At 69.2% G+C, this 55,016-nt stretch carries 56 protein-coding genes (2 of these 56 cut by a window edge); 32 read left to right on the top strand and 24 right to left on the bottom strand.

What is annotated here, in order from left to right:
* The 3 genes from ACVBD7_RS09115 to ACVBD7_RS09105 form a co-directional block, all read left to right on the top strand.
* A protein-coding gene (locus tag ACVBD7_RS09115; RefSeq protein WP_458097164.1) for a dipeptide ABC transporter ATP-binding protein crosses the window boundary here: on the top strand, positions 1–774 show its final stretch. Its footprint begins 1,281 nt before the window's first position; only the last 774 of its 2,055 coding nucleotides appear in the window; the start codon falls outside the window, past its left edge; the stop codon is at positions 772–774.
* 67 nt (positions 775–841) lie between these two features.
* Positions 842–2,395 (top strand): acyl CoA:acetate/3-ketoacid CoA transferase, encoded by a 1,554-nt coding sequence (locus tag ACVBD7_RS09110; protein WP_458097163.1) that lies wholly within the window; start codon positions 842–844, stop codon positions 2,393–2,395.
* A 23-nt stretch (positions 2,396–2,418) separates the two neighbouring features.
* Positions 2,419–2,838, top strand: a complete 420-nt coding sequence (locus ACVBD7_RS09105) for a MaoC family dehydratase (RefSeq protein ID WP_458097162.1) — start codon at positions 2,419–2,421, stop codon at positions 2,836–2,838.
* A 327-nt stretch (positions 2,839–3,165) separates the two neighbouring features.
* On the opposite strand, the gene ACVBD7_RS09100 is transcribed toward ACVBD7_RS09105, so the two are convergent.
* Complete coding sequence (locus ACVBD7_RS09100) at positions 3,166–3,882, bottom strand: DJ-1/PfpI family protein (RefSeq protein WP_458097161.1); 717 nt, start codon at positions 3,880–3,882, stop codon at positions 3,166–3,168.
* Complete coding sequence (locus ACVBD7_RS09095; RefSeq protein ID WP_458097160.1) at positions 3,879–4,928, bottom strand: GlxA family transcriptional regulator; 1,050 nt, start codon at positions 4,926–4,928, stop codon at positions 3,879–3,881. Before ACVBD7_RS09095 ends, ACVBD7_RS09100 begins: the two co-directional genes overlap by 4 nt.
* 268 nt (positions 4,929–5,196) lie before the next feature.
* Between ACVBD7_RS09095 and ACVBD7_RS09090 the strand changes: the two genes are divergently transcribed.
* Positions 5,197–5,700: a hypothetical protein gene (locus tag ACVBD7_RS09090; RefSeq protein WP_458097159.1), complete on the top strand. Its 504-nt coding sequence runs from the start codon at positions 5,197–5,199 to the stop codon at positions 5,698–5,700.
* 40 nt (positions 5,701–5,740) lie between these two features.
* On the opposite strand, the gene ACVBD7_RS09085 is transcribed toward ACVBD7_RS09090, so the two are convergent.
* The 5 genes from ACVBD7_RS09085 to ACVBD7_RS09065 form a co-directional block, all read right to left on the bottom strand.
* Positions 5,741–6,529, bottom strand: a complete 789-nt coding sequence (locus ACVBD7_RS09085; protein ID WP_458097158.1) for a DeoR/GlpR family DNA-binding transcription regulator — start codon at positions 6,527–6,529, stop codon at positions 5,741–5,743.
* Positions 6,530–6,631: 102 nt separating this feature from the next.
* Positions 6,632–7,663: a 4-hydroxythreonine-4-phosphate dehydrogenase PdxA gene (pdxA, locus tag ACVBD7_RS09080; RefSeq protein ID WP_458097157.1), complete on the bottom strand. Its 1,032-nt coding sequence runs from the start codon at positions 7,661–7,663 to the stop codon at positions 6,632–6,634.
* The gene (locus ACVBD7_RS09075; protein WP_458097156.1) at positions 7,660–8,916 is read right to left on the bottom strand and encodes a four-carbon acid sugar kinase family protein; all 1,257 of its coding nucleotides are present in this window, start codon (positions 8,914–8,916) and stop codon (positions 7,660–7,662) included. The genes pdxA and ACVBD7_RS09075 overlap by 4 nt, the downstream gene beginning before the upstream one ends.
* A complete protein-coding gene (locus ACVBD7_RS09070; protein WP_458097155.1) occupies positions 8,913–9,899 on the bottom strand; it encodes a 2-keto-3-deoxygluconate permease in 987 nt (328 codons plus the stop codon). The genes ACVBD7_RS09075 and ACVBD7_RS09070 overlap by 4 nt, the downstream gene beginning before the upstream one ends.
* A 237-nt stretch (positions 9,900–10,136) precedes the next feature.
* On the bottom strand, positions 10,137–10,388 hold the full coding sequence (locus tag ACVBD7_RS09065; RefSeq protein WP_458097154.1) for a hypothetical protein: 252 nt from the start codon (positions 10,386–10,388) through the stop codon (positions 10,137–10,139).
* Positions 10,389–10,533: 145 nt separating this feature from the next.
* Here ACVBD7_RS09065 and ACVBD7_RS09060 point away from each other — a divergent pair, with 145 nt between their 5' ends.
* Positions 10,534–10,830, top strand: coding sequence for an ABC transporter permease subunit (locus ACVBD7_RS09060; protein ID WP_458097672.1), 297 nt, complete (start codon positions 10,534–10,536; stop codon positions 10,828–10,830).
* Positions 10,827–11,015 (top strand): hypothetical protein, encoded by a 189-nt coding sequence (locus ACVBD7_RS09055; RefSeq protein ID WP_458097153.1) that lies wholly within the window; start codon positions 10,827–10,829, stop codon positions 11,013–11,015. The genes ACVBD7_RS09060 and ACVBD7_RS09055 overlap by 4 nt, the downstream gene beginning before the upstream one ends.
* A gap of 34 nt (positions 11,016–11,049) precedes the next feature.
* On the opposite strand, the gene ACVBD7_RS09050 is transcribed toward ACVBD7_RS09055, so the two are convergent.
* Positions 11,050–12,234 (bottom strand): MFS transporter, encoded by a 1,185-nt coding sequence (locus ACVBD7_RS09050; protein WP_458097152.1) that lies wholly within the window; start codon positions 12,232–12,234, stop codon positions 11,050–11,052.
* A gap of 442 nt (positions 12,235–12,676) precedes the next feature.
* Between ACVBD7_RS09050 and ACVBD7_RS09045 the strand changes: the two genes are divergently transcribed.
* The 7 genes from ACVBD7_RS09045 (at position 12,677) to ACVBD7_RS09015 (ending at position 20,780) form a co-directional block, all read left to right on the top strand.
* Positions 12,677–13,984 carry an ABC transporter substrate-binding protein gene (locus tag ACVBD7_RS09045; RefSeq protein ID WP_458097151.1) on the top strand — a complete coding sequence of 436 codons (1,308 nt, stop codon included), beginning with the start codon at positions 12,677–12,679 and terminating at the stop codon, positions 13,982–13,984.
* A gap of 7 nt (positions 13,985–13,991) precedes the next feature.
* Positions 13,992–14,972 (top strand): carbohydrate ABC transporter permease, encoded by a 981-nt coding sequence (locus ACVBD7_RS09040; RefSeq protein ID WP_458097150.1) that lies wholly within the window; start codon positions 13,992–13,994, stop codon positions 14,970–14,972.
* Positions 14,973–14,975: 3 nt separating this feature from the next.
* Positions 14,976–15,815 (top strand): carbohydrate ABC transporter permease, encoded by an 840-nt coding sequence (locus ACVBD7_RS09035; RefSeq protein ID WP_458097149.1) that lies wholly within the window; start codon positions 14,976–14,978, stop codon positions 15,813–15,815.
* Positions 15,816–15,824: 9 nt separating this feature from the next.
* Complete coding sequence (locus tag ACVBD7_RS09030) at positions 15,825–16,949, top strand: ABC transporter ATP-binding protein (RefSeq protein WP_458097148.1); 1,125 nt, start codon at positions 15,825–15,827, stop codon at positions 16,947–16,949.
* Positions 16,950–17,114: 165 nt separating this feature from the next.
* Positions 17,115–17,741 (top strand): GntR family transcriptional regulator, encoded by a 627-nt coding sequence (locus tag ACVBD7_RS09025; protein ID WP_458097147.1) that lies wholly within the window; start codon positions 17,115–17,117, stop codon positions 17,739–17,741.
* Between the two features lie 133 nt (positions 17,742–17,874).
* Positions 17,875–19,464, top strand: a complete 1,590-nt coding sequence (locus tag ACVBD7_RS09020) for an ABC transporter substrate-binding protein (RefSeq protein ID WP_458097146.1) — start codon at positions 17,875–17,877, stop codon at positions 19,462–19,464.
* A gap of 2 nt (positions 19,465–19,466) precedes the next feature.
* Entirely contained in the window at positions 19,467–20,780 is a 1,314-nt protein-coding gene (locus ACVBD7_RS09015) for an acyl-CoA thioester hydrolase/BAAT C-terminal domain-containing protein (RefSeq protein WP_458097145.1), read from the top strand.
* A 96-nt stretch (positions 20,781–20,876) separates the two neighbouring features.
* On the opposite strand, the gene ACVBD7_RS09010 is transcribed toward ACVBD7_RS09015, so the two are convergent.
* The gene (locus ACVBD7_RS09010; RefSeq protein ID WP_458097144.1) at positions 20,877–21,863 is read right to left on the bottom strand and encodes a Bug family tripartite tricarboxylate transporter substrate binding protein; all 987 of its coding nucleotides are present in this window, start codon (positions 21,861–21,863) and stop codon (positions 20,877–20,879) included.
* Between the two features lie 218 nt (positions 21,864–22,081).
* On the opposite strand from ACVBD7_RS09010, the gene ACVBD7_RS09005 reads away from it, so the two are divergent.
* Positions 22,082–23,281 (top strand): M20 aminoacylase family protein, encoded by a 1,200-nt coding sequence (locus tag ACVBD7_RS09005; protein ID WP_458097143.1) that lies wholly within the window; start codon positions 22,082–22,084, stop codon positions 23,279–23,281.
* A gap of 24 nt (positions 23,282–23,305) precedes the next feature.
* On the opposite strand, the gene ACVBD7_RS09000 is transcribed toward ACVBD7_RS09005, so the two are convergent.
* Complete coding sequence (locus ACVBD7_RS09000; RefSeq protein ID WP_458097142.1) at positions 23,306–24,886, bottom strand: ABC transporter substrate-binding protein; 1,581 nt, start codon at positions 24,884–24,886, stop codon at positions 23,306–23,308.
* A gap of 1,003 nt (positions 24,887–25,889) precedes the next feature.
* Here ACVBD7_RS09000 and ppk2 point away from each other — a divergent pair.
* Positions 25,890–26,801 carry a polyphosphate kinase 2 gene (gene ppk2, locus ACVBD7_RS08995; RefSeq protein WP_458097141.1) on the top strand — a complete coding sequence of 304 codons (912 nt, stop codon included), beginning with the start codon at positions 25,890–25,892 and terminating at the stop codon, positions 26,799–26,801.
* A gap of 109 nt (positions 26,802–26,910) precedes the next feature.
* Here ppk2 and ACVBD7_RS08990 read toward each other — a convergent pair whose 3' ends face one another.
* The 10 genes from ACVBD7_RS08990 to ACVBD7_RS08945 form a co-directional block, all read right to left on the bottom strand.
* Complete coding sequence (locus ACVBD7_RS08990) at positions 26,911–27,699, bottom strand: tetratricopeptide repeat protein (RefSeq protein ID WP_458097140.1); 789 nt, start codon at positions 27,697–27,699, stop codon at positions 26,911–26,913.
* Between the two features lie 25 nt (positions 27,700–27,724).
* Positions 27,725–28,537, bottom strand: coding sequence for a transglycosylase SLT domain-containing protein (locus ACVBD7_RS08985; protein ID WP_458097139.1), 813 nt, complete (start codon positions 28,535–28,537; stop codon positions 27,725–27,727).
* A gap of 150 nt (positions 28,538–28,687) precedes the next feature.
* On the bottom strand, positions 28,688–29,410 hold the full coding sequence (locus tag ACVBD7_RS08980; RefSeq protein WP_458097138.1) for a hypothetical protein: 723 nt from the start codon (positions 29,408–29,410) through the stop codon (positions 28,688–28,690).
* Between the two features lie 4 nt (positions 29,411–29,414).
* Entirely contained in the window at positions 29,415–30,773 is a 1,359-nt protein-coding gene (locus tag ACVBD7_RS08975; RefSeq protein ID WP_458097137.1) for a type II and III secretion system protein family protein, read from the bottom strand.
* A gap of 23 nt (positions 30,774–30,796) precedes the next feature.
* A complete protein-coding gene (sctV, locus tag ACVBD7_RS08970) occupies positions 30,797–32,941 on the bottom strand; it encodes a type III secretion system export apparatus subunit SctV (protein WP_458097136.1) in 2,145 nt (714 codons plus the stop codon).
* On the bottom strand, positions 32,941–33,291 hold the full coding sequence (locus ACVBD7_RS08965) for a hypothetical protein (RefSeq protein ID WP_458097135.1): 351 nt from the start codon (positions 33,289–33,291) through the stop codon (positions 32,941–32,943). Before ACVBD7_RS08965 ends, sctV begins: the two co-directional genes overlap by 1 nt.
* Positions 33,288–33,707, bottom strand: coding sequence for a hypothetical protein (locus ACVBD7_RS08960; protein ID WP_458097134.1), 420 nt, complete (start codon positions 33,705–33,707; stop codon positions 33,288–33,290). The genes ACVBD7_RS08965 and ACVBD7_RS08960 overlap by 4 nt, the downstream gene beginning before the upstream one ends.
* Before the next feature lie 4 nt (positions 33,708–33,711).
* The gene (locus ACVBD7_RS08955; RefSeq protein WP_458097133.1) at positions 33,712–34,644 is read right to left on the bottom strand and encodes a SctD/MshK family protein; all 933 of its coding nucleotides are present in this window, start codon (positions 34,642–34,644) and stop codon (positions 33,712–33,714) included.
* 126 nt (positions 34,645–34,770) lie between these two features.
* Entirely contained in the window at positions 34,771–34,998 is a 228-nt protein-coding gene (locus ACVBD7_RS08950) for a hypothetical protein (protein WP_458097132.1), read from the bottom strand.
* On the bottom strand, positions 34,995–35,219 hold the full coding sequence (locus tag ACVBD7_RS08945) for a hypothetical protein (RefSeq protein ID WP_458097131.1): 225 nt from the start codon (positions 35,217–35,219) through the stop codon (positions 34,995–34,997). Before ACVBD7_RS08945 ends, ACVBD7_RS08950 begins: the two co-directional genes overlap by 4 nt.
* 400 nt (positions 35,220–35,619) lie before the next feature.
* Here ACVBD7_RS08945 and ACVBD7_RS08940 point away from each other — a divergent pair, with 400 nt between their 5' ends.
* The 17 genes from ACVBD7_RS08940 to ACVBD7_RS08860 all read left to right on the top strand — a co-directional run bounded on the left by ACVBD7_RS08940 (position 35,620) and on the right by ACVBD7_RS08860 (position 49,918).
* Positions 35,620–36,192: a hypothetical protein gene (locus ACVBD7_RS08940; RefSeq protein WP_458097130.1), complete on the top strand. Its 573-nt coding sequence runs from the start codon at positions 35,620–35,622 to the stop codon at positions 36,190–36,192.
* Entirely contained in the window at positions 36,189–36,764 is a 576-nt protein-coding gene (locus tag ACVBD7_RS08935; protein ID WP_458097129.1) for a death domain-containing protein, read from the top strand. Before ACVBD7_RS08940 ends, ACVBD7_RS08935 begins: the two co-directional genes overlap by 4 nt.
* Positions 36,755–36,952, top strand: coding sequence for a hypothetical protein (locus tag ACVBD7_RS08930; protein WP_458097128.1), 198 nt, complete (start codon positions 36,755–36,757; stop codon positions 36,950–36,952). Before ACVBD7_RS08935 ends, ACVBD7_RS08930 begins: the two co-directional genes overlap by 10 nt.
* A 73-nt stretch (positions 36,953–37,025) precedes the next feature.
* Entirely contained in the window at positions 37,026–37,994 is a 969-nt protein-coding gene (locus ACVBD7_RS08925; protein ID WP_458097127.1) for a hypothetical protein, read from the top strand.
* A 4-nt stretch (positions 37,995–37,998) separates the two neighbouring features.
* On the top strand, positions 37,999–38,274 hold the full coding sequence (locus ACVBD7_RS08920; protein ID WP_458097126.1) for a hypothetical protein: 276 nt from the start codon (positions 37,999–38,001) through the stop codon (positions 38,272–38,274).
* Positions 38,275–38,514: 240 nt separating this feature from the next.
* Complete coding sequence (locus tag ACVBD7_RS08915) at positions 38,515–38,964, top strand: hypothetical protein (RefSeq protein ID WP_458097125.1); 450 nt, start codon at positions 38,515–38,517, stop codon at positions 38,962–38,964.
* Positions 38,964–39,812: a type III secretion system inner membrane ring lipoprotein SctJ gene (gene sctJ, locus ACVBD7_RS08910; protein WP_458097124.1), complete on the top strand. Its 849-nt coding sequence runs from the start codon at positions 38,964–38,966 to the stop codon at positions 39,810–39,812. Before ACVBD7_RS08915 ends, sctJ begins: the two co-directional genes overlap by 1 nt.
* Positions 39,809–40,411: a hypothetical protein gene (locus ACVBD7_RS08905; protein ID WP_458097123.1), complete on the top strand. Its 603-nt coding sequence runs from the start codon at positions 39,809–39,811 to the stop codon at positions 40,409–40,411. Before sctJ ends, ACVBD7_RS08905 begins: the two co-directional genes overlap by 4 nt.
* A complete protein-coding gene (locus ACVBD7_RS08900; RefSeq protein WP_458097122.1) occupies positions 40,408–40,959 on the top strand; it encodes a FliH/SctL family protein in 552 nt (183 codons plus the stop codon). Before ACVBD7_RS08905 ends, ACVBD7_RS08900 begins: the two co-directional genes overlap by 4 nt.
* Positions 40,956–42,272, top strand: coding sequence for a FliI/YscN family ATPase (locus ACVBD7_RS08895; protein WP_458097121.1), 1,317 nt, complete (start codon positions 40,956–40,958; stop codon positions 42,270–42,272). The genes ACVBD7_RS08900 and ACVBD7_RS08895 overlap by 4 nt, the downstream gene beginning before the upstream one ends.
* Positions 42,269–42,760 (top strand): hypothetical protein, encoded by a 492-nt coding sequence (locus tag ACVBD7_RS08890; RefSeq protein WP_458097120.1) that lies wholly within the window; start codon positions 42,269–42,271, stop codon positions 42,758–42,760. The genes ACVBD7_RS08895 and ACVBD7_RS08890 overlap by 4 nt, the downstream gene beginning before the upstream one ends.
* A complete protein-coding gene (gene sctQ, locus ACVBD7_RS08885) occupies positions 42,760–43,797 on the top strand; it encodes a type III secretion system cytoplasmic ring protein SctQ (protein ID WP_458097119.1) in 1,038 nt (345 codons plus the stop codon). Before ACVBD7_RS08890 ends, sctQ begins: the two co-directional genes overlap by 1 nt.
* A complete protein-coding gene (sctR, locus tag ACVBD7_RS08880) occupies positions 43,797–44,456 on the top strand; it encodes a type III secretion system export apparatus subunit SctR (RefSeq protein WP_458097118.1) in 660 nt (219 codons plus the stop codon). Before sctQ ends, sctR begins: the two co-directional genes overlap by 1 nt.
* Position 44,457: 1 nt before the next feature.
* Positions 44,458–44,730: a type III secretion system export apparatus subunit SctS gene (gene sctS / locus ACVBD7_RS08875; protein WP_458097117.1), complete on the top strand. Its 273-nt coding sequence runs from the start codon at positions 44,458–44,460 to the stop codon at positions 44,728–44,730.
* Positions 44,731–44,734: 4 nt separating this feature from the next.
* Positions 44,735–45,535 carry a type III secretion system export apparatus subunit SctT gene (gene sctT / locus ACVBD7_RS08870; RefSeq protein ID WP_458097116.1) on the top strand — a complete coding sequence of 267 codons (801 nt, stop codon included), beginning with the start codon at positions 44,735–44,737 and terminating at the stop codon, positions 45,533–45,535.
* A complete protein-coding gene (locus tag ACVBD7_RS08865) occupies positions 45,532–46,623 on the top strand; it encodes an EscU/YscU/HrcU family type III secretion system export apparatus switch protein (protein ID WP_458097115.1) in 1,092 nt (363 codons plus the stop codon). The genes sctT and ACVBD7_RS08865 overlap by 4 nt, the downstream gene beginning before the upstream one ends.
* A gap of 1,360 nt (positions 46,624–47,983) precedes the next feature.
* Entirely contained in the window at positions 47,984–49,918 is a 1,935-nt protein-coding gene (locus ACVBD7_RS08860) for a hypothetical protein (RefSeq protein WP_458097114.1), read from the top strand.
* A gap of 52 nt (positions 49,919–49,970) precedes the next feature.
* Here the strand turns inward: ACVBD7_RS08860 and ACVBD7_RS08855 are convergent, their stop codons facing one another.
* The 4 genes from ACVBD7_RS08855 to ACVBD7_RS08840 form a co-directional block, all read right to left on the bottom strand.
* Positions 49,971–50,330: a hypothetical protein gene (locus tag ACVBD7_RS08855; RefSeq protein ID WP_458097113.1), complete on the bottom strand. Its 360-nt coding sequence runs from the start codon at positions 50,328–50,330 to the stop codon at positions 49,971–49,973.
* On the bottom strand, positions 50,327–53,461 hold the full coding sequence (locus ACVBD7_RS08850) for a DUF6973 domain-containing protein (protein ID WP_458097112.1): 3,135 nt from the start codon (positions 53,459–53,461) through the stop codon (positions 50,327–50,329). Before ACVBD7_RS08850 ends, ACVBD7_RS08855 begins: the two co-directional genes overlap by 4 nt.
* Before the next feature lie 221 nt (positions 53,462–53,682).
* Positions 53,683–54,144, bottom strand: coding sequence for an SMI1/KNR4 family protein (locus tag ACVBD7_RS08845; RefSeq protein ID WP_458097111.1), 462 nt, complete (start codon positions 54,142–54,144; stop codon positions 53,683–53,685).
* Positions 54,145–54,202: 58 nt separating this feature from the next.
* On the bottom strand, positions 54,203–55,016 hold the 3' end of the coding sequence (locus ACVBD7_RS08840; protein WP_458097110.1) for a DUF4781 domain-containing protein. 2,576 nt of this gene lie beyond the right edge of the window; the window shows 814 of its 3,390 coding nt (coding positions 2,577–3,390); its start codon lies off the right edge, out of view; it ends in the stop codon at positions 54,203–54,205.

Here is a 55,016-nt window from a genome sequence, read left to right as displayed (position 1 = left end):
AGTGTGCATTTCGAAGGGCGCGACATCACCCATGCCTCTTCGGCCGAGATGCGACCGCTGCGGCCGCGCCTGCAGATGGTGTTTCAGGACCCCTATGCCTCCCTCAACCCACGGATGCGCGTGCGGGACATCCTGGCCGAGCCGTTGATGGCGCATGGCCGCGCCGCCAGCCGCGCAGAAGCGGACCGGCGCGTGCTGGACCTTATGGGAACCGTGGGGCTGAAGCCGGAATGGGCGGTGCGGTTCCCGCATGAGTTCTCGGGCGGGCAGAGGCAGCGGATTTCCATCGCGCGGGCGCTTGCGCTGGATCCGGCGCTGGTGGTGGCGGATGAGCCGGTCTCGGCGCTGGACGTGAACGTGCAGGCGCAGGTGCTGAACCTGATGCTGGACCTGCGGCAGCGGCTTGGCCTTTCCTACCTGTTCATCGCACATGACCTGGCCGTGGTGCGCGCCTTCTGCGACCGGGTGGCGGTGATGTATCTCGGGCGCATCATGGAGGAGGGACCGGCCGTCGCGCTGTTCGCGCGACCGCTGCATCCCTACACAGTTGCCCTGACAAGCGCGGTGCCGGAACCAGGACGCGAGCGGGTGATCCTGAGCGGGGAACCGCCCTCCACGCTGAAGTTGCCGACCGGCTGCGTCTTCCGTGGCCGCTGTCCGATGGCGCAGGCCGTCTGCGAGGAGGTTCCGCCGCTGGCGGAGGTGGAGGCAGGACGGCGCGTCGCCTGTCACTTCCCGGGGTCTTTCACACCGGCTGGGGGAGTGCGGGCGTGAGTTCGACCAGACCTCTCCTCGAAGCGCTGCGTTTATTTCCGGCCTCGGTATTCCAGGGGGTTTCTGGATGAGACAGATCACCGCGGCCCAGGCCGCAGCCCTTCTGGAGGATGGTGACACGCTGCTGATCGGCGGTTCCGGCGGTGGCCACGCGGTGCCGGATGCGCTGCTGGCGGCGGTCGGAGCGCGCTTCCGCGAAACGGGTGCACCACTCGGCATCACGGCTGTGCATCCGGTGGGGCTGGGGGACGGCGCGATGCGTGGTGCTGGCCATCTCGCGCAAAAGGGGCTGCTGAAGCGCGTGGCTTCGGGCACTTTCGTCAACTCGCCGGGGATCGCGCGGCTGGCGCTGGATGACGAGATCGAGGCCTATACCCTGCCGCAGGGCGCGCTGTCGCAGCTCATGCGGGAGATGGCGGCGGGGCGCCCGGGGCTGCTGACAAAGATCGGGCTGCACACCTTTGTCGATCCGCGTCTGGGTGGCGGGCGGCAGAGCGTGAGGGCGACCGAGGATCTGGTCGAGCTCGTGCAGTTCCGGGGCGAGGATTACCTCTTCTACAAGCCATACGGGGTGAACGTCGCCTTCCTGCGGGGCTCGGCAGCGGACGAGGACGGCAACATCTCCATGGAGCACGAGGCCGTCACGCTGGAGATGTTGAGCATGGCGCAGGCCACGCGCCGCATGGGCGGGATCGTGGTCGCGCAGGTTCAGCGTATCGTGCCCGCCAGTTCCATCCATCCCAAGATGGTGAAGGTGCCTGGCATCCTGGTGGATGCTGTGGTGGTCGAGCCCGGGCAATGGCAGACCTTTCTCACGCAGGACAGTGCTGCCTATTCCGGCCATTTGCGCGTGACTTTGGAGGACATCCCCCGCCTGCCGCGCGGCCCGCGCCGCATCGTGGCCCGGCGCGGGGCGCTGGAGCTGTTCGAGGGTGCGATCTGCAATCTCGGCTCCGGAATTTCCACCGGCATTGCGAATGTCGCGGCGGAGGAGGGCGTGCTTCGCCGGATCTGCCTGACGAACGAGCAGGGCAATGTCGGCGGCGCGCCCGCCAGCGGAAATGATGCGGGTGCTGCGATGAGCCCGGACGCGCAACTGGACCAGCCCTATCAGTTCGACTTCTACGATGGCGGCGGGCTTGACCTGGCCTTCCTTTCCTTCGCGGAGTTCGATGCGGAGGGCAGCGTGAACGTTTCGCGCTTTGGCGGGCGGATCGTGGGGCCGGGTGGGTTCATCAACATCAGCCAGGGCGCCGGCTCAGTGGTGTTCGGCGGCACCTTGACGGCGGGTGGTGCGGCCAAGGCGGTGGGGAAGGTGGAGCAGGTGACCTTTTCCGGACCCTATGCACAGAGCCGCGGGCAGCGGGTGCTTTACGTCACGGAATGCGCGGTGTTCCGGCTTGCGGAGGGCGGGCCGGAACTGATCGAGATCGCGCCGGGGGTAGATATCGAAGCGGATGTGATTGGCCGGATGGGCTTTCGCCCGCGCATCTCGCCTGCGCTGCGGCGCATGGAGGCGGGGCTGTTCGCCGAGGGGCCGATGGGGCTTGTGGGCCGCCTAGCAGCACGGCCGTCGCGCCCGGGGCTGGAGCGTCTGTTGAGGACCGAGGCTGCGGGATGACGGGCTGCAGGACGTTCCTCTTCGTGGGAGAGGTCGCGGAGTTCAGCAGGACCATCTCGGCCGCCGATATCGCAGCCTTCGCCGCGCTGAGCGGGGACGACGACCCCGTGCATGTGGATGCCGCCTTCGCCGAGCGCACCGTTTTCGGGCGCATCATCGCACATGGTGCACTGGTGATGGGGCTGCTTTCCACCACCGCGTCGATGATCTCCCGCCGCTCCGTCGAGCGCGGCAGCGCAGGCACGCCGGTTTCCGCAGGCTACGACAGGATCCGCTTCACCCGCCCGGTTTTCGCGGGCGAGATGCTCCGGGCGCGTTACCTGATCGACGAGGTGGACGATGACCGGGGCCGCACTCGTGCGACGGTCGAGGTGGTGAACGGGGATGGTGAGACGTGCCTTGTCGGCAGCCACTTACTCGCCTGGGTGCCGCGACCGGGGTGAGGACGAGGTATGTCTAAGGCGTCCGCTGCCGCGGGTTACGGCGGTAAGCATGAGGCCGGCCAACGTCGTTGATGACCGTGGGACTTTTGCGCTCTGACTCGTCCTGCCTTTCCGGCCAAGCTTCGTGGACTGCTCCGGTACTGGGTGCGTCGTTTGTTTCCGTTGGCGACGCGGTGGCCTGCAACTTGTGCCTTCGAGCCTTAGGGTGAGCGCCGACCATGCCGAAGACGTGGCCGCACCAGCCTCGCCTCGGGCACGCAGGTGCTTGCGGTCGGCTGAGTGCTTAGCCCGGACGGTCGATTCCGCCCGGGGTTGCCATCCCGGCCGCTAGTCGTTGACGGCCACGCTGATACCGAGCCTGTCGGCCACCCGCTGTGCCGTCGCCTCGCGCTGTGTGGTGACAGCCTTCACGCTCTCTCTCATCGCGGCGAGGACCGCAGGCGGGGCGCTTTCCGGCGTGCCCGCATCGAAGGGCGGCTCCGGCGCATAGACCATGTGGAGCTGGATGCCCTGCGCGGCCGCATCCCCGCGCAGCTCCGCCGCAAGGCGGAGCGCGCCATCGATTCCGGCGGTAACGCCGGCCGCGAAAACCCAGTTGCCGTCCACCACCACGCGCTCGTTCACCGGGATGGCGCCAAAGTAGGGGAGCAGGTGGAAGGAAGCCCAGTGGGTGGTGGCTCGACGGCCCCTGAGTAGCCCCGCCGCGCCGCAGACCAGCGCGCCGGTGCAGACCGAGAAGATGCTGTGCGCGCCCGCTGCCTGGCTGCGGATCCAGCCCAGCACCTCCTCGTCTTCCATCAGCGCCTCCTGACCGAAGCCGCCGGGGATGTGCAGCACGTCCAGGTGCGGGGCCTCGGCCATCGCGGCATCGGGCGTGATGCGGAGGCCCTTGATGTCGCGGATCAGCCCGTTGGTCTTGCCGTAGAGACGGTAGGTAGAGTTCGGGATTCGGGAGAGAACTTCGAAGGGACCAGTGAGGTCGATCTGGTCAATGCCGTCGAAAATCAGCGAGCCGATGGTGAGGTGACGGTTGGGGTCGATCATGCGTGGATGTCCATGGCCTGGGTTGCACCGCGCCCAGAGGCGCGGCGGAAGCGGTCGCGGTAGTCGCCCGGCGAGGCGCCGACCTGGCGGATGAAGGCGCGGCGCATCGTCTCCTCCGTGCCGAAGCCGCAGCTTGCGACGACGGCGGCGAGCCCGCCGCGACCGGTTTCCAGCCGCTGCCTCGCTGCCTCGACGCGCATGCGCTCCAGGAAGCGCGCCGGGGTGAGGCCGGTCTCCTCGCGGAAGACCCGCGCGAACTGGCGTGGGCTGAGGCAGGCGCGCTCGGCCATCGCTTCCACCGAGACGGGACGGTGCAGGTTGCCCGCGAGCCAGGCCATCAGCGCGCCCAGCCGCGAGCCGCCGCGGCTCTGCGCCGCGAGCAGGCTGCTGAACTGCTTCTGGTCGCCGGGGCGGCGGAGGAACAGCACCAGCTCCCGCGCGACGGCAAGGGCCAGCGCGTGACCATGATCCTCCTCGACGAGGGCGAGTACGAGATCCATGCCCGCAGTCACCCCGGCGGAAGTCCAGAGATGGCCGTCGCGGATGAAGATCGGGTCCGGATCCACGGTCAATCCTGGGTGACGCCGCGCCAGTTCCGGGCAGTGGCGCCAGTGCGTGGTCACGCGGCGGCCTTCGAGCAGGCCCGCGGCGGCGAGGATGAAGGTTCCCGTGCAAACGCCGACGAGGCGACCCGCCCGCGGGGCGAGGTGCTGCACCAGGTGCTGCAGGTGCTGGTCCGTGCCTCGCGTCCGCGCACCTTCACCCCCGATCACGATCAGTGTGTCGAGCACCTCCAGGCCGAGCAGTGACGCGTCGCTCACCATGGGCTGGAAGCCGAGTCCGGCCGTTGTCTGAGGGAGGCCCGGCCCTGCAACGATATGGCAGGAGACTTCGTAGAGTGGCGGGGCATCTGCCTGGCCGCGCGCCAGTGCGTGCAGCCGGCCGGCCTGCGACAACACCTCGGCGGGGCCGGCCAGGTCCAGCAGCTGCACAGGGGCGGCGCCGAGGATGAGGACGCGGCGAGGGGCGGGTTTTGCTCTCTCCATGCCGGGTATGCTGCGGCTGAGCGGACGTGGCAGCAATGCCATTATCCCCTCCGATCCTGCCAGGCTGTCCTGGTGGCAAGGGCGTGGGATGTTCCTGGCCGGCGGCCCCAGATCGCTGTCGTGGCGCGAGATGCAGGTGTGACGCCTGCGCGGAACGCCGATCGGTGCGGTCGTAATCGGCGCCACAGCCTGCGATTCAATGTGGTTCTGGCGTGGAGTTGAGCGCCCTGCGCCTTCCTCTCCGACGTGGGGAGGCTAGGCTTGCGCCATGTCCAGCGTCACACAGCCCACCCCACCACTGACCCTCCCCCCGCAAGGCGGGGGCAAACGCGAGACGTTCTGGAGCCTGGTGGGCGTGGTCGTCTGCGCCGCTTTGCTGGGCGCGATGATGATCTTCATGGTGCCTGGCATCGCAACCGATTGGCAGGTGAAGGATACGGCCCAGCCGGTCGCGGACGGGCGGGTCACCAAGGGGCGCTGCAGCACGCGCCTCGTCATCACCACCTGCGATGCAACCCTCTCCCTGCTCAGCAAATCCGGACCGATCACGCGCGAGGTCGACATGCTCTTCCTCGGCGTTGGTGGTGACTACACCGTCTCCGTTTTGGCCGATCCGGCGCGGCCCGAGCTTGTGACGACCAATCTCGGCCTCGACCGACTTTGGAACCGCACGCTGACGGCACTTGTCGCTGCCGGCCTTCTGCTGATCGGCGTGGTGACACCCATCATCGGGCTCCTGCGTCGCAGGCGCGGGGATGTGGTGGAAGGGTGAAGCGGGGCTGCGGCCGCCGACCGGGGCCCTCGTTGGGCGGCTAGGACCTCTTCCCGAGCTCGACGCGAATGACGCGGAGACCCTCTGCCCTGAACGGAGCGCAGAGAGGTTCGAGGGCGTCTGTGATGAGGGTCCAGCCGGGCCGGAGCGGCGTCCAGCATGGCTGGCTGGCCCGGCCGAGCTTTGACGCGTCGGCCAGCACGTAGACCTCGGCCGCCTGCTGCGTCATGAGCCCCTTCAGCGCCGCCTGCTCCAGGGTCGCCTCGCACAGGCCCCGGCCGGCGACGACGCCATCGGCGCTGGTGAAAACCTTGTCCGCGGTCATCTGCCGCATCGCCTGCTCTGCAAGCGGGCCCGTGGTGCCCATGCTGATCGGGCGCACCGTGCCGCCGAGAACAACGAGCTCCAGCCCCGGGGTGCCGGTGAGGACGGGGATGAGGGGAAGGTTGTTCGTGACCACCCGTTGCTGCCGGGCGCGCAGGAGGCTGCCGAGCGCCGCGACGGTCGAGCCGCCGTCGAGGATCAGCGTCTCTCCCTCCCGAATTTCGGCCAGAGCGGCGGCGGCGATGGCGGCCTTGGCGGCGCGGTGCTGGCCCTCGCGGGTGCGGAGGCTCTGTTCCTGCGCGGGGGAGGCCAGCACCGCGCCGCCATAGGTGCGGGTGATGGCCCGCTGCGTCGAGAGGTGATGCAGGTCGCGCCGGATCGTCGAGGCGGAGACGCCGAAGCGTGCGGCAAGGCTGTCCACATCGGCGTCGCCCGCGGCGATCGCCAGCAGGATCGCCTCTGTCCTCTCCCGCCTCAACCGCATCGCCGCGTCTTCCTTGCGCATGGCGCCGACCCCTCGCGGCCGCCGTCCCTCCACCCTCTCGCAGGCGCTCCGCCCGGTGTCGATCCGGGGTGGTGGGAAGGCCGGATGCCCGGCTGCCTCGGATCAGGCGGGCAGCGCTGCCGCCGTGCGGTCCCGCTTCGGCGCCAGGTCCACCGCCTGCTTCAGCGCTTCGACCAGGGAGCCGTCATCGGCGATGCCCTTGCCCGCGATGTCGAAGGCGGTGCCGTGATCGACGGAGGTGCGCACCACCGGCAGGCCGATGGTGATGTTCACCCCGGCCTCAAGGCCCATCACCTTCACCGGGCCGTGGCCCTGGTCGTGATACATGGCGACCACGAGGTCGAAGTCGCCGCGGGCGGCGCGGAAGAACAGGGTGTCGGCGGGAAGGGGGCCCTCGACGGCCCAGCCCTTGGCCTGCACGGCCTTGATGGCGGGGATGATCTTCTCTTCTTCCTCGCCCTCGCCAAACAGGCCGTTCTCGCCGGCATGCGGGTTGATGGCGCAGACACCGATCCGCGGGTTCTCCATGCCGGCCTTCACCAGCGTCGCGCGGCCGCGGGTGATGACGCGCTCCACCAGCCCCGGCTCGATCTTCCGAATGGCGTCCAGCAGGCCGATATGGGTGGTGACGTGGATGACGCGCAGCTTCGGCGCGACCAGCATCATCGAGACCTCCGGCGTGCCGGTCAGATGCGCCAGAAGCTCGGTATGGCCGGGATACTTGTGGCCGGCGGCGTGCAGCGCCTCCTTGCTCAGCGGGGCCGTGCAGATGGCATCCGCCTCGCCGGCCTCGACCAGGCGCGTGGCGCGCTCGATGTAGCGATAGGCGCCTTCTCCCGCGACAGGGGAGAGCTGGCCGAAGGGGAAGCCGGCGGGGATGAGGCTGAGATCGATGCAGTCCACCGTGCCGCGCTCGTAGCGTGCACCGGCCGGGGTTTCCAGCGCGCGGACCTCAAGGCCCTTGTGCACCACGGCCTCGGCTTCCCGCAGTCGGGTGGCGTCTCCGATCACGAGGGGGCGGCACATGGCATACACCTCCTCCCGCGCGAGGGCCTTCATGATGATTTCCGGCCCGATGCCGGCGGCGTCGCCCATGGTGATCGCGACGATGGGGCGGGTGTCGTGCTGCGTCATTCCGGGGATGTCCTGGAGAGGTGCCGCAGCCGGGTGAGGCTGCGGAGAATGGTTCCGTCGTTTCCGAAGGCGCCGGCCTTGGTCATCACCGGCACCTCGATTGCCCCCTGGGTGATACCGAGGGGCACGCCTGCCTCGACCTCCTCCAGCAGGCGGATTCCGTGCACGCCGAGATGGGTCAGCAACGCGCATGCTGTCTCTCCGCCGGTGGCAAAGAGGCCGCCCATGCGGGCCGCGGCGGGCGCAAGCAGGTTTGCCAGTGCTTCTGCCAGAGCGGCGCCCTGGGCCAGGTCGGCCCCGGGGTCGTCGGCGATCAGAACCAGCGTGTCGCGGCCCTCGGCAAGGGAGGCCGCGATCCCTTCGGCGAGCGGGGCCCAGCGTGGATCGGCAGGGCCGGCGCGCAACAGCGCGGGCGGGATGTCGAAACGCGCCGCGGCGTCCTCGGCAACGAGGCGCTCGGCCGCGCCGCGGGATGCCTCGGCGATGCTGCCCACCACGATCAGGATGCCGCCACCCAGGGCCGGGAAGGCGAGGGTTCGCGGGGCTGTCCCATCCGGGAGGGCTGCCGCCAGTGCCGCGGCAATGCCGCCGGAGCCCACCCAGAAGACCTCTCCTGTGAGGGGTAGGCTGGCGCGAGCGAGGGAGATGAGGTCCTCGGGCGCGGTCGCATCGCAGACCACGGCGTCGATCCCGTCCGTCAATGCCACCTGCAGGGCGCGGGCCAGTGCTGCCTCGTCCTGGCGCAGCAATCCGAGCGGGATCTCACGGGTCGATAGTCCGACCGATTCCAGGACGCTCGGCAGGTGGGCGCTGTCGTAGCTGTGGTCGCGCGCCCAGAGCGGCGTGGTTTCGAGCGGCCGCCCGTTCATATGGATCCGGCCGCCCTCGGTCGTTCGACCGGTGGCGGGGAAGGCGGGCGCGACGATGGCGAGCGCCGGACGGCCGACATCGTGCAGTGCGCGGATGGTCGCGGCCAATTCGGCGGCTGGCTGGCCGCGCAGAGTGGAATCGATCTTCTTGATCAACCCCATTCCGGCCGCGTGGCGCGCGTGGAGCAGGGCGGCATGGCGCGCCCCGGCTTCCTCGGGAGGGAGGCGGCGGCTATCGGCGTCGATGGCCACCACCTCTGCGCGGACGGCGTTTTCCACACCATGCCAGCCGACCGACGCTTCCAGCCCGCGACGGGCGAAGGCGATGCCGCAATCCGCGGCGCCGGTCAGGTCATCGGCGAGGATGAGCCAACTGCGCGTCATGCACCGCCCACTTCCGTCCTGGCCGCGAGGCGCGCGGGCCCGACGCGGCGCGCGACCCAGGCCGTGACAGGCGGAACCAGGATGGCGGTGACGATGACGCAGGCCGAGACGAGGATGGTCGCGGCGGGCGCGGCATCGGCATAGGCAGGGTTGTTGGCCGCAACGATGGCGGGCACGGCGGCAGCATTGCCGGCGGTGGAGGCCGCCGCGACACCAGCTACGCCCGAGCCGCCGATCGCACGGTCCGCCAGGAAGAGGGCGATGCCGGTGATGACCACGACCGCGACGCCGAGGCCGAGGCCGAGCAGCCCTGCCTGCCAGACCTTCGTCAGGTCCAGCCCTGCGCCGAGAGCAAAGGCGAAGAAGGGGATCATCACGGGAATGGCGCGGCTGAGGAAGTCACGCATCTCACGGTCCAGGTTGCCGATGAGCATGCCGACGAGCAGCGGCAGGATGGCACCCACCAGCACCGGCCATTCGAAAGCCGAGAGGCCTGCGACGCCGAGCGTGACCATGGTGAGGAAGGGCCCCGATTCCAGTGTCATCACCGTATAGGCGCCGACGTCACGCGGCTCGCCGTACTGGCCCATCAGCGCCATGTAGAGGCCACCATTGGTGTCGTTCATCGCAGCCACGATGGCGAGGGTGGAGAGGCCGGCGAAGATGCCGCTGGCGACCGGTGCCTCGCCCAGGAACTGGCCGACGATGATGCCGAGCAGGGCCGCAATGCCGACCTTCGTCGCCAGCAGCGTGCCGCCCTTCTTCAGAATGTAAGGGGTCGCCTTGAAGTCGATGCTGGCGCCCATGCAGACATAGAACACCGCGAGAATCGGGAGTGCGCCGGTGAAAAGGGCGCCGGTGAAGGAGCCGAAGAATTTCGGCGTGGTCGGGAATAGCGTGGCGATGATGGCGCCTAAAGCGAGGGGCACGACCATCATGCCACCCGGGACTCTCTCGATGGCGCGCTTGATTGGAATTTGCACTGGGGACGTCCTCCGCGCTTCGCATGGTCCGGCCTGCGTGGCTCGGCCTTTGTGGCGTGCTGCATCTTCCCAGGCACGGCGAAAGTCAAACAAGAAATTGCGCGAATTGCGCAATTTTGTAGCCAATGTACTTCGGCCGCCGTCAGCTGAGTGGGAAATTCGGCCCTGAAGGGACCTGACGGTCGACAATCCTGCCCAGATTGCGCAATTTTTCTCGTCAAGACAGATCGCCTGTGCTCATTGCTGCTTTGCCACATGCCGGCCTGAGGGGAGAGCCTCGTGCGGGAAGAGGGCCAGCGTTTCTGGCTCTCCGCGGAGGTTAGGTATCGCTTGCCGACCTTTCTGGCCCGCGGCTGCTCGGACGCAGTCCTTGAACGGCTTCGCCGCGGCGAGGAGCACGATGATGGTCGCGGAAACGGCGATCGCGCCGAGCACCATCTCCGAGGCGAGAGCCGGGCCGGTCGGGACGCGGTTGCGCAGGCGGCGCAACACACCATTACATGCTGAACAGTCCGCTGCTCGTCACCTTCGTCACGGGCGCGCAATTCATCCTCGGGACGCTGGCGGCCTTCGTCTTTGCCGCAGCCATTCGCGGCTGATTGGGCTGCTCTTCGCGGTAGTATCGGTGCAGCTGATGATCATGCCGGACATGCTCATCGTCGAGAATTACCGCACCATGCGCGCGCTCGGACTGGTGGACACAGTGGCCGGGATGGTGCTGCCCTATGTTGCCTCAGCCTTCGGCATTTTCTTGCTGCGCCAGACCTTCAAGCAGATCCCGCGGGAGCTGGAGGAGGCGGCGAGGGTGGAGGGATGTGGCACCTTCGGGATCCTGTGGCGGGTCTATGTGCCGCTCGCGAGCCCTACCTACCTGGCCTACGGCCTCACCCCGTCGCCTACCATCGGAACAACTTTCTCTGGCCGCTGGTGATCACCAATTCGGTCGAGACCCGGCCGCTGACCGTCGGGCTCGCCGTCTTTGCCTCCACGGACCAGGGCGTTGACAGGGCGATCATCAGCGCGGCCACCTTGATCACCGCCGCGCCGCTGCTCCTGGCCTTCCTGCTGGTCCAGCGTCATTTCGTGCAATCCTTCATGCACGCCGGAAGCCGCTGAGCGGTGGTTTCGGTTGGCTGCGTAGCGCTGCCCGTCAGACCGAGCGCGGGCGGGGGGACCACCGGTCGCGCAGGGCCATCACCACAGTCAGCGTCATGAAACCGACGGCTGCGCCGAAGATCCAGCGCGGTTCTCCGTGATCGAGGATCCAGCCGAACAGGAGCGGCCCGATCGCGCCGCCGATGTTGAAGCCCGTGGAGACAATTCCAAAAGCCCGCCCTGATCCGCCGGGCGGCGCTGCGGCCTGCACCATCATGTCCCGCGACGGGGCAATCACGCCGGACAAGAACCCCGCTGCCCCAAGAGCCACCATAAGTTCCAATGGCCCGAGATCCGCGATGGCCACGAGAAGGGTCAGGAGCGCTGTCAGGGCGAAGGCTGCGGCCGCGACATCGCCGTGTCGGCGCGTGCGGTCTGCTAGGAAGCCGCCGACCAGGACTCCGAAGGCACTGAGCATCAGGAAGGCTGTGAGCGCGGCGTTGGCCTGGGTCAGGGTCAGGCCGTAACCGCTCACCAGGGCGGCGACCGAAAAGTTCTGGATGGCCCCGTTCGAGAAGCTGAGAAGGGTAAAGAAGATGGTCAGCGAGATGATCGCGGGCGTGAACACACCGCTTCCAGCCTTGGCACGGTTGGCCGTCTCCTGCCGCCGCGCATCGGTTGCCCCCTGCACCGAGGGCACGCGCATCGGCAGGATGAACGCCACCAAGAGCACGCCCACCAAGCCGACCGTTCCGAGTGCCACGCCCGGCCCGGCGAGGAGGGCAAGGCCGATCAGGACGGCGGGGGCGATGGCGGTGCCGAGGTAACCTGCAAAGGTATGGAGCGAGAAGGCGCGGCCCATCTGCTCCTTCGGGATGCCGGCCGAGAGGAGGGCGTAGTCAGCGGGATGGAAGGCACCATTGGCGAGCCCTGCCAGCGCTGCTCCCACGAGCAGCCAGGCATAGGTCCCGACCAGCCCGATGGAGAGCAGGGCCAGCCCGCCGAGGCCAAGTCCGGCGGCAAGCACACGCCGGGCGCCGATCCGGTCTACGAGGAAGCCAATGGGTGTCTGAGCGACGGCGGAAACGACGTTGAAAACGGTCAGCGCCAGGCCGAGCTCGACAAAGCCGACCTGCAGACGGTCGCGGAGGAAAGGGAAAAGGGGAGGGAGCGCGAGGATGTAGACGTGGCTGACGAGATGAGCGAGTGACACGAGGAGGAGGAGGTGCCTGGCGTTCACCGGCCTCTCACTTCCCGACTGGGGATGCGTTTCCCTGCCTAGTGCCCGCGGATCAGCCTGGCGCTTCGACAATGGCATTTTCCTCGTTCCTGACGGCCGTTCTCGGACGGACCTCGCACGATATGCGTCTCACGGCCGCTCTGGCGCTGCAAACATCCAGGGCGGGGATCAGGGTCGATGAAGGCGCATCGGATCTGTCCAGCTCGAAGCCTTCCGTACTCGAGCAACTCCGTGGCCGGAGTGGAAGGACGTCAGTGGACTTCTTTGCCCTGCCTACCAACGTTCCGCTTTCGGTCGAACTATTATCGACGATTTTTTAGGGATATGCTCGGACGTTGGACTTACATGTCCAAGCAGTGTTGCCAAGTGTGCCGAACATCATTGACAATCCGTAAGCGCTGCTGCCTCCTTCAGACAAATAAATCAGTCGAGGGATCGTCGCATGCTCGGATTTCGGCGGAGTTTGCTCCGTATCGGTACCGCTACGCTCGGCTTTGTCCTCGCCGCGTCGGCTGCGATGGCCCAGCCGACAGCTGCCCGGCCGCAAAACATCACGATGTGGAGCCACTGGCCAGACGAGGCGGCGAAACGGACCTTCGTCGAAGGGCGCGTGCGCGATTTCGAGGCAGCAAACCCGCAATGCCGGGTGCGCCTGCAGTTCATCCAGAAGGCGGACATCTACACCTCAGTCCGTGCCTCCGTGCGAACCGGCCAGGCGCCAGACATCTTCTGGCTGGAACCGGACGAGATCGCCTTCGCGCGCAACGGCTTCCTGGAGCCGCTGGACAATCACGTGAATCTCGCCGGCCTTGAGGATTGGGCACGTTCTTCCTGGACGCATAACGGCCGCGTCTACGGCTTGCCGCTGGAGGCCTATACCGTCGAGCTCTACTACAACCGCGACAGGGTGCGGCAGCTCGGCGTGGAGATGCCGCCGAGTGCGCAACTCACGCAGGCGCAGTTCACTGACCTTGTGCGTCGCAGCGTGCAGGCAGGCATCACGCCGTTGGCGCAGGGGGTTGCGGACCGACCCTATCCCGGCGCCTACCTGTTGCAGGAAGCGCTGCTGCGCCGCCTCGGTCCCGATGAGTATCGCAAGCTTCTGACGGGCGAGTTGCCCTTCCGTGATCCGCGCGTGATCGATGTGATGACATGGGTCCGTCAGCTGGTGGACCTCGGCGCCTATCCGCGCAGCCTGGCCACGCTGAAGCTCGGTGAGTCCCATTACTACTTCCACACCAACCCGGGCGCACTCATGTTCCCCATCGCAAGCTGGTACACCGGCCGAGCCTTCGTGCCGCCGGAAAGCGGTGGCCAGCCGCCCGGCTTTCCGCTGGGCATCATGCAGTACCCGGCCATGGACGGCGGTGACTGCCCGGAGTGCAAGACGCTCGCGGTTGGCGGCAGCTACGTCATGTATTCGCGTAGCCGGAACAAGGAATGCGCCGGTGCTCTCCTGAACTCCTTCGTCAACATCGAGAGCGGCAATGGATGGATGGAACAGGTGCTGTTGCAGACCGGCATCCGCACTGATCCCTCCCGCATCTCAGGAATCAACGCCCCCTATTTTCGTGAGCTTCAGGCACGATCCGAGGGAGCGAAGTTCTTCATCGGCACGCCACTGCACTACCTGACCGGACGCTGCGCCGACACCTTCCAGCAGGTGCTGAACCGCGGGCTGCCGGGCGGCCAGGTCTCGCCGCAGGACGCCGCAGCGCAAATGGACGCGGCTTGCAGCGCGACGCGGTAGCCGTTCCATGACCCTTAAAGCCGAGGCGGCACCCTTCAACGTGCCGCCCCGTGCGGCCGGGCGCCGGTCGTGGCGCCTTCCCTGGGCGTTGCGGGAGCGTGATCCCGGCACGCCTTCCTGGGCCACCATCATGGCGTTCCTCGCGCCCGCGCTGGTGATCTATGCGGGGCTTACAGCCTGGCCGGTGATCCGCACCTTCCACGACAGCCTTTATAACCTCGAGAACGTTGAGGCGCCGGAGTTCGTCGGCCTCGCACATTTCACCGCCATCTGGGCGGACCAGACCTTCCTGCGCGCTATCCGCAATACGCTCGTCTGGTCATTCATCGCGCCGGTGCTGGACGTGGTCACGGGCCTGCTGCTCGCCCTTGTCCTATATGCCGGCGTTCCCTTCGCGCGGTTCCTGCGCATCGCCTGGTTCACGCCGGTGCTGCTCTCCTACGTTGTCGTCTCGGTGCTTTGGTTGTGGATCTACAACTACGACTGGGGCGCAGTGAATATCGCCCTTCGAGCACTAGGCCTGGATGACTTAACTCGTGCCTGGCTGGGAGAGCCGCAGACGGCCCTGGCCGCCCTGATGATCACACATGCCTGGAAGTGGGCCGGCTTCAACATGGTTGTCTGTCTTGCGGCCCTGCATGCACTTCCCAAAGAGGTGCTGGAAGCCGCGGAGTTGGACCATTGCGGCTGGTGGGCGAAGCTGCGCCACATCATCGTGCCGCTGATGCGGCCCACGCTGCTAAACCTCTACATCCTGGCCTTCATTGGAAAGATGAAGGTTTTCGATCTCGTCTGGATCATGACCCAGGGTGGGCCGATGTGGGCGACCGAGACAGTTTCCACCTATGTCTATAAACGCGCCTTCGCCTGGAACAGCTTCGACCTCGGCTATCCCTCCGCCATTGCGGCGGTCTGGTTTGTCATCGTGCTGGCCGCCTCCGCCCTGCTGCACTGGGCTTTCCGGCAGCGCGAGAAGCTGGAGTACTGAGCGATGGACATCTCCTCCCGTCTCAGTGCGGCGCTGCGCCGTGGGCCACTCCTCGCCGTGCTGGTGCTATACACCCTCTACACCACTCTTCCGTTCCTCTGGGTCGGCTCGATGTCGCTCCGCACGACGGCGGAGATCAGCGCCGACCATTACGGCCTGCCCTTCCCGGCGCATTGGGAGAAGTTCCGCGCGGCCTGGGTGGATTCAAACTTCGCCGGCTACTTCTGGAACAGCACGCTCGTCGTAGTCTCGGCGGTGATCATCGTGACGGTCCTCGGAGCCTGCGCGGCCCATGCGCTGGCCCGGTATCGCTTCCGTGGCAACCGGCTGATCTACTTCATCCTGTTCTCCTCCATCATCTTCCCACCCCAGGTTGTGTTGCTCTCCCTATTCCAGATCCTGGTAGGGTACGATCTCTACAACACCCGCCTCGGCCTCGTGCTGGTCTATGTCTCGCTGCAGCTTCCATTGACAGTCTTTCTGCTGGAGGCATTCTTTGCCCGCATCCCGAACGATCTGTTCGAGGCGGCTCGCATCGACGGTTATACGGACTGGCAGATCTTTCTCCGTATCGTGCTGCCCGTCGGCATGCCAGCCATTGTGACGACCGTTATCCTGAACTTCGTCCATCTCTGGAACGAGTACCTCTTCGCGGTGGTGCTGCTGGCGGATGATGAGCTCAAGACGCTGCCGGTCGGGATCCAGCGGTTCATGGGCGACTACTTCCAGGATATCGGGATGATCGCCACGGGCGTGATGATCGCGGTTCTGCCCGTAATTGTCGTTTACGCCTTCTTCTCCGAGAAGCTGATCCAGGGAATGACGGCCGGGGCCGTCAAGTAAGGGGAAACAATGGCGACCGTTCACCTGGAAGATGTCTGCAAGCGCTACGGCGGCGCGGGGAGCCTAACGGCCGTGCAGGACGTGAATCTCACCGTCGCGGATGGCGAGTTCATGGTGCTGCTCGGGCCGTCGGGCTGCGGAAAATCCACCACGCTCCGGATGATTGCAGGGCTGGAGAGCATCAGCTCCGGGAGGCTCACGATCGATGGCCGGGAGATGAACGCGGTGCCGGCGAAGGACCGGGATATCGCGATGGTGTTCCAATCCTACGCCCTGTACCCGCACATGACCGTGGCGGATAATCTGTCCTTCGGCCTCAAGCGCCGCGGCACGCCGAAGCCGGAAGTGGAGCGGCGCGTCACGCAGACTGCCGTCATGCTGGGCCTTGGCGAGTTGCTTGCGCGCCGGCCCGCCGCATTGTCCGGTGGGCAGCGGCAGCGCGTGGCGCTCGGCCGGGCGATCGTGCGGGAGCCGAAGGTTTTTCTCTTTGACGAGCCGCTGAGCAATCTGGACGCCGCGCTTCGCGTAGCCACGCGCAACGAACTGACCCGGCTGCACCGGCGGCTTGGGGCGACCATGATCTATGTCACCCACGACCAGGTGGAGGCGATGACCATGGGCAGCCGCATCTGCGTCATGAACCGCGGGTGCATCGCCCAGGTCGGTGCGCCTCTGGAGGTTTATCGTGAGCCCGCGGATATCTTCGTTGCCAGCTTCCTGGGCAGTCCGCCGATGAACATTCTCGGCGCGCGCTTGCGGCGGAGCGGGGGTGGGGTTGTGGCGGAGGTGGCGGGCGCGGTGCTGCCGCTGACACGGTGGTCCGACGCTGCCCTGTCCTCTCTCCTGGCCGGCAGCGGCGAGGTCTCGTTCGGCATCCGTCCCGAGGATCTGGTGCTGCTCGGGCCCGATGATCCGGACGGTCCCGCCATTACCGGGCAAGTGGTTGGCGTGGAGCCCTTGGGCGCCGAAACGCTGATGCAGGTCGACACGGCAGGCGGGGAAATCACTGCGCGCCTGCACCGTGATGCGCGGGCCGAGCCCGGGACCACGCTGCGGTTCGGCGTGCCCTCGCAGGCTTGCTATATCTTCGGTCCGGACGGGCGCGCTGTCGCCGCAGATCGCGCTGGGCAATGACGGCGCGGCACGCTTCTCCGGTACCGGCCCGATGAGCGGTTGTGTTCCCGGTGAGCCTGGAGGGCATTGCGGAGGCGGGCCGGAGGAGGATGCCTTGTGGATGCAGGCAGCGTGATCCAACCCTCCACCACTTGGCCGAGCGGAGCGCCCGAGGCGGAGGCCGAGGTGGTGCAGGTGCTGCAAGAGGACATCATCTTCGGACGGCTGCCGCCGGCCTCGCGGCTTGTGGAGGACGGGCTGCTGGCCCGTTTCGGAGGTTCCCGACACCACATCCGCCAAGCATTGGATCGGCTGGAGCGGCTCGGCCTCGTCGTCCGCGAGCGTAACAAGGGTGCCACCGTCCGCTCCCTAACGCCGTCGCAGGTGGAGCAGATCTATGCCGTGCGGGAGATGGTCCAACGGCAGGCCGCGCTTCTGATCCCGCTGCCGGCGCCGGCGGAACTGCTTCAAGAATTGCTGTCGATCAACGCTGAGTTCGCGGAGCACATCGCGGCCCGTGACCTTCGTGGCGTCCACGCCGCGAATGACCGCTTTCACATCTGCCTGTTCAGCGCCTGCGGCAACGAGTACCTGCTTGCGACAATCCAGCACTATATGCGGCTCAGCCTGCCGGTACGGGCCAAGACGCTGGCCGATGTGCGGGCGCTCCGTGCCTCGCATGCCCAGCATGAGACCATGATCGGTCTGCTTGGTGGGCATGACCGGTGGGCGCTTTCACAACTCTGCGTCGATCATTTGCAGCCGAGCAAGGACGACTATCTGAGAGGCGTGCGGCCTGTACAGGCGGCGTGACGCGAAGCGGCAGACCGGAAAGACCGTTCTTCACTCGGTATTGTCCCAAACGATCCACGGACTGCAGAGGCTTTCAAGATTAGGTGGAGGGCGTAAAACCTGATGCTCCCCCGTTCCGAGAAGCACCCCGTAGATGATCTCCCGCCGCGCTCTTTCGTCGCTACTCGCCCTGCCGGCCCTTGCAGGGACCGCGCGCGCGCAGGGCAATCGCCCGGCGCCGGAGGATCGCCTGACCATCGCCTTCGGAGATCCGGTCTCTTCCATCGATCCGCAGTTGAACAACTTTGGTGGCGACCGGTCGGTGAACCTGCATGCCTTCGACTTCCTGGTGGAGAACCACAACGGAACCTTGCAGCCCGGCCTGGCGAAGTCCTGGAGGCTGATCGACCCCACCACCTGGGAATTTACGCTGCGTGACGACGTGCGTTGGCATGACGGCCGTCCCTTCACGGCAGAGGACGCGATCTTCTCCTATCGCCGCGCTCCGGATGTGCCTGGCTCCGCCTCGTCCTTCGGTGGCTATTTGAGGGAGATCGCAGGGCTGGAAGCGCCAGACCCGCATCGGCTGATCGTTCGCACCCATGGGCCCGCGCCACTCACGCCGCTCAACTTCGCTTCCGTCTCCGTCGTGGCGCGGCACGCCGTGGAGGGCGCAGCAAGTACGGACTTCAATTCGGGCAAGGCGGCGATCGGCACGGGGCCCTACCGCTTCGTCTCCTACGCCCCTGGGGACCGCATCATTTTCCGCCGTAACGACGAATACTGGGGCGGCCGTCCGGCCTGGTCAGAGGTGACCATCCGCCTGATCCCCAATGCGGCGGCACGTACCGCGGCCCTTCTCTCGGGCGATGTGGACGTGATCGAGCGCGTCTCGGTCGCGGATGTCGAGAACATCCGCCGGCGGCAGGATGTGGAGCTCTTCGCGCATCCCGGACTGCGGGTGCTTCTGCTCTGCCCCAACGCCTCGCCAGAGCCGAACCCGTTCGTGCAGGCGAACGACGGCTCTCCCCTGCCGTGGAACCCGTTAAGCGATGGGCGGGTGCGCCGGGCCCTTTCCCTTGCGCTGGATCGGCGTGCCCTTTCAGACCGGCTGCTGCAGGGACAGGCTGTGGCGGCTGGACAGTGGATGCCGGAAGGCTCTTTTGGCTACGAGCCTGCCCTGCCGCCGACCGCTGCGGACCCGGAAAGCGCGCGGCGCCTGCTGGCTGAGGCAGGTTTTCCGGAAGGGTTCCGCCTCACCCTCCATGTACCAAGCGACCGCTACATTCGAGGGCCTGAAACGGCCCAGGCGGTGGCGCAGGCTTGGACCCGGATCGGCGTGCGCACCACGGTGGAGAATATGGCCTGGGCGACCTTCTCCGGCCGTGCGTCCGGAGGACAGTTCGCCATGTCCGTCCTCGCCTGGGGCAACGGCACCGGCGAGGCCTCCTATGCGCTCCTCAACGTCATCGGATCCTACGATCCCTCGAAGGGCCGAGGTGCTTCCAATTGGGGACGATACGCCAATCCGGAGGTGGACCGGTTACTAGAGGCGGCGGTGCAGGAGCTGGACGATGCCAGGCGCGAGGCGATCCTGAGGGAATCGGCGAGGGTGGTGATTGGGGAGGCTGGGATCATCCCGGTATTCCATTACCGGAATCTCTGGGCGGCCCGGCGCGGCCTCTCGGTTTCTCCCCTCGTTTCCGACCGCACGGCGGCGATGATGGTACGGCGGGAGGTTTGAGCATGCGGCTCATCGTCGAACCCGCGGATGCCCTGCTCGACGTGCCGCGCCGCGTTCGGGTGGAGGGCGCACCACCTGGCGCCCCCGTGCGCGTGGCCATCGAGACCGATTGGCCGGATGGGGGCCGCTGGGCCGGCGCCGCCACCTTCGTCGCGGATGCGGAAGGCGCGGTGGACGCGGCCCGGGATGCGCCGCTGGAGGGCAGCTACACGGGCGTCTCGCCTATGGGGCTGATCTGGTCGCAGGAGAAGCGGGTCGCCCCATCCACGGCCGATGCCACTGGCCCTTTGGCGGCCAACCCCGTGCAATCCCGGCTGGTGGCGGAGGCAGGGCAGCTTCGCGCCGAGGCCGTCATGACCGCTCGCTTTGTGGGCCCCGGCGTGACGCGGCGCGAGCTGCGCGAGCATGGGTTGGTCGGTACGCTCTTCCTGCCGGCCGGGGAGGGGCCTCATCCAGCCGTGGTCGTGCTCTACGGGTCGGGTGGCGGCGTCAACGAGCCTCGGGCGGCTCTGCTGGCCTCCCATGGTTTTGCCGCCTTGGCACTAGGTTATTTCGGTGCGCCCGGATTGCCGCGCTACATCTCCAACACGCCGCTCGAAATGTTCGCGCGCGGGATCGACTGGTTGCGGGTTGCGGTCTCGCCGCCCAACGACTTCGTGGCGGTCTCCGGTCAATCGCGCGGCGGCGAGTTGGCGCTGCTTCTAGGTGCCACCTTTCCGGACCGTGTCTCGGCCGTCGTCGCCTATGTGCCGGGGGCGGTGGTGCACGGGGCAATGAGCGCTGCCGACCCTGCCCTCGGTGGCCGAGACGGGCATGCCTGGACGCTGGGCGGGCGGCCCATTCCGCATGTCTGGGAGAGGAACCGCACGGCGAGCTGGGTCCCCTACGATAAGGCTGTGGCGCCGCGCCGCCATGCCCACGGCGTCGAGACCGCCCTGGGCGACGCTGAGGCCGTGGCGGCAGCCCGCATCCCGGTGGAGCGCATCCGGGGGCCGGTGCTCAGCATTTCCGGCACGGATGACGGATCTTGGCCGAGTACGCGCTATGCGGAAATGGTGGAGGAATCGCTGAGGGCCGCGAACCATCCCTGGCCGCACGCGCATCTCGCCTATGAGGGAGCGGGCCACGCCATCAGCCATCCCTACCAGCCGACAACCCACATCACATGGCCGCATCCGGTCAGCGGCATCGTCGCGACCGGGGGCGGCACCGCGGCCGCCAACGCCCATGCGAGCGAGGCAAGCTGGCACGCCATGCTGGCCTTCCTTCGGGAGGCAGCGGCCAGTGCCGCAGGGCAGAAGAGGAGCGCGGACTAGGTCTCCGCCGCTCCGCACCGTCAGGAACGACGGGACCGGGCGTCGCGCCTGAGCGCTGCGGCGGTCGGAGGCCGTTTCGTGATGTTTGGCTGGACGCTATTCCACGCGGAGGTTCCTGCGGCGGATGAAGGCGCCCCAGTCGGCGCTGTCCTTTGCTACGCTCTCCTGCACGAATTGCGCGCTGCCTCGCATCGGTTCGAGGTACTGGTCCCGCAGTGCCTTCGCGATCGCGGGAGTGTCCAGGGCGGTCTGAACGGCCGCGTTGATCCGCTCGACAGACGGCGCGGACATGCCGGACGGCCCAACCAGCGCATACCATCCGGGCATGACGAGCCCTTCGAGGCCCAGTTCCTTCAGCGTGGGAACCTCGGGCAGAGCCGCCACCCGCTCGCGTGTCAGCATTCCAAGCGCGGCAAGGTTGCCGGAGTGGACCTGCGGCAGCGCCGTGACGAGCGGGATCACCATGCAGTCGGTCTCTCCCGTCATGACGCTTGTCAGCGATGGGCCGGAGCCATTGAACGGCACATGGGTCATGCGGATCCCGGCAGTGTCGGTCAGCATCTCCATGGAGAGATGGGTGGAGTTGCCAATGCCGACGCTGGCGTAGGTCAATCGGTCAGGCTCGGCCTTTGCCCGTTCCACGAGCTGCGAGAGGCTGGTGAGCCCGCTTCTCGGACTGGCGACAAGGATAAGGGCCGTATCCGCGACTGGTGCGATGTAGGTGAAGTCGCGGGCGGCATCGTAGGGGAGTTTTGAATAGAGATTGGGGTTGAAGCTGAAGAGGGAGACGCCGCCCAGCAGCACCGCGCTGCCGTCCGGCCGAGCCTGCTTCAGGGCATTCACTGCGAGGAGGCCGTTTGCCCCGGGGCGGTTGTCCACCACCACCGTCTGGCCCAGGGATCGGCCCATTGTCTCGGCGATCAGGCGCGCGATCACGTCGGTGCCCCCGCCTGGCGGCTGCGTGACGAAAAGGCGGAGGGTCGGGGAGGGACTCCCCTGCGCGAAGGAGGGGTACGGCAAATTTGAAGCGAGAGCGCCGGCCAGCAGCGCGCCCGTGCCGCGGCGTGTGATGCTGGGGTTCATGGGGCAGTCTCCGTCAGTCCGTCGAACCCATGTAGCACAAGCGGTTCCCGGCCGCAGGATCTGGCCCGCCGTGCACGATCGGGATCAGAACGACCGCGAGCGGCGGGCGGTGCCGCAAAGGAGTGAGCCAGCCTAGGTCGGGGTAGGTGCATGACCTAGGCAGCTTGCGCGCGGCCGGTCATGCTGTCAGGCGAAACCCTCTGCTGGAGTGCCGCCCCATGAGTGAGACCACCGCAGACTCGATCAAGGCACTGCAATCTGAACTCGCGACGATCCGCCGTGACATCCACGCGCATCCGGAGATGGGCATGGAGGAGGCGCGGACCTCCCGCCTGGTGGCGGATACGCTGCGAGGCTGGGGCCTGGATGTGACGGAGGGGGTCGGGAAGTACGGCGTCGTGGCGACGCTCAAGGGGCGGCTTCCCGGGCAGCGGGCCATCGGCCTGCGCGCGGACATGGACGCACTGGCGATCGAGGAGGCGACGGGGAAGCCCTACGCCTCGATCAATAAGGGAACCATGCATGCCTGCGGGCATGACGGGCATACGACGATGCTGCTCGGCGCGGCGCGACACCTCTCGCTAAATCCGAATTTCGGGGGAACGGTGCAGTTCATCTTCCAGCCGGCGGAGGAGGGCCGCGGTGGTGCGAAGGCGATGATCGCGGACGGGCTGTTCGAGCGATTTCCTGTCGATGCCGTCTACGGGATGCACAACGCACCGGATCTGCCACTCGGGCAGTTCGCGACGCGGACGGGACCGGCGCTGGCCGCTGCGGACCGGTTCGTGGTGACGTTCCGGGGCACGGGCGGGCATGGCGGGGCGGCGGCGCATCTTTCCACGGATGTGACGGTGCTGCAGGCGCAGTTCGTCCTGGCCCTCCAGACCATCGTGTCGCGCAGCATCGCGGCCGTGGACACGGCGGTGGTGAGCGTAGGCGCGGTGCATGGTGGTTCGATGGAGTCGCTGAACGTGATGCCGGCGGAGCTGGCGGTCGGAGGAACCGCACGGTCCTACACGCCGGCCGTACGGGACACGATCGAACGGCGGATGAACGAGCTCGCACACGGGCTAGCGGCAGTCGCAGGATGTTTGGCGGAGGTTTCGTATCGGCGGGGCACGTCGCCCCTGGTCAATCATGCCGAGCAGACGGCGGTGGCGGTGGCGGCTGCGGGCGCTCTGGTTGGCGCCGGCAAGGTTGACCCGGATGCCGCCCTGGTGTTGGGCGCGGAAGACTTCTCCTTCATGCTGGAGGCGCGGCCGGGCGCCTTCGTGTTCATGGGGCAGGGTGCCGGCGGGGCGACCTCGGCTGGGTTGCACACGCCGCATTACGACTTCAACGACGACGCCATTCCGTTCGGGGTCGGCTATTGGGTGGAGCTTGTGGCGAAGGAGCTGGGAAGCGTGGGGGTGGGTTAGGCCCCCTTACTTCTCCCCAGTGCATCACGCCGGGCGAAGATCCATGGCAAGGGTCATCTCATCGGCCCGGGGTGTGTGGGTGAAGCCCTGCCGCATGGCCCAGATATTCTTTTGGATGTGAATGGGGACCCAGGCGGCGTCGGCGACGGCAATCCTGGTGACCTGCTGCATGAGGCGTTCGCGGGCAGCATCGTCATTCGTGCCGAGAGCCTGTTCGAGAACGCGGTCGTATTCGGCGCTGGAATAGCCGGTGTAGTTCACCGTCCCCCAACCCCTCTCCAGATCCCGGGTTCCGAGCAGGCCCCGTAGGCCGGCGGAGGGCTCGCCGCTGCTGTTAGCCCAGCCGCCAAGGAGGACGCTGAAGTCCCGCCGGGCATTGCGCTGGGCCGTAACAGCGACGGGCATGGCCTCGACCCTCGTCTTGATACCCGCGCGGGTCCACATCTGTCCGATGGACTGCGCGACACTGGCGTCATTAACGTAACGGTCGTTCGAAGCGATGAGTGTGACGGTGAAGCCGTTGGGCAGGCCGGCTTCCTGGAGAAGCTTCCGGGCCCTGTCGGTGTCGAAGGTCGGGGGCTGGATGTCGGGGACGTGGCCGAAGGTGCCGGGTGGCATAAATTGGCCGGTCGGGAGGGCCGCGCCCGACATCACGCGATCCGCGATACCGGGGCGGTTGATGGCGATGCTGAGGGCTTGCCGGACGCGGAGGTCCGTCATCGGGTTGCGAATGGGTTCGCCGTTCGGGCCGGAGATGTGGGGTGATTCAGCGCGAAAATCGGTCCGAAGATAGATGGAGCGTAGGCTGACGGTTTCGGAGATCCGGAGCTTCGCATCGGTGCGGAGGCGGGCGAGGTCGTTGGTCGGAACGGCGTCGATAAAGGCGACATCGCCGGCCTGGAGGGCGGCGGTGCGGGCGCCGTCATTCGCGATGACACGGTAGTTCACCTTCTGCCAGACAGGCTTCTCGCCCCAGTAGTTCTCGTTCCGCTCGAGCTCGGCACGGTCGTTGGCACGGAAGGCTATGAGCTTGTAGGGACCGGTGCCAATCGTGTTCTTGCCGTTGTTGAAGTCTCCGGTGTTCGGTGCCTCGCCGAGGCCGTGCCAGATGATGCCGAAGCTCGCCATGTCGGATGGGAGCAGAGGGTAGGCGGAGGCCGTCTTCATGCGGATCAGGTGCGGGCTCACCACCTCCACCGACCGGATCGCCTTGGTGTAGACGACAAAGGAGCCCGGGGAGTTCACGACCTTGGGGATGCGGTCGATCGTATAGGCAACGTCACGCGCGGTGAACGGCTCACCGTTGTGGAAGCGGACGTTCTCGCGGAGCTTGAACTCCCAGGTGATGTCGTCGACGAGGCGCCAGGACTCTGCGAGGCCCGGGACGAGGCGCCCGGCTGCATCTCGCTGCAACAGGTTGTCGAAGATGTGGGCTGCCAGGGCATTGTTGGGAGTGAGGGTGTAGTAGTGCGGGTCCGCCGAACTGGGCGGGGCACTTACGGCGAGGTCCAGGGTCTGCGGAACCTGGGCGCTGGCCTGGCGAACCGGCATCGTTGCTAGAGCGGGCGCGGCCGTGAGAAGGACGCGGCGGGAGATGGAATTCATGCGGGCGCTCCTGCAGCACGGGGCGTGTGCGAGAGCGGTGCTGCCTGCTGAAATGAGTTCACATGGGGCATGAGCGTCGTGTCAAGCCTGGAAGGCTGGAGCGCCATGCGTGCTTTTGCTGCCTCTCTCTTCACGCAGGACTCTGCCCCTAGCCAGGCCGAGCTGGTCGCCATCCTGATCGAGGAAGCAAATGTCGCCGCCAATCTCAGCGACATGCTCCATCAGGTAGCCCGGGGTATCCTGGGGAGGAGTTCTCGCCGGAAGCCAAGCCGGTGGTAAATGCGTTGTTGGACGGGATCAGCCAAAACCTTGCCACCGCGTTGGCGCCGGGCCAGGGCTCCGCGGCCGATGCGGATGGCGCAGCCTTGCTGGCCACCCTGCGCGCGCAGACGCTCGTCCTGGGCACTGCCGTGCCTTCTGGCGAGCGGGGCGCGATCCTTGCCTTGCTCGGCAGTGCGGAGGAGGTGTTCCAGGCAACGGAGCGTCTGCACGCGGAGCGTCGTTCCGTCCCCGGGCGATGCTGCTTTCCGCTTCGCAGGTTGTCCGGGCGCCCGAGCCAGCGCTCCAGCCGCTACCAGTCAAGTGAGCCGGACGACGGCACCGTCCTGCAAGTGCCTGGGCGATACCGTTCATTAGAGCGGGCGAATGCGTTGCCTCCGGGGGTCCGCACGCCTGCCAGGGATGTCGAGTTATCCGACTCTACGATGCGCGAAAGCTATGGCCGTTGTTTTGGTCATCCCAGAGTTCTGCTCCGACATACCGCGACGAACAGCTCCACCGACTTCGGCAGCGACGGAGAGCGAGGGCACGTGACATCTGCTCGGGTATTGGATCGGCGAGGTGTAGAACTCATCCCAAGCCGAGGTCGCTAGGGCGAAAGCGGCGGGCATCACCATCAAACTGCCGATGCCCTTGGCGAGTTCGCGCGATGTAACCGATCCGACGTTGCATCGCGGCGCCCAGGTCTTCTAGTCGGACCCAGTTCGGAGAGGTAACAGCGTTCATGCAGGAAGCTGACAGGGAGTCGTCGTGGCTCAAGCTCGAGCTCGAGGACGACTTTGATGAGGAGCTGGAACAGGAGGTGGATGACAGCCGCCTGCCGGCGGCATTGCGGGCGCTGCATCAGCATCGCAAGAAGAGCACCGTGGATCGCGCAACCTATTTCCGTGAACTGCTACGCCTCCAAGGCGAGCTGCTGAAGCTTCAGGACTGGGCGGTGCATCGCGGCTTGAAAGTCGTCGTGCTGTTTGAGGGGCGCGACAGCGCCGGCAAGGGTGGAGCGATTAAGCGGATCACGCAGCGCATGAATCCGCGCACCTGCCGTGTCGTCGCCCTGCCTGCCCCGTCGGACCGTGAGCGGACGCAGTGGTACTTCCAGCGCTATGTTCCGCACCTGCCCGCTGCCGGCGAGATCGTGCTGTTCGACCGCAGCTGGTACAACCGTGCGGGAGTGGAGCGGGTGATGGGCTTCGCCGACGAGACGCAGGTGGAGGAGTTCTTCCGCGACGTTCCCGACTTCGAGCGCATGCTGGTCCGATCCGGCATCATCGTGGTGAAATACTGGTTCTCGATCACCGACGAGGAGCAGCAGCTCCGCTTTCTCATGCGGATCCACGATCCGATCAAGCAGTGGAAGCTCTCGCCCATGGACCTGCAGTCCAGGGTGCGCTGGGAGCAGTATACCAGTGCCAAGGAGCAGATGTTCGAGCGCACCAATATCAAGGAGGCGCCCTGGTACATCGTTGAGGGAAACGACAAAAAGCGGGCCCGGTTGAACTGCATGGCTCACCTCCTGTCGCTGATCCCCTACGAAGATGTCGTCCACGAGCCTGTGGTTCTGCCCGAGCGGGTGTTTGACCCGCACTACGAGCGCCGGACTCTGCCGCCGGAGCTATATGTGCCGGAGAGGTACTGAGATGGAACGGCCGCACAGATCCTACATCTCTCGTCGCTGACCTGGGGGAGCCAAGAAGGGCGAGCGATCGCCTGTGGCAGTGCCGCAGGCCAAGCCGCCTCCCTCGCAGTCAGGCCCCGTTGCCGGCCGGGCGCGAGATCCCCAGCGCTGCCGCTCTCGTCGCGGCGTCAGGCTGGGCAGCGGCATTGCGCCCACGTGCGAGCAGCGGTTGGGCTTCGCCGGCCGGCAGCAGCGCGGCTTCCCGCTCCGCCTCCTCCCCCTTCCCAGCCAGCGCCAGCACGAGCACGAGGCTGCCACGATGGGTGGCGCCGCTTCCGGGGGAACCTGTTGCGCGCCGGGCTTCCTCCACTGCGTCGGCGGCCTTGCCGGAGACAGCCAGGGAGAGCGCCAGGTTGGTCCGCAGGTCCGCATCGGCCGGCGCAACGGCCAGGCCGCGGCGATAGGCGTCCTCTGCTTCCGCCTGACGGCCCATCAGATCCAGCGCGACGCCCCGTAGCCGCTGCAGCCGCGCGTCCCGCGCCGTGGCTGCCGGCTCCAGCACGTCCAGTGCCACACGGGCTGAGTTCGTGTCTCCGCGGCGCAGCAGGATCCCGGCGGCCGTCTTGCGCGCCTCCGTGTTGGAGGGGTCAGCCGCGATCGCTTCCATCGTGCCGCGCAAGGCGGCCTCGGGGCTACCCTGGCGCGCCATGAGGCGGGCAAGGCGCAGGCGCGGCTCCGGATCGGTCGGGTCCCGCTCGGCAGCGCCGCGATAGAAGGTGGCGGCGCTGTCAGCCTCGCCGCTATCGAGCATGTGGTCGCCTACGCGCATCATGGAGCGGGCGGTGTTGCGGTCGGAGGTGGGCGATTCCCCGGCGCAGCCCGCAAGGAGAAGGCAGAAGAGGACGAGCGGGCGGATCATCGGCGTTCCGTTCATGGTTTCAGGTCTATCGGGCAGCAAACTGGCGATGGCGGCGCGGCACGCGGTGCACGGCGGCGACCGGCACGCCGTCCTCTACCCGGCCATCGGGCCGCTGGGCGCGAGGGGTGACCGAGCTGCGGCGACAGGCGATGCGAGGCGCGACGGGGCTGCCTTCTGATTCCTCCACGCCATGCAGCACGAGCACGGCCCCTGCGCCGCGCCCGCAAAGGCCCGGCCGGCCGGGCAGCGACACCGTACCGCCGCCCGCCCAGGCGCGCCCGAGCTGCGCCAAGGCCACACGCCGCCCATAGGCCTCGCCACGCCCGGGGTCTCCGGAATGGTAGCGCGCCACGGCAGTGCCCCAAGCGCCTGCGGCAGCGTACAGCGAGAGGAGGTAACCGGCGGCGTAGCGGGTGTTGGCGATGGGGTCGAAGGCTTCCGACAGGCTGGCGAAGGCGTCGGGGTGGTGCAAGAGATTTACCTGCATGCAGCCGACATCGATGGACTGCACGCCGCTGGCGCGCAGGGCGGCCACTTCGGCGATCGCGGCCTCGCGCGTCGGGGCATAATGGCCCTGTCCGGCGGCATTGTAGGTCCAGGGCCAGGGTGCGGCGACCTCGCCAGCTCCCGCGCGACCGCTTTCGACGAGCGCGATTGCGCCGAGCAACCCGGGCGGAATTCCCGAGCCAGGCTCGACTTGCGCGATTGCGCGGCGGCATGCGGCCGCGTCATCCCCGGCGGGCTGCGCCTCGACGGAAGCGGGGGCGGCAAGCAGAAAGAGGGCGGCAGCCCAGGACTGGCCCAATCCGGCAGTAACGGCCAGGGCGGCCCGGGCCACGGATGTCCTTCGGCGCTGCGGCATGATCCCCCGGATGCAATCGGCCTTGGATTGGCCCGGGGCAGCGATAGACAGGAAGGTGATCGGACAGATGACGCTCGCGTTGCATTTTCGTGGCGATCGAACCGCAAGCCTGCTCTGGCAGGCTTCCTAGCGCGCTGGAGCGCCTTCAGGCACCGGGGATGCCGGTGCGCCCTGGGCGGGTTCGGTTGCTTCGGATTCGCCGCGCTGCCCGGCAACGGGGGCGGCTGAACGTCCGTTCGGCCCGTCCGGCTCGTCGCGGAAAATGTAGCGCTCGATGGCGCGTGCGGCGGGACCAGCGGGGCCTCCCTGCATGGCACGGCCTGCGACAAGGTCGGAGGGGCGCTCGACCTGGCGTTGCAGGGCGATGTCGGTGCTGCAGCCCGCCGGGAGAACCAAGCGGCGCGACTCACCACCGAAACCGGGGATGAAGGGCCGGCGCCACGGCTCCGCCTCGCCGAGGCAGGCGACCGGAACCGTGCGCGCCTCTTGGATCACCACCAGCGCCTCGCCGCGGGGAGGGGCGGTGTCGCCGCCCAGCGTCACCACGACCGGGCGCCCCAGCAGGGCGGAGCGGATGGCAGCGGCGCGCCGTTCGGCGATGGCGGAAGCCTCTTCAGCACGTCCCTCGGATGGAAGGAGCAGGCCATAGCTGGCGAGAGGGCGAGCGCGGGCGAGGGCGGCGAGGCCCGCCGCATCGGCCGGGTCGGGGTTGATGCCGTCCGCAGCGAAGAGGACGATGCGGCGATCCTCTTCCAGCAAGGGAGCAAAGCCACGCGCGCGGTCCGGTGCAGGGTCGGCAGCGCAGCCGGTCGTGGCGGCGAGGAGGATGAGGGCAAGGGTGTGACGCATCGCCTCAATCCACCATGAAGCCGCCAAGGCCGCGCCCGGCCACCGGGCCAGCCGCCGCTCGGATGGGCACGGAGGCCGGCGCGGGGTCCCGGTCCACCGGCGTGGGCACCGGGTTCGTGCCCCGGGCGGGATCGACGATATAGGGCGTGATGAGGATCAGGAGCTCCGTCTCGGAGCGCTGGAAGCGCGAGGAGCGGAAAAGAGCACCGAGCACGGGCAGCTCGCCAATTAGCGGCACGCTGTCCAGGTTGTCGGCCAGGCGGCGCTGGAACAGGCCGGCAATGGCCAGAGTCTGCCCGCTCGCCATCTCCACCGTCGTATCCGCCCGGCGGGTGATGAAGGACGGCACGACATACCCGTTGATCTGCAGCGTGTTCGTGCCGGCGATCTCGCTCACCTCAGGCGCTACGCGCAGGCCTATGCGATCGCCCGGCAGCACAGTGGGGGTGAACTCGAGTCCGACGCCGAAGCGCTTGTACTCCACCGTCACCACCTGGTCGCGCTGCGGCACGGGGATCGGCACCTCGCCACCGGCGAGGAAGGACGCCGAGCGGCCGGAGATGGCCGTGAGCGTGGGTTCCGCGAGCAGGGTCACGACACCCTCCCGCTGCAGCGCATCCAGCAGCGCATCCGCGGAGATGCGGCGCGTGGAAACGCCGCCACCGATGGCCGCGAAAGTCTCGCCGGGATTTAGCCCAGCGAAGCTGGAGGTGGCGCCGAGCGCGCGTGCGGCAACGCCGGCGCCGGAGAGGAAGCTGAAGGCGAAGGACCCGATCGAGCCCACCACGTTCCAGTTCACGCCGAGGCGGTTGAGGTCGTTGCGCGACACCTCCGCGAAGCGGACGCGCAGTGCAACCTGTTGCGATCCTGCAAGCCGCGTGCGGTCCAGTGGGCGTGTGCCGGGCGGCGAGTAGGCGCGGCCGGTGGCCTCCACCTCCATTGCCTCGCCGAGGTCGCGCACCGGGCCCTGCACCATCAGGCGCTCGCCCACGAACTCCATTTGCACGGCGCTGCGCTGGGTGGGGACGGCCGCCTGCGCCGCGCCCGCCGAGCGGTCCACGCGCACGGTGGAGGAGGCAACGACGCCGTCCTGCCCGTCCACCGCGTGCAGCGTGGTCTGGCCGATACGGCGCCCGTAGAGGAATACGACGCGGGGCGACACGATCTGCACGTCGGCCACAGCCTGGTCTGCCACCAGCACCTGAGACACATCACGCGGGAAGCGGATGAGCCTGCCTTCGCCGACTGAAACATTGACCGTGCTACCCCTGCGCGGCGTGTCCTGCGCCAGGGCCGGGGCTATGCCAGCCGGACCGGGCAGCGCCGCGAGCAGCGTGACGGCAGCGAGCGCGGCGCGGGACATCTGTCGGTATCGCATTGGTATGATCAGGCCGCGTCAGAGGTGCTCATGCGGAAGGACGCGGCATCGGCTTCGCCAGGCATCGCGCGCTGCACGGCGGCCTCGCCCGGCGCGCCGCTGAGGCGAACGGAGCCGAGAGGCTGAACCGTGAATTCCGGCGAGAGATCCTGGAAGGACAGCACTGCCACATCCACTCCGTTGTTGACGAGCAAGCTACGAATGTGACGGCGTATGTCGAGCGCACAAAGGATGACAGGTTGGGGTCCGTTTGATGACGCAAGCTCAGCCCGCAACCTCTCGGCCAGCGCGGAGGCGGTGCCCTCGGGCAGGGCGAGGAAGGTGCCGGCAGGGGTGTGGCGCACGGCACCCCGCACGGTCTCCTCGCTCGCCGCATCCATCACGAAGGCGGGGATGACGCGGGCACGGTCCGCATGGGCGCGGCAGATCTGCCGGCGGAGGCCGGCGCGGGAGACCTCCGCGAGGGTGGAGGGGTCGGTCTCGCGGTCCCCGTGCTCGACGAAGCTCTCTAGCAGCCCGCGCATGTTGCGGACCGACACGCCTTCGTCGAGCAGGCGGCGCAGCACCTCGGCCGCGCGCTGCAGGGGCACGGCGCGCAGGGCTTCGCGCACCAGGTCGCCATAGGCGGCTTCCAGGTGCCCGATCATCGCACGTGTCTCCTGCAGGCCGACGAACTGGGCGGCGTGGCGGCGCAGCGCGCGCCCGACGATCTCGGCGAGCACCTCCGGCGCCTCGGCATGGCCGATCCCGGCGGCGGCGAGGGCGGGGAGGTGCTCTCGCGCCGCCCAGAGCGGCGCAGGGAGGCCTGGGAGGTCGACGCCGGAGGTAAGAAACACGCCGGCGAGGGCCGCATTTTCCGCGTCGTCGCGCAGCAGCACGGCATCCTCCGGCAGGGCGCCCTCGGCGATCGGGACGGTGTCCACCTCCAATCGGAACTCCTGGCCGGAGAGGTCCACTTGCGCCTCGAAGGCGACACCAGGGATAGGGGCGCCCGTCGCCTCGGCACCCGAGTTGGCGGCGGCGGCGAGGGCGATGCGCAGGCGGCCGGGCGGCATGGCGGCGAGCAGGGCAGGGGAGAGCAGCAACCGCACGCGGCCGGGCGGCACGGGGGCATCGGCCGCGGGCTCGGCAGCGACAGGGCCGGCGGCGAGGGCAGCCTCCTCCTGTGCCAAGGTCTGGGCGCGCCGGCGCCGCGCGGCGGCCGAGCCGAGCAGGAAGAGGCCGGCAGCGAGGGCGAGGAGGATGACTGTCGGGAAGCCGGGGATGAGGCCCAGCAGCGCGGCGACCACAGCCGCGAGCCACAGCGCGCGCGGCTCGGAGAGGAGTTGGCCGGTGATCTCACTGCCCAGGCTGTCCGCGGTGCTGTTCTCGGCCCCTGCCACGCGGGTGACGACGATGCCGGCGGTGATGGAGACGAAGAGCGCGGGGATCTGCGAGACCAGGCCGTCGCCGATCGTGAGGATGGAGAAGGTGTGGGCCGCCTGGGCAAGGCTCATCCCGTGCTGCGTCGTGCCGACCGCGAGGCCACCGATGAGGTTGACGACTATGATGACGAGGCCGGCAATGGCGTCACCCTTCACGAACTTCATTGCGCCGTCCATGGCGCCGAAGAGGGAGCTCTCGCGTTCCAGCGCGCTGCGGCGGCTGCGGGCCTGGGCTTGGTCGATGTCTCCTGCGCGCAGGTCGGCGTCGATCGCCATCTGCTTGCCCGGCATGGCATCGAGCGTGAACCGCGCGGCGACCTCGGCGACGCGCTCGCTGCCTTTGGTGATGACGACGAACTGCACGACGGTGATGATGAGGAACACCACCAGCCCGACGATGATGTTGCCGCCCACCACGAACTCCCCAAACACGCGCACGATTTCGCCCGCATCGGCCTGGAGCAAGATCAGCCGGGTGGTGGCGATGGCGAGCGCCAGGCGAAAGACGGTGGTGATGAGGATGACGGCGGGAAGTGTCGAGAAATCCACCGGGGAGCGCAGGTAGAAGCCCACCATCAGCAGCAGCACCGCGGTGCCGAGGCTGAGGGAGAGCAGCAAATCCACCACCATCGTGGGCAGTGGGATGATCATCAGCAAGATGGTCGAGACCATCAGCGCCGCGACCGCGAGGTCGGAGCGGAAGGGAAGCCGCGCCAGGAAGCCGCCCATCAGCCCTGCCTCACCATGTCTCGGAACACCGCGCGTGCTTCGTCACCGCGCCCGGCCGCGAGCAGGGCGCGAGCGCGCAGCACGCGACCTGGGCGGGAGGCGTCGGCCTCCGGCTCCAGCCGGGCGGCATGGTCCAGCACCTCGATCGCGCGTTCGCCGAGGCCGCAGGCGGAGAGGGCGGCGGCAAGGGTGCGAAGGAGGGGCGCGTCGTCCGCGCGGCTGCGGGCGGCGAGGAGGAGGAGCACGCTCGCGCGCCGCACCTGGCCCTGGCGGAGATAGACGTAGCCGAGCGCGTGCAGCGCGCCGGCGGCCTCCTCAGGGAGGGCGGGGGTCTGCAGCGCGGCGCTCACAGGTCCACCAGGTTGCCGCGGCGCTCGGCGAGGTCGCGATGTGCGTCCAGCTCCTGCTCGATCGCGCGCGCGCCGAGGCGCGCGATGTCGTCCTCCGGCGGGGCATGGGCGAGGACCCCGGCGGCGACTTCCAGCAGGCCGAGCAGGCGGGTGGGAGAATTGGGTGTGCCACGGGGCGGCGCGACGAAGTCGAGCACGAGGGAGGCAAGGCCACCGGGCGCGTCGGGCTCGCGCAGCCGCTCCTCCAGCCCGGCGGCGGCGGAAACGGCGTCGAACCGCTCTACCTCCTCGACCGCGCCGGGCGGCAGCGGGGCGCCGGGAGGGAGGCGGGAGCGGGCGCGGAGAAGCGCCTCGGTCTGCGGGTCCAGGCCCGGGGCGGTGCCGCCGGGCCCGGGAATGCGGTCGAGCGGCGGCATGCGGCTAGAGCGTCACGGCCATCGTCTCGGTCCCGCGCCGCAGGATCACCCGCTCGCGGTCGATGCTCTCCACCGTCCAGCCGTCTTCCAGCACCGCGCCCTCACCGTATTTCTCGCCGTCGCTCGCAATTAGATAGGGCACGGGCGCGAGTGAGACGGCGCGGATGCGCAGGCCTGGCCGTGGTGGGGCGATATCCACGCCGAGGCGCGGCACCAGGGCGGGGCCGGCACCATGGGCGGCGTCGTACCAGCGGCGCAGCTCGGCGAAGCGGGCTGTTTCATCGGCGTTCAGGCGGCCCTCGACGAGGAGGGCGCCGCCTGCTCCGTCGGAAACGCGCAGGCGATCGGGGCCGAGGCCGGCGGCCTCCAGCCGCTGCGTCAGGGCCGCGCGGGCGGCCGCCGGATCGGGGCGCACGGGAATGCGGGCCGCGGCCTCCGTGCGGATCGGCCGCGCGTAGGGGCTGTCCGAGAGGAGCCGCGGGCCGAATGCACCAAGGGTGGTGACGAGAAGCGCAGCTCCCACCACCGCTCCAACGCGCCAGCGCAGGTTGCGCCGGTCCGCGCGGCGACGGGCGACAACATGTGCAGGCGGAGAGAGGCGGATGACCGTGGCGCCCAGGCGCAGATCGCCGCCCCGCGTGGCACGCCGCTCGCGGCCGGGCCGAAGCGTGCGGCCGGCGAATTCGGCCCCGGGTGCCTCGGCGCGCAGACGCGCTTCTCCATCCTCATCGAGGACGAGGCTGACGCGGGAAAGGTCCGCAGCGGGGTCGGCCAGCATGATGTCGGTACTCGCCGCAGCGCCGATGCGGTGAAGCCCAACGGGCAGGAGCAGCGCCGCGTCGCGGTTCGGCCCCTCGATCACGTCGAGGCGCCAGGTATCGGGTGCCTGGCGATTGGTGCCAGGGGCGGGGCCGAGAACGGCCATTTCGCCGGACATGGTTGACGATCCCTCCTGGATTCGGGGCCGGCCGCGGCGGCGCGAGGCCGCGCGGCGGGGCCAGTCCGCGGCGCGACGAGGGTTGGGACCCCGCCGGCGTCGCGCTGCCCTTGCGGGCGAAGCGGATTAGTTCTGCGGACGCTGCTTCGCGGCGTCGAGCTCGGCCTTCTTCACCGTGGTGATGGCCGTGATCTCGGCCGCCTTGCTGATGGCCTGGTCGAAGGCCGCGCTCATCTGGCCGATGGCGCCGGACGCGTCGCCCGAGGCGCCGTTGCCGGCACCCGCACCGCTCGTGGAGGCGCCGCCGCCGAGGCCGCCGGTGAGGGCGCCCGTGATCCCGCTGAGAACGCTCATGTCTGTTCCTCTCTCCGTTTGTGGCTGATCAACTGCGGCAGGAGGTCGAGGGCGGCCGCGTATGCGCCCCGCAGCAAGGCCTGGCGATCGCCGCCCGGGGATGCCGGTTCTGCCGCGCGAGCGAGACCGGCCTGCAGCCGGCCGCGGATGGCAGCGAGGGCCGCGCCATCTCCGGCCAGGGCACGCTGCAGCGATCCCTGCGTGGTGGAGCCGTTGTTCACCGGATCGGTTCTCCTGACGCCCTGCACTGCGCCAAGCGGCCACTTCGCCGCCCAGTCGCTGAGTAAACTGGCATGAGGAGAAAATGAGCCAACCCCAATTTGAATATTTCACGCGATCGCGAACAGCAATCATCAAACTGAAACACAACATTAACCTACTGTGCGGGTTGTGCCCGTCGTGACCGCTGGCCGATATATGTGTCTCGTTGGTCAGGCGGAGGATTATACCTTGCGCGGAACGGACAGTATTTCATTCTGCAGCTTGTTCTTTATCAGGAACGCTTCGGCGGCCGCCGCTTCCGCGGTGGTTCTTGTCGCGCTGTCCGCTTCTCCCGCAGCTGCTCAAGGCGCGGTGGACCCCGTCCTGTCAGCTCCTCAGCCCATGCAGCCGGTTGTCCCCATGCAGCCCATCGCACCCGTGGCGCCGGGCGCCGAAACGCCTATGCCGGCCGCTTCGTCGGTTCCGGACTGGCGTACGCGACCCTTCGACTATGCGGTGGTGGACCAGGAGCTAAAGGAGGTGCTGGTCGAGCTCGGCAAGCGCGTGGGGCTGAACGCGGTGGTGAGTGACGGCGTGCGCGGTCGCGTCCGTGGCCGCCTGGCACGTGGCACTGCGCTCGAGACGCTCGACCGGCTTGCCGCCATCTACGGTCTCGACTGGTTCACGGACGGCAGCACGCTGCATGTCTCCTCGGTGGGTGAGGCGGTGTCGCGGCTCGTCGATCTCGGTGGCGTGCCACCGCAGCAACTCGATTCCGCGCTGCGCGGGCTCGGCGTGCACGATGCGCGTTGGCCGATCCGTTCCTCCGACCCGGCACTGGGCCTTGCGATGGTTTCCGGCCCGCCGCGCTACGTGGCGTTGGTGGAACAGACGCTCGCAGTGCTCGCTCGGCGGCCGCGTCCGGATGGCAGCCCACAGACCGAGCCCGCGCGCATCCGAGTCTTCCGCGGCCGCACGGAACGCGCAACGTGAGCGCCGGATTGCAGACCGTTGCCGCCGCGCGCGGTGCGGAGGGAGAGGCTTGGCGCGCCGCCCGCGGCGATGCGCGCCTGCTCGGCGAGATCGCGATGGCCGCGGCGGGTGCGGGGTTGCTCGCGAAAGCGGAGTCCCTTCTTGCCTTGCTGGAACGGCTAGAACCGGAGCATCCGGCGGCGGCCGTGGCCCGCGCGGTGGCGGAGATGGGCGCGAACCGTCCCGACCGCGCGGCCGAGATGCTGGAGCGCCACGCGATCGGGCGGCGCAAAGGACAGGAGGCGACGCGAGGGATCCTGCTCGTCGCGCTGGTGGCCGCGGGCCGCCGCGACGATGCGCGTCGATTGGCGGATGAGGTGCTGGCGGGTCCGGATTCTTCGGCCCGCCGCATGGCGGCGACGCTTCGGCCGGCCCTGGCCGGTGCGGCGCCGCCACCGGGTGGGGTGGCACCTGGGGGCGCAGCAATGGTTGCGCCCAGGGGTGCGGCAGTTGTCGCACCCGGGGGTACGGCCAACCCCGTATCCGGAGGTGCGGGACAGCCCGCACCGCAGCCGAGAGGAGCGTGGCGATGAACATCGGTGGAATCGTCGGAGGCCTGGTCGGCGGGCCTGTTGGCGGCGCGGCTGGCAGCCTGTTCGACAACGTGCTCGGACAGCAGGCGACGGATCAGATGGTCACGGGCGGGGTCAAGGTCATGGGAATGATCATGCAACCCCTGCTCAACGATCTTCTGTCCGACCTCGGCGACGACGGGGAGTAGCGGTCCCGTCGCGCCAAACGCCGTGCGGTCGAGGCGGCGCGGCACCTTCCCCAGAGCAGAGAGAGGAACACGCATGAGCAGCACCATGGCGCCGATTGCCGGCGGCGGGCTGAGCCCCGCAGAGCTGAAGGCCCTGACCGAGGGCGACGGCAACTTCAGCGTTACGACCGTGCAGTGGCAGGATGCCGCGAGGACGGCTTCCGCCGGCGCCGAAGGGCCGAGCTCGAAGGGCACCAGGTCCTCCGGTTCCGAGCCGTCGAGCGAGAACGCGAAGCTGGCGAAGGACCTGCTGCGCGAGTCCCGCGAGACCCGGGATCCCGAGCTGAAGGCGGAGCTGATCAAGTCCGCGATCGACCTGCTGAACACTCCGGCTTCGGCCTCAGGCTCCCCGGCGGCGCCCGCCGGTAGCTCCGAGCCCGCCAAGTTCGAGGGCGAGGCGCTGAAGCCCTACCTGTCTGCCGAAGGCGGGAATGTTGCGAAGGGCAAGGATGGCGGCTGGGCCGTGGGTGATGCGCCCAGCGGTGGCCAGGCCGTTGAGGGTGAGATCAACCGCGGTCAGTCCCTCACCTTCACCGCGCCGAAGGAGAATGCGGATAATGCCGGTGGGACCGTGGAACTGGGCAAACTGTTCCGCAATGGCCCCGACGGCAACCATGTCGAGAAGGCCCGCGTGACCTTCCTCGACGAGGACGGCAAGGTCGTGGACGAGAAGACGGTCGAGGGCAGCGCGAACGGCGACGCCTCCGTCTCGACCGACAAGACTTTCGCTCGCGTCGAGGTGTCGCCCGTCGATGACGGCGCCGGCTCCAGCCATGAGAATTCCGACTTCGTGCTGAAGTCCGTGTCGCTCAACGGCACTGAAGGCACGCAGGCCAGCACCGCCGTGAAGGGCGCGGGTGACAGCGAGAAGATCGGGGAGATCCTGGATCTCCTCGGCAAGGTGGCGGGCATGATCCCGGGCCTCGGCTCGGGCGCCGGCGAGGCACTGGACGTGCTGGGCCAGCTCGTCGACCTGCTCGGCAAGGGCAAGGCGCAGGCCTGATCCCATGAAGGCCGTCTCCGCCCATTCCGCGCCGGAGTTGCTCCCCCATCCTGAGGGCCAGGATTGGGTTGGGCTGCTGCTGGATGCCGGACTGCTCGAGGCGGCACTCGATGGGCTGGGTGAGGTGGAGGCGTGGGTCGACACGCGCCCCATTCTCGTTCCGGTCCACACCGAGGCGCCGGCCGGCGCCCATTTCCGCTTCGCGGGGTTCCGCGGCGCGGGGGCGGGCGGCGGCGGCCCCGGGCCCAGCGGATGGGTCGGGAGTGTGGGGCTGCTCTAGCCCCGCATCGTCCCGGCCCGCCACGCGGCGGTCCGGCCGGATGGCCCGGTCGCGGCGAGGCACGCGGCCCGGGCGGTCACTTCCTCTCTCCGCTCCCCCCGGTTCCGTGCCGCGCCGCTTCCTGTGCCATGGCCGGGCCGTGAAGCGTGGCAATGCCGTATTCGGCACCCCCGTTCGTGCTGCCGGGGTGCCTCCAACCGTCGACCGCACGGCCGGCGAAGAGCAGAAAGGGAGGCCAGCATGGCCCTGCCGCCAGTTCCGATGCCTGTCGGGCCCGCCGCCGCGCAGCCCATCGCGCCCGCGCCGAAGCTCCCCGCCGGTACCGCCGACGCCTTCGAGAACGCGCTGCGCCAGCTGGGCGGCACCGCGTCCCCGCCGGGCGCGCTGGCCCAGAAGGTAGCGGACGGGTTGCAAGCCTTCCGGACGCGCGCTGACTCCATGTCCCGCGAGATGACGACGGCGATGAGCGCGCCTGGCGCCGCGAGCGCGCCCGCCGCGCCGCCCGCGCCCGGTTCCGCCGCACCGGCGGGTGCCGTGCAGACGCCGCAAACCTCGGGCGACCCGTCCGGCGTGCAGGGCATGTACAAGATGGTGGTGCGCACCTTCGACTTCGCGATGGAGACGCATCTTGTCGCCAAGGCGGCGACCCAGTTCACGGGCTCAATCAACACGCTGATGAAGGGCCAGTGATGCGCCTCGCGCGTCTGGCCCTGCTGCTGCTCCCGCTGGCGCTCGCCGCCTGCAAGGTAGAGCTGAACCGCGACCTGTCAGAGCGGGAGGCGAATGAGATCGTGGCGCTGTTGCTGCGCGCAGGCGTTCCGGCCGAGCGCGGACAGTCGGCAGTGGCGGCGGGCGGCGCGGGCAATGCGGCGCGCAGCAGCACGGTGCGCATCCCCGAGGCGCGTTTCGCCGATGCCGTCGAGGTGCTTCGCGCGGCCGGCCTGCCGCGCCAGCAGTTCTCAACCATGGGCGAGGTGTTCCGCGGCGAGGGCCTTGTCGCCTCGCCGACCGAGGAGCGCGCGCGCTACGTCTGGGCGATGGGGCAGGAGCTGTCCCGCACAGTCAGCGAGATCGATGGCGTGCTCTCGGCCCGCGTTCATCTCGTGCTGCCGGAGAACGACCCGTTGCGCCGCGAGACGACGCCCGGCAGCGCCTCCGTCTTCATCCGCCACGCGCCGGAGGCTGCAGTGGCGGGGCTGGTGCCGCAGATCAAGGAGATGGTGGCGAGCGCGCTGCCTGGCCTGACCTATGACCGCGTGGCCGTGACCCTCGTTGCTGCCGCCGCTCCGCAGGTGGCGCGGGAGGGCGCGATGCAACCGGCCTCGGTAGAACAGGTCTTCGGCATCTGGGTGCATGGCGAGAGCGCGGGCGTGCTGCGGCTGCTGATTGGCGGCGTGGCGGTTGTCGCGCTGCTGCTGCTCGGCCTTCTTGGCTGGATACTCTTTGGGCGCCGCCGCGCACCCGCTGCCCTGTCCGTGGCGCCCTCCTCCGGGATACCCCTGAACCGCCCTGCCTCGCAGGGCGCGCTGCAACCGTGAACGCCCCCCGCGCCGATCGGCTGGCGGCTCGGATCGCGCCCGGCCTGCCCGCATCCGTGGCCGAACGGCTGCTCGCCTCGCCTCGGCTCGGCGCGCGCACCGCCGCCCTCGCACTGCGGGTGATCGAAGGCGCCGGGCCTGGGATTGCAGCGCTCCCTCCAGCGGAGGCGACCCTTGCGGGCTGCGATGCGGCCGCGCTGGAGCGCGCTGCGGTGCTCGCTGGCGCAGTCTGGCAGGCCGGGCGCATTCGCTCCCTGCTGCGTGGCGCCGATGTGGCTGCGCTGGAGGAGGCGCTGGGTCCCGAGGCACGTCAGGTGGCGTTGGTGCATGGCTCGCTGGCAAGCTCGGAGCCGGGCCCCGAAATGGGCGGGCTGCCCTTGGCTGAAGCGGTGCGCGCCGACGGCGCCGCGCTGCTGCTGGCCTGGCGCGAGGCACTGCCACTGCCCGTGGCGGAGGCGCTGCGCCTGACCTGGCCGCTGGACGAACCCGACCTGCCCGGGGAAGAGGACGCGCGCCGCGCTGCCGGCCCGCGGATCGTCGCCCAGATCGCTGCACAGGCCACCTCCGGGCCCTCCGCTCTGGCCGGAGTGGGCGGATGAGCACCCCGCGCCCGCTCGGCCGCGTCATACCCGCAAGTGATCTCGGTCTCCTGCTAGACGCCCGCGCGGTGCTGGCCGCGGCGCGAGAGGAGGCGGACGGGGTCCGCGACGCTGCCCGTGCTGAGGGATTGCGCGCCGGCCGTGCGGAGGGTGCCGCCGCCGCGACACGCTTGCTGGCCGAGACCGCCGCCGCGACGCGCGCTGCCCTGTCCGGGGCGGAGCCACTGGTGGCCGAGGCGTTGATGCTGGCTGTGCAGCGCATGCTTGGCGAGGCGCCGGCGGCCGAGCGCGTGGCCGCCGCCGCCGCCGAGGCACTGCGCGGGCTGGCCGCCAGAGGCGAGGTGACGATCCGGGTGTCGCCGGGCACGGTGGAGGCGGTGGCCGCCGCCATTGCGGACAGTGATCTGGTGACGGTGCGCGCCGATCCCTCGCTCGGCGAGGCGGATTGCGTGGTGGAAACCGACTTCGGCCATGTGGAGGCCGGGCTGCCCGCGCAACTGCGCGCTCTGCGCCGCGGCCTCGGCCTGCCGGAACAGGAGGGCGCGTGAACCCCTTCGCCGCGGCCGCAGCCCGCCTGCCCGGGCGCATCGGCGCCCTTTCCACCCGCCCTCTGCTCGGCCGGGTGGAGCGGGTGCTCGGCACTTCGCTGGAGGCGGTGATCGGCGGGGTGCGCGTGGGTGAGCTGTGCCGGCTGCGTCAGCCGGGCGAGGAGCCCTGCCTGGCCGAGGTGGTCGCCGTGTCCGGCAACCGCGCTGTGCTGACGCGGGTGAGCGGCACGGGCGGTCTCTCGGGCGCCGCCACGGTGGAACCAACGGGGCGCGTGCTGGAAGCGCCGGTGGGAGAGGCGCTGCTCGGCCGCGTACTCGACGGGCTGGGCATGCCGCTGGATGGCGGCCCCTCCCTCGACGGCCTGGCCCGTGTGCCGGTGGACGGCGCGGCGCCGCCGCCGCTGGAGCGGCCGCTGGTGGCGCGCGCGCTCCCGCTGGGAGTGCGGGTGATCGATTCCCTGATGACCTGCGCTGAGGGCCAGCGCGTCGGGATCTTCGGCCCGGCCGGCGCGGGCAAGTCCTCGCTGGTGGCAAGCATCGTGCGCGGGGCGGAGGCGGATGTCTTCGTCGTGGCGCTGGTGGGCGAGCGCGGGCGTGAGGTGCGGGAGTTCCTGGAGCGCGCGCTGGGGCCCGAGGGACTTCGGCGTTCCGTGGTGGTGGCCGCAACCTCCGACCGGCCCTCGATCGAGCGGGTGAAAGCGGCGCAGGTCGCGACCGCCATTGCCGAATGGTTCCGTGACGAGGGGCGGCGTGTGGTGCTGCTGGTGGACAGCGTGACGCGCCTCGCTCGCGCTTGGCGCGAGGTGGGGCTGGCCGCCGGCGAGCCGCCGACGCGACGCGGTTTCCCGCCTTCCGTTTTCGCCGCGCTGCCGCGTCTGCTGGAGCGCGCGGGGCCGGCGGCGCGGGGCAGCATCACCGCCTTCTACACCGTGCTGCTGGAGGGCGAGATCGCCTCAGACCCAGTGGCGGAGGAGGTGAAATCCATTTTGGACGGGCACCTGATCCTCTCCCCCAAGCTGGCGGAATCCGAGCACTATCCGGCCATCGATCCACTCGCGAGCCGATCCCGCGTGATGGGTGCGGCGGTGCAGGCCCCGCATCGCGATGCCGCGGGCAAGATCCGACGGCTGCTGGCGCGGCACGCGGAGGTGGAACTGCTGGTGCGGGTGGGCGAGTACCGCCAGGGCAGCGATAAGCTGGCCGATGAGGCGTTGGCCAAGCACGCCGCAATCCAGGCTTTCTTGCGCCAGATGAACGAGGGGCCTGCGCCCTTCGCGGCCACGGTGGCGCAGCTGCGGAAGCTGGCGGCATGAAGCGCGAGGACGCCGAGACCCTTCTGGCGCTGCGTCGGGTGCGTGAGCGCCGTGCGGCGGCCGATCTTGCCCGTGCGAGCGCGGAGGCGGCGGCGGCAGCGGCCGAGCTGGAGCGCGCGGCTCGCATGGCGCGTTCCTTTGACGCAATGCGCCGGGCGCAGTCGGAGGCCGCAATTCGCAAGCTGGCGGAGGAGGGGGCTACGGCCCCAGGCCGCGTGACCGATACGGCCGCCCGCCTGCTCGATCTCGGCGCCCGCGCGGGCACCTATGCCGACCTGAAGCGCCGCCGCGAGGCCGCTTTGGCCGAGCGCGAGCGGCTGCGCAACCGCGCCGCTAGCACCCACCAGGCCGCGCTGCGCCGCTCGGAGGCGTGGGACGCACTGGGGGAACGTTTGGACGGAGATGCGGCGCAGCGAGCGGAGCGCGAGGCTGAGGCGGAGATGGAGGAGGCGGCCGAGCTTCGCCAGCCGCCCGAGGTGAAGGGCTGATGGATGCGTTGCCCGCGGCCGCGATCCGGCCCTGGCGCCCCCGCCGGCTGGATCCCTCCGCCGTGGCGCGAGGTCGTGCGCTGGCCGCCCCGCGCGCACCGCTGCCGCTCCCTGGCGGGCTGCTTCTTCTCGTCGGTCCCGCGCCGCTCGAGCCGCCCGCCGAGGCCGCCTGCCTGCGCTTCACCGTGGGCGGGGAACCCGCCTCCCTCACCGCGACGGCAGCCGCCTTCGACCGGCTGCTCGGTGCGATCGACCCTGCCGCGTCAGGTGCGCGGGGCGAGGGCGGGGCGCTGTTGCTGGAATTGCTACTGGAGCCGGTGCTTGGGGCAGTGGAGGCCTCGCTGGATGCGGCGGTGGCCGCCATCTCGCTCCAGCCGGGCCTGGCGGAGCCCGGGGTGCCCGCGCTCGGGCTGACGCTGCTGACGGCAGAGGCGGATGTCGCGCTGGCCGGCCGGCTCTCACTGCCTGCTGCTGCCGAGGCCCGACTGACGGAGGCTCTGGGCACGGTGCCGGCCGGCCGCCTGTCGCCGCCACCGGGGCTGGTGATGACCGTCTCGCTGCGCGCGGGCGCGACGGAGTTGGGGATGCCCGAGCTTGCCGCGCTGCGACCGGGGGACGGACTGCTCTTCGACGAATCGCGGCGCATGAAGGGCGAGGTGCTCGCCGTCATCGGCGAGATGCAGGGTTGGATCACGCGCCCCGGGCCGCGCGGATACGAGGCGATCACGCCGCGCCGCCGCCTCGGCGCGCTGGGACTGGAGGATTGGGCAGCCATGCCGAGCGACACCGCCGTGACCGAGGACGCGCCGATCGAGGAGCTCCCTGTGCGCCTCGTTTTCGAGCTGGGCCGCGTGGAGGTGCCGCTCGCCGAGCTTTCGGGCGCAGCGCCTGGCCACCTTTTCGCTCTGCCGGCGAGCCCGGCTGAGGCAATGGTCGACATCCTGGCGAATGGACGCCGCATCGGGCGCGGGGAGATCGTCCAGATCGGCGAGGGGGCGCTCGCCGTGCGCGTGCTGTCCCTCTCCGGCCGCGCCTGATGGAGATGCGCCCCGACCTGCTCGCGATCATCGCGGGCGTCGCCGCTGTCGGGCTGATCCCGTTCTTCGTCGTCTCGGCTACCGCCTTCCTCAAGATCGCGGTGGTGCTCTTCCTGCTACGCAATGCGCTCGGCACGCAGCAGACGCCACCGAACCTTGTGCTCTACGCCATCGCGGTGGCGCTGGCCGCCTATGTCTCGGTGCCGCTCATCCTGGCGGTGCAGGCGGGGTTCCAGGGGGCCGATATGTCCTCGCCGGACGGAATGCTGGCGGCTGTGCGCGCGGCGTCTGAACCCGTGCGGGACTTCCTCATGCGCTTCGCGGACCAGCGCGAGCGCGAGTTCCTGCTGAGCGCGGCGACCCGGGTGTGGCCGCAAGGTACGGCGATGACGGCGACGCCGAACGACTTTATCGTGCTGCTGCCCGCTTTCGTCGTCTCCGAACTGACGCGCGCCTTTGAGATCGGGTTCCTTCTGTACTTGCCCTTCATCGTGATCGACCTGCTCATCTCCAACGTGCTGATGGCGATGGGCATGGTGATGGTCTCGCCGCTCGTCATCTCCGTGCCGTTCAAGCTGTTTGTTTTCGTGCTGGCGGACGGGTGGTCGCGCCTAACACACGGGCTGGTGCTGTCCTACGCACTGCCGGGAGGGGGTTGAGATGGCGGATCCCTCGCCGCTGATCCACCACTTCAACCAGGCGCTGCAGCTTGTGCTGTGGCTGTCGCTCCCTGTGCTCGGCGTGGCCGTCGCCGTCGGGCTCGTTGTCGGGCTGCTGCAGGCTGTGACGCAGATCCAGGACCAGTCGCTGCCTCAAGTGGCAAAACTGCTGGCGGTGCTGCTGACCTTGGCCATTCTCGGTCCGCTGCTTGGTGGCCCCGTGCTGCGGCAGGCCGAGCGCGTGCTGACCGACTTCCCTGCCGTGACGCGGTAGAGTTATGGGCGCCGCCTTCGCCCAGCTCTTCGATGTCCTGCTCGCGCCCATGGTGGCGCTCGGCCTCGGCACGGCGCGGCTATTCGCGGTGTTCGCCATCAATCCGCTGTTCACGCGCTTCGGGCTCACGGGCATCCTGCGCGGCGGCATCGCCTTCGCCTTCGCCCTGCCGCTCTTGCCGATGCTGACGCCGCAGGTGGCGGATGCGGGGCCGGGCGGCTTTGTGCTGATGGCACTGCTGGTGAAGGAGGCGGCGGTGGGCATCGTGATCGGCCTCGTCACGGGCGTGCCCTTCTGGGCGGCGGAGGCGGCGGGGGAGTTCATCGATCAGCAACGCGGCTCCGAGGCGGCCACCATCCCCGACCCGTCTCAAGCGAACGAGGCAGGCATCACCGGCACATTGCTGGGGCTGACACTGATTGCCGTGTTCTTCCTCAGCGGCGGGATGTCGCTGCTGATGGGCGCAATCTATGAGAGCTACGCGATCTGGCCACCGCTGGAGGCGGTGCCGCGCTTCTCGGCCGAGGCGGGCATCCGCACTCTGGCCCTGCTCGACGGACTAATGCGCACGGGGCTGGTGCTTGCCGCGCCGATCATCATCGCACTGCTGCTGGCGGAGCTGGCGCTCGCCCTGGTCGGCCGCTTCGCGCCGGCGCTGAACGTGTTCGACCTGGCGATGTCGGTGAAAGGAATCGTCTTCGTCGTCGCTTTGCCGCTCTACGGGATTTTCCTCCCGCAATACCTGCGCGGGCTGCTGGTACCGCTCGCGGGGGCGGGCGGGCTGCTCAGGGGTTTCGCGCCTTGAGCGGCGATCAGGGAAGCGAAGAGAAAACCCTTCCGGCATCGAAGAAGAAAGTCGATGACGCGCGCAAGAACGGACAGGTTCCGAACAGCAAGGACCTCGTCTCCGCGGCCACCTTCGCGGCGGGAGCGGGCTTCATCCTGTTCTCGGCCGGAAGTTTCTTCGCGGTGGCCACGGCGCTGCTGCACGCGGGCGGCGAGGCGGTGGACCGCGCCATCGCAGCGCCGAACCAGGCGGAGCGCTTCGCGGCCGGGCTCGGGACGCTGCGCGGGGCGGTGCAGGAAGCGGTGTCGCAGACCGTGCTGCCGCTGTTCCTCATCGTGCCCGGCGTCGCCATCCTCGCCTCCATCGTGGCGCTGCGCGGGCTGGTGTTCTCGGTGGAGCCGATCGTGCCGAAGCCGGAGAAGATCAACCCGGTTGAGGGCTTCAAGAAGATCTTCTCACTGCGCGCGCTGATGGAGTTTCTGAAGTCGCTTGCCAAGACGGTGCTGCTGGCAACCGTGCTCGTCGCGGTGCTGTGGGGTGGGCTCCGGCCGCTGCTGCTGGCGCCGGGCTGCGGGCTGTCCTGTGAGGTGTCGCTGGTCGGCGCGCTTGGCACACCGATGATCGCGGCGGCCATCCTCGTGTTCCTGATCATCGGAATCGGCGATCTCGGGCTGCAGTCCTGGCTGTTCGGACGCGATATGCGGATGAGCGTCACGGAGCAGAAGCGCGAAAGAAAGGAGCAGGAAGGCGACCCGCATGTGAAGGGCGCACGGCGCACGCTGATGCGCGAGGCCGCGACCTCGCCTCGCGGGGGTGCGGCCTCCGCCACCCTCATCCTGCACGCGCCCGCCGGGGACGGGCTACCCGCCATCGCCATCGGCGTACGCTTCGTGCGCGGCGAGACACCCGTGCCCTCCGTCGTCGCGCGCGGCGAGGCGGAGCGGGCGCAATCAGTGCTCGACCGTGCGGCCGAGGCCGGCATCCCCGCGGCCCGGGAGCCCGCGGTGGCGCGCGCGCTGTGGGCCCGCACGCGACCGGGCGCCTTCGTGCCGCAGGATCTTTTCGCCGAGGTCGCGGGCGCGATGGTGCGCGCGGGAACCATTTAGCCATGTGCGTTCAGAAGGCTGCGAGCCGCCGCAGGGTCCACATGTACGGCGTCATGCGCAGGGTATGGTCGTGCGGGAACCGGCTTAGGGGATTGAGATGACCCTTTTCGGCGGCATCAAAGGACCGGGCGGACAGCGGCCCAAGGAGGGCGGCGACGCCGGCGGCGCTCGCTGGGACAAGTCGCTGACCGAGGCGGTTCATGACGGGCTGCGCGCTCCGCTCGACCTGCTCGGGAACTTGCTGGGCGGAGGTCACAAGCCAGCCGCCGCGGGGCCTGCCGGGCCCGCCGTGCCTGGAAGCGGCCCGGCCAAGGATAACGGCCGCAATTCCTGGACGGAGGAATCCGGCGGACGCGCCAATGCCGATCTAGGGGAAGGAGCGGCGCAGCCATCCAGCCCCGGGCAGGCCGGGACGGGATTACTATCGCCTGCGGCGGCCGCGCTTCTCGGTGTGCAGGGTCCAGCGGGGCAGCGGGCATCGGGCAGTCAGCATGGGAGGGGCGATCAGCATGTCTTGGTTGGCCAGCACGGTCCGCACATCCAGGGAGGGCCAGGCTTCCGACCGGGTTCGCCCGAACGACAGGGTTTGATGAGCCAGAAGGCGGCAAATGGTCAGCAAGTTCCAGCTGGCATGGAGGGTTTGGGCGGTCAGCACGGTCTGGATATGCAAACGGGGCCGCACGGCTCGGCGGGTCTACAGGGCATGGTTGGCCCGAAGGCTCCGTTGGAATCACAGGCTTCAGCGGGACTGCAGGGCTCGGTTGGGCTGCAGGGGTCTGGTGGCCAGCATGGCATTCGACAAGGTTTTGGCGACACGCATGCCTCGGTTGGCCAGCAAGCTTCCGGTGGCACACAGACCTCAAGCGGGAAGCAGAGCCTTGCCGGCCCGCAAGGCTCATTTGGCCAGCAGGGCTCGGTCGGTCACCAAGCTCGGTCGCGGCAGCAGGGTCCGGCGCCCCGGGCCGATGTGCCGCCTGCGCGGGGTGATGCCGCCACAAGGCCGATGGAATCGTTGACTGTCCTGCTGGGCGAAGCCGCAGGCCGGGCCGGACAGACGGTGCGCGATCTCGCTGGGATCGTGACTGCTCCGTTCGGCCCCGCCATGCCGCACACGGGCTTGGAAGTTGGCTCGGTCAGACCCGAGCCCCCGTTAGGGAAGCCGGAGTTCCCTTCAGCGAAGCCGGACGCATTTCCTTCCAAGTCCGATCCCCTCCCGGCGAAGGCGGAGGCTGTCCTCGCCAAGTCTGAGACACCGGTCGCTTCCATTCCTGTCGTGCCACACTCCGAGCGGGCAGGGCCGGAGGCGGGCAGCGCACCTGGCGTGACCTCTGCGGCTCCCGTTTTCGTGGAGGCCACACGAATGCCGGCGCTGGATGCCGCAGCCCTCAACCGGCTGGATGCCCTGGGCAGCCCGGCGGCCGAACTGATCCGGGCCGGTGCGCCGCGGGAAGTTGCCTCGGCCGCCGATGCCGCCCTTCGCGGGATGCAACTCGCGGTCTCACCGGATGGCGCTGTCTCCCTCGCTGCACTTCAAGGAGTGCCAACGCTCGGCCCCTCTGCGTTAGAGACGGCGCGGGCGGAGGCGCGGGTCATCCTCGGCCCGCCCGCCGAGATGCCGGCCGGATCGCTCGCCGCCGTCCTGATCGCAGCTGGTCAGCCGGCGCCCGTCGAACCCGGTGCCCCACTGCCGGCGGGCAGCATCGGCTTGCTTGCTGTACCGCGCGTGGAGACCGCGCCAGGAGCAGAGGCGACGCCTCTTCTCGTCGCACTGCCACCGGGAAGCTCGGTCAGCAGTGCCACGCCGCTCGGTGGCGGCATCGAGTCGATTGCTCTTCCTCCCGCGGCCGGGCTGCGGACCGAAGCGGCGATCCTTCCCGAGGCCGCCGCCTTCTGGTCGCGCCACGCTGCCCCGCTGGTGGAAGCAGTGGTGCATCAGGTCTCCCCGGCGCCGGACGCGATGGCCCCCCCGGTCTTACTCTCCTCGGTGCTCGAGGGCGCGGCGAATTCGGGGATGACGGTGACCCTTGGGCCCGGGCCTAATGGCTGGGTGGTATCAGGGGCGGCCATGCTGGGGGCGGAGGCGGGGCTGCGCGGCGTCACGGCGCCCGCGGCCGCGCCGCTCTCCGCCGGCCCGCCGCCTATCCCCGGACCGGGAGAAGCGACAGTCCATCTCGGCGCGGGCGCGGACCCCCGGCGGGAGGCGCTGGGCGGCGCCTTCGTCTCGGTCACCCATCCCGTCGCGGTGGCGATCGACTTCGGCCCTGCGCCCGGCGCCGCACCGTTGCCGGAGGGAACACCGCGCCTGTGGCGGATGGACGATACCGCCGCCCTGGTTGCCATCGGCCCCTCGGGCCCGGCGGGGGCGATTGAGGAAGGGATGGGACTGCTCGCCCGCCTGCGAGAGGGGCGGGTGACGCGGTTGGCCGATCTCGCGCCCGGGCAGGGCATCGCCACCTGGCAGGGGTCGCCGGCGCATCTCCTGCTCGGCGGCATTGCGCGGGTGGGCGAGGATGGAGTGGCGCTGGGCGAGAGCGAACCGCCGCGCATTGAGGTGATCCGGGCACCCTCCAAGGAGGGTGGCTGGACCATTTTGCGCGACGGCGCCGTCTCTCGCGCCGGTGAGGCCAGCGAGGAACTGCGGTTGGTACTGGCCTATGGGCTTGGCGCGCCGGCAGGCCCCTATGCCGGGGGCGAGGATGCCGCGCGGGCGCGGGAGGGCATTGCGGCCGCACTTCTCGCCATGGAGACGGCGCGCCGCACCGGAGAGGCTGGGCGCGCGCGTCAAGCCTGGGCGGCGCTGGCGGCGGATTGGGTAGCGGAACTGGAGCGGCGGGAGCGGCTCGGCCCGCCGCCGGGCGGCAGCACGACACCGGAAGCGCTTGCGATGATCGCGGGGCTGCACGGACCGCTGGCTGCCTGGGATGCGATGCTCGCGGGCGGGGCAGCGCCGGGTCCACTGCTTCGGGGGACGGCTCCCGCGCTACGCGCCTCGCTCGCTCACCTTCTCGCTACGGGCGCCGCGCTGTCGCTCTCGGCACTCGGCCAGCCATGGGAGGCTGCGGCGGGGCGGGCGCCGGTGCGGGCGGGGCTGGATGCCGCGCGGGAAGATTTTGCGCTGGCGGCCACGTCCGTGCTGCGCGGGGAAACGGGACTGGAGGATGCGGCGGCGGCACTCGGCGCCTGGGGGGAGGCCGCGATCCGCGACGCGGCGGTCACCCGTCTCTCACGAGGGGACGGGCTGGCGATCGCCGCGCGGCTGGGGCGCTTCGGCGTGCCGGCGCCGGCCATACGGTAACGCAAAAGGAGCCGCCCCTTGCGGGACGGCCCCTTCGCCGGAGGCGGGTGGCTCAGCCGCGAACGAGAGAGGCGCGGGTGACGCGGCCCTGATCGTCGTACTGGATGGCGAAGTACTCGACGCTGCCGCCATAGCCGATGCCGAGCGAGTACATCTCCCGCGCGCCGTCGCTGTTCTCCGGCGCGCCGAGCAGGGCACGCACCTGATCGCGCGGCGTGCCGGGAGCTACCGCGCCGCTGGAGCGCAGGGCGCCCACCTGGCCACCGCGCGGGTTGCGGCCGCTGTCGTCGCCACGCCCAGCTTCCCAGGCGCCTCGGTCAAAGTTTGCGGCCTCGGCGGCTAGGCTCGTGCCCATGACTGTCGCTCCCATAACGAGGGCCGCGGCGAGGCGGCCGGTGCTGCCCTTGATCATTCGCTCGCTCCCTTCGGAGTGGTCCGCACGCCGGGAACGCCGGGATCGTCGGCCAGGTTGTGCTGGCCGACCGCCACCTCATCGCTCCAGGCCAGCTCGTGGTCGCGGCCCACCACAATCATTTGCCCGTCCCGCACCGCCGTCTCGATCAGCCCGGCCAACTCCTCCTGCGAGGCGTCCGGGTTCTCCTGCCCGATGCGGATGCCGACGCTGTTGTTGTAGAGGTCCATTGCCTCGCGGTCGGCGTTCTGGTCCTCCTCGGGCAGGCCCTCATGCGCGGTGCTGAAGCGCTGGGACCAGTCGGCGCCGAACTCCTGCGTCAGTCGCGCGGCACCGAGGGCGTGCCGCATGGCGTCGCGGTGGCCATCGTTGCTCTGCCACTCGTTAACACGGCCGGAGGGAATGTCCGACGGCACGGCGTTGTCCGGGAAGGCCTCCGCCGCGCGCGCGCCGGCGTCGTCGGCGATGTCCTTCACCTGCTTCTGGTTCCAGGGTGCGAGGCCGCCGAGCAAGTCGGCCTCGGTCGCAGTCATGGTGCGGCTGCCGAAAAGGCCGCCGAGCGGGGCGAACTCCACCATCCCCCCGGGGTCGGCCTGCACCTGGTAGTCGCGCAGGACAGAGCCGAGATCGGGGCGGCCGGGAGTGGCCGGTGCTTGCGGCTCGGCCGGGGCCGTGGACCCGGAGGGTGCCGTCGGGGCAGAGGGCGAGGGGTCGCCTGAGGCGCCGGGCGAAGGGTCGCCGGATGCACCGGGCGAGGGCGTGCCGGGTGCGGCCGGGGAGGGGGCGCCTGACGTGCCGGGCGAAGGCAAACCCGGCTTGCCGGGAGACGGCGTGCCAGAGGCGCCGCCGGACGGTGCGGGCGTGCTTTGAGAATTGCCGCCCGAAGAACCGACTTGCGGTGCAGGTGCGGCAGGCGGCTCGGGTGCCGGAGTTACCGGGGCTGCCGGGGCGCCGGGTAGGTAAACCGTGTCGCCGGGGAAGATCAGGTCGGGCTCGATGATGTGGTCGCGGTTGAGGGCAACGGTCTCCTCGAAGTCCGCGCCCTCGCGCCTGGCGATGTCCCACACCGTATCGCCGGCGCGCACGGTGACCTCGCGGTAGCCGGCGGCTTCCAGCTCGGGGTTGATGCGGCCGGTGGAGTCCATCCGGCCCTCGGGATGCGGGGCAATGAATTCCTGCGCCACCCAGCCCTGCACTGGGCGGTCCGCCACGTCGGTGCCGCGCACCTCGATCCACTGGCGGCCGCTGGCATCGGTGGACTGCTGGCCCGTGGGCTGCAGGAAGGTGCCGTGCTGGAACACGCCCGCCGGGGCACCGTCCGTGTCCGGGGAGGGACGGGCGTTCAGGCCGTCACGCGGGACGACGACGAGCTGCCCGGGGTTAGCGGTGGGCGCTTCGGGTGTGACAGGCGGCGCGGTCGGGTCCGCGGGTGCCGCCTCGGGCTGCGCGCCGGTCCAGCTGCGTTCCGAGCGCACGCGCACGTCGTCATTGCCGAACTCGGCGATAAGACTCGCCTTTGCCTCACCGACGCCCTTCAGGTCGACGCCAACTTGGTGCTGCGTCTGCGTGCCGTCCCGCGCCACAAACTGCGCGCGGGTGGAGGCGCTGGCATCGGCGGGAAGCTGGCGGAGCGCGTCGCCTAGCCCGCCATGCGCGAGCCCATCCAGGATGCGGGCCGCGTGCTGGTCCGGGTTTTTCAACGTCGCCTCGGCCTGCAGCTGGATCTGGTCGGTGCGGCTTGCATCGAGCGGGGACTGCGCCATGACATTGGCCTGCAGGCGCACAGACATCTCGTCCGGATGCGCCCAGCCGCCGCTGGAGAGCAGGTCCGCCTCCGGAAAGGGCTGGCCCTTGCCGTCGAAACCCTCCTTGGGGATGTCCCAGGACAGCGTCACACGGCCGTTGCTATCGCCGACGTCGCGGATGTTGTTCGTGTTGAAGCCAAAGGCGCCGACCTTCGGGTCCTTTAATGAGGGGTCCAAGATGTCCCGTTTGAAGTCGAGCTTCTCCTTCGTGGACAGCTCGTTTCCGCCCTCGATCGCGTAGGAAAGGCGGCCGGGCTCGTCGCCCTGCGGCAGCTCGACGGTGCGGATGACTCGTTGGTTCGCGTCGAACCGGCCCTCGATGCCGAGATTGTCGGTGAGCTTGGCCTCGAGCTTGACGCGCTCCTGCACGGTCAGCTGCTGCTCGTAGGAGACCACGTGGTCGCGCAGGAAGGCTTGGTCAGCCGCGCTTGGCTCCAGCTTGCGCGCTACTGCTTCGCCCGCGATCTCCGGGATGTTGTTCGGGTTCATCGCGCCGCCGGGGCCGTTGCCGGCCTCGCTTACCCCCGGACGGTCCGCGCCGGGGTGTTCTACAGCATCGCCCGAAGCGCCATTCAGCGGATTGCCGGAGGGGTTGCGCGGTAGGCCGGAAGCGCCTGGGATCCCCACCGGGCCGGGCATGACGGAGGCAGTGTCGCGGACGGTCTCGGCGGCTGCCATGCGCTCCAGCGCGTCGACCGCGCGGGTCGCGTCCTCCTTCGTGTCGAAGCGCATCGTCACGCGGTCGGCGGTGCCGAGATTCAACTCCCCGCCGAACTTGGCGGCGTTCCCCAGCCGCAGCTCCGCGCCGACGCCGCCGAGCAGGTTCTTGGAGAAGGTGACGTCGTATTGTGGGGGCTTGTCACCGGGCTTCGCCGGCGGATCGCCCACCTGCTGCACCGTCGCCTCAAAGCCGTACTGCGCCTTGCCGGTCGCGTTGAACTTCCACGGCGTGGGCAGTGACAGGCTCGCCTCGCCGGTCAGGCGCATCACGGCCTGGTCGCCGTCGCTGTTCAGCTTGTCGATCGCGCCCTTGGTGTCCGCAAGGTTGCGGGCCGTGCCCGAGGCGCCCTGCGCCGCGCCAGTTTCGGCGGGCGCTGGCTTCGCGCCGGATGAGGCGCCAGCGCGGACGACATCGCCCTCGCTAGCCCCGGCCGGCTTGCTTTGGGAGGTGGTGGGGTCCTCTTTCGGAGCAGGCGGGGGCGGCGGGGGTGTCGCCTTCTGGCGCGCGACGGCGCGGTCGAAGGGACCGCTGCTCGGGGCCGAGGAGGCGCCGGATGAGGAGGAGCCGGAGGTTCCAGCAGGCTTGGCGGCGTCGAGCGGCGGCATGGCGTCCCTCCATGTTGCCCGGATACGTGGGCCCGGGATGCCAGAGGATACCGGGCAGCCCGCGCGGCCAGATTTCGAGTATGAGGCGCCACGATCAAGCAAGGGCACGTTACAGGCCGATGACAATTGTCCGTTTCGTCATCGCGTCTTCTCGATATCCATGACAGCGAGACCGGGATGATTGTTCCCGCTCTTTGTCCCCGGACGGGAATAACTTGGCTTCAGTCCTGTCGTGCCGCCATCAAAGCCTCAAAGCTTGGCGCCACGGGCGTCAGCCCGGCCTCTCCCGCAATCTCGTGGTCCACGAAGACCACCGCAGGCTCGCCACCGGCGCGGTAGTCGAAAGCCATGAAGTTGCCGCCGGTATCGTCCGAGAAGGGCACAATCCCAGCGGGGTACAGGTCTCGCACGCCTTGGAAAGCGCTGAGCAGGCCGTAGCTGCGCTCGCCTGGCCGCGTCACCCTCTCGCGCTCGATAAGATAGAGGAGGACGCCGATATTCGCCCGCCCACCATTCTCCAGCGGCACATATTTCGGAGCCGGCACGCGGCCCTGGTTCAGCCGCGCCAAAGTCCAGTAGGTATCGGGCAGGCGCTGGCCGGTCTCGGCCTCAATGCGCGCGCGGTCCGCCTCCGTCGCCTTCGGGAGATCGGACCGAAGATAAGGGGTCCAGCCATCACTCATCGTCTCAGCCCTTCTCGGTCGCGCGCATCAGCGTTTTTGAGGCTGTGCGGGTCAAGTCCTACTCTGCTCCACCGCCGCCCCAGATCTTCTTGCCACCGGTGTGCTTCACCGCGGCATGGATGCCGCGCGGCACCAGGAGCAGCTCGCCGGGGTTTTCGGTGTGGTGCCAGGTCCACTCCGCTGGAGACTGGTCGGGCGCGCGCGCGATGTCCTCCAGGATCTCGTCGATCTGGGACGGCGTGAGGCCGGCATCGCACAGGGATTGCTGCCCCTCCGGCGTCGCGAGCTGCCGGTTTGAGGCGCGAAAGTGCTGCTCGCGGCTGGCGACATAGCCGGATTCCGGCAGCTGCGCGCGGAAGACCGAGGGAAACTGCGGAAAACCCTCGGCGCTGAAAGGCACACCCGCGGCATAGGCTGGGCGCATGGGGGCGGGCAGCATCTCCAGCGCGTCGGCGTAGTCGAGCTGTGAATCCGGCGTCAGTGCGTCGCGTGGCATCATCTCGCCGGCATAGCGGGAGTTGATGGGCGGGGTGCCGTCCACCAGTTCCACACCCTGGCGGGATACGGCGAGGCGCGGGCCGTCGATGCCAGGCTCCACGCGGTACTCGGTGAGCCAGGGATGGTTGCGCGCGCTTGCCGTCAGCGCGCCGTCTCCGTCAACGCGGAAGGTGTAGTAGGCAGTCCTTGCATTCAGCACGTCGAGCAGGTTCTCCGCGCCCATCTCGCGGGCAAGCGAGAGGCCGGTGCTCGGGCCGTCGATGTAAACGTCGCCGGGGCTGCGGGCGAAGGCGTTCACCCGCGTGGTCAGATCGTCGAGATAGGTGTTGTCGGCCGAGATCTCGGTCTCGAGCTGCGCGCGCTGGTTGGGGGTT

It is taken from the genome of Roseomonas sp. WA12, from assembly GCF_054165765.1.
The sequence above is the reverse complement of the archived record's forward strand: the minus strand, read 5'-3'. Positions and strand labels throughout refer to the sequence as shown.

What these genes read in the sequence shown, in the direction of transcription:
- ACVBD7_RS09110 (WP_458097163.1), top strand. Translation starts at nt 842, where the DNA reads ATGAGACAGATCACCGCGGCCCAGGCCGCAGCCCTTCTGGAGGATGGT.
- ACVBD7_RS09100 (WP_458097161.1), bottom strand. Translation starts at nt 3,882, where the DNA reads ATGATCGACCCCAACCGTCACCTCACCATCGGCTCGCTGATTTTCGAC.
- ACVBD7_RS09095 (WP_458097160.1), bottom strand. Translation starts at nt 4,928, where the DNA reads ATGGAGAGAGCAAAACCCGCCCCTCGCCGCGTCCTCATCCTCGGCGCC.
- ACVBD7_RS09090 (WP_458097159.1), top strand. Translation starts at nt 5,197, where the DNA reads ATGTCCAGCGTCACACAGCCCACCCCACCACTGACCCTCCCCCCGCAA.
- ACVBD7_RS09085 (WP_458097158.1), bottom strand. Translation starts at nt 6,529, where the DNA reads ATGCGCAAGGAAGACGCGGCGATGCGGTTGAGGCGGGAGAGGACAGAG.
- pdxA (WP_458097157.1), bottom strand. Translation starts at nt 7,663, where the DNA reads ATGACGCAGCACGACACCCGCCCCATCGTCGCGATCACCATGGGCGAC.
- ACVBD7_RS09075 (WP_458097156.1), bottom strand. Translation starts at nt 8,916, where the DNA reads ATGACGCGCAGTTGGCTCATCCTCGCCGATGACCTGACCGGCGCCGCG.
- ACVBD7_RS09060 (WP_458097672.1), top strand. Translation starts at nt 10,534, where the DNA reads ATGATCATGCCGGACATGCTCATCGTCGAGAATTACCGCACCATGCGC.
- ACVBD7_RS09045 (WP_458097151.1), top strand. Translation starts at nt 12,677, where the DNA reads ATGCTCGGATTTCGGCGGAGTTTGCTCCGTATCGGTACCGCTACGCTC.
- ACVBD7_RS09040 (WP_458097150.1), top strand. Translation starts at nt 13,992, where the DNA reads ATGACCCTTAAAGCCGAGGCGGCACCCTTCAACGTGCCGCCCCGTGCG.
- ACVBD7_RS09035 (WP_458097149.1), top strand. Translation starts at nt 14,976, where the DNA reads ATGGACATCTCCTCCCGTCTCAGTGCGGCGCTGCGCCGTGGGCCACTC.
- ACVBD7_RS09030 (WP_458097148.1), top strand. Translation starts at nt 15,825, where the DNA reads ATGGCGACCGTTCACCTGGAAGATGTCTGCAAGCGCTACGGCGGCGCG.
- ACVBD7_RS09020 (WP_458097146.1), top strand. Translation starts at nt 17,875, where the DNA reads ATGATCTCCCGCCGCGCTCTTTCGTCGCTACTCGCCCTGCCGGCCCTT.
- ACVBD7_RS09015 (WP_458097145.1), top strand. Translation starts at nt 19,467, where the DNA reads ATGCGGCTCATCGTCGAACCCGCGGATGCCCTGCTCGACGTGCCGCGC.
- ACVBD7_RS09010 (WP_458097144.1), bottom strand. Translation starts at nt 21,863, where the DNA reads ATGAACCCCAGCATCACACGCCGCGGCACGGGCGCGCTGCTGGCCGGC.
- ACVBD7_RS09005 (WP_458097143.1), top strand. Translation starts at nt 22,082, where the DNA reads ATGAGTGAGACCACCGCAGACTCGATCAAGGCACTGCAATCTGAACTC.
- ACVBD7_RS09000 (WP_458097142.1), bottom strand. Translation starts at nt 24,886, where the DNA reads ATGAATTCCATCTCCCGCCGCGTCCTTCTCACGGCCGCGCCCGCTCTA.
- ppk2 (WP_458097141.1), top strand. Translation starts at nt 25,890, where the DNA reads ATGCAGGAAGCTGACAGGGAGTCGTCGTGGCTCAAGCTCGAGCTCGAG.
- ACVBD7_RS08990 (WP_458097140.1), bottom strand. Translation starts at nt 27,699, where the DNA reads ATGATCCGCCCGCTCGTCCTCTTCTGCCTTCTCCTTGCGGGCTGCGCC.
- ACVBD7_RS08980 (WP_458097138.1), bottom strand. Translation starts at nt 29,410, where the DNA reads ATGCGTCACACCCTTGCCCTCATCCTCCTCGCCGCCACGACCGGCTGC.
- ACVBD7_RS08975 (WP_458097137.1), bottom strand. Translation starts at nt 30,773, where the DNA reads ATGTCCCGCGCCGCGCTCGCTGCCGTCACGCTGCTCGCGGCGCTGCCC.
- sctV (WP_458097136.1), bottom strand. Translation starts at nt 32,941, where the DNA reads ATGGGCGGCTTCCTGGCGCGGCTTCCCTTCCGCTCCGACCTCGCGGTC.
- ACVBD7_RS08960 (WP_458097134.1), bottom strand. Translation starts at nt 33,707, where the DNA reads ATGCCGCCGCTCGACCGCATTCCCGGGCCCGGCGGCACCGCCCCGGGC.
- ACVBD7_RS08955 (WP_458097133.1), bottom strand. Translation starts at nt 34,644, where the DNA reads ATGTCCGGCGAAATGGCCGTTCTCGGCCCCGCCCCTGGCACCAATCGC.
- ACVBD7_RS08950 (WP_458097132.1), bottom strand. Translation starts at nt 34,998, where the DNA reads ATGAGCGTTCTCAGCGGGATCACGGGCGCCCTCACCGGCGGCCTCGGC.
- ACVBD7_RS08940 (WP_458097130.1), top strand. Translation starts at nt 35,620, where the DNA reads ATGCAGCCCATCGCACCCGTGGCGCCGGGCGCCGAAACGCCTATGCCG.
- ACVBD7_RS08925 (WP_458097127.1), top strand. Translation starts at nt 37,026, where the DNA reads ATGAGCAGCACCATGGCGCCGATTGCCGGCGGCGGGCTGAGCCCCGCA.
- ACVBD7_RS08920 (WP_458097126.1), top strand. Translation starts at nt 37,999, where the DNA reads ATGAAGGCCGTCTCCGCCCATTCCGCGCCGGAGTTGCTCCCCCATCCT.
- ACVBD7_RS08915 (WP_458097125.1), top strand. Translation starts at nt 38,515, where the DNA reads ATGGCCCTGCCGCCAGTTCCGATGCCTGTCGGGCCCGCCGCCGCGCAG.
- sctJ (WP_458097124.1), top strand. Translation starts at nt 38,964, where the DNA reads ATGCGCCTCGCGCGTCTGGCCCTGCTGCTGCTCCCGCTGGCGCTCGCC.
- ACVBD7_RS08900 (WP_458097122.1), top strand. Translation starts at nt 40,408, where the DNA reads ATGAGCACCCCGCGCCCGCTCGGCCGCGTCATACCCGCAAGTGATCTC.
- ACVBD7_RS08890 (WP_458097120.1), top strand. Translation starts at nt 42,269, where the DNA reads ATGAAGCGCGAGGACGCCGAGACCCTTCTGGCGCTGCGTCGGGTGCGT.
- sctQ (WP_458097119.1), top strand. Translation starts at nt 42,760, where the DNA reads ATGGATGCGTTGCCCGCGGCCGCGATCCGGCCCTGGCGCCCCCGCCGG.
- sctR (WP_458097118.1), top strand. Translation starts at nt 43,797, where the DNA reads ATGGAGATGCGCCCCGACCTGCTCGCGATCATCGCGGGCGTCGCCGCT.
- sctS (WP_458097117.1), top strand. Translation starts at nt 44,458, where the DNA reads ATGGCGGATCCCTCGCCGCTGATCCACCACTTCAACCAGGCGCTGCAG.
- sctT (WP_458097116.1), top strand. Translation starts at nt 44,735, where the DNA reads ATGGGCGCCGCCTTCGCCCAGCTCTTCGATGTCCTGCTCGCGCCCATG.
- ACVBD7_RS08860 (WP_458097114.1), top strand. Translation starts at nt 47,984, where the DNA reads ATGCCGGCGCTGGATGCCGCAGCCCTCAACCGGCTGGATGCCCTGGGC.
- ACVBD7_RS08855 (WP_458097113.1), bottom strand. Translation starts at nt 50,330, where the DNA reads ATGATCAAGGGCAGCACCGGCCGCCTCGCCGCGGCCCTCGTTATGGGA.
- ACVBD7_RS08850 (WP_458097112.1), bottom strand. Translation starts at nt 53,461, where the DNA reads ATGCCGCCGCTCGACGCCGCCAAGCCTGCTGGAACCTCCGGCTCCTCC.
- ACVBD7_RS08845 (WP_458097111.1), bottom strand. Translation starts at nt 54,144, where the DNA reads ATGAGTGATGGCTGGACCCCTTATCTTCGGTCCGATCTCCCGAAGGCG.